Source organism: Streptomyces sp. NPDC127595 (assembly GCF_042671685.1).
Taxonomy (GTDB): Bacteria; Actinomycetota; Actinomycetes; order Streptomycetales; family Streptomycetaceae; genus Streptomyces.
This window is the reverse complement of the sequence record NZ_JBHXWK010000003.1, coordinates 172,321-227,345: the sequence shown is the minus strand read 5'-3', so window position 1 is coordinate 227,345 and position 55,025 is coordinate 172,321. Positions and strand designations below refer to the sequence as shown.

52 protein-coding genes (1 of these 52 running past the window's edge) are annotated in these 55,025 nt (G+C 71.7%); 22 read left to right on the top strand and 30 right to left on the bottom strand.

What is annotated here, in order from left to right; all coding sequences use genetic code 11:
• Positions 1 to 63 precede the first annotated feature (63 nt).
• Positions 64 to 996, bottom strand: a complete 933-nt coding sequence (locus ACFVKT_RS12025) for an alpha/beta fold hydrolase (protein ID WP_385730318.1) — start codon at positions 994 to 996, stop codon at positions 64 to 66.
• Between the two features lie 126 nt (positions 997 to 1,122).
• Between ACFVKT_RS12025 and ACFVKT_RS12020 the strand changes: the two genes are divergently transcribed.
• Complete coding sequence (locus tag ACFVKT_RS12020) at positions 1,123 to 3,417, top strand: BTAD domain-containing putative transcriptional regulator (RefSeq protein WP_385730316.1); 2,295 nt, start codon at positions 1,123 to 1,125, stop codon at positions 3,415 to 3,417.
• A gap of 65 nt (positions 3,418 to 3,482) precedes the next feature.
• Here the strand turns inward: ACFVKT_RS12020 and ACFVKT_RS12015 are convergent, their stop codons facing one another.
• The 3 genes from ACFVKT_RS12015 to ACFVKT_RS12005 all read right to left on the bottom strand — a co-directional run bounded on the left by ACFVKT_RS12015 (position 3,483) and on the right by ACFVKT_RS12005 (position 4,866).
• Positions 3,483 to 3,875: a hypothetical protein gene (locus ACFVKT_RS12015; RefSeq protein WP_385730314.1), complete on the bottom strand. Its 393-nt coding sequence runs from the start codon at positions 3,873 to 3,875 to the stop codon at positions 3,483 to 3,485.
• 24 nt (positions 3,876 to 3,899) lie between these two features.
• Positions 3,900 to 4,397 (bottom strand): cupin domain-containing protein, encoded by a 498-nt coding sequence (locus tag ACFVKT_RS12010; protein ID WP_385730312.1) that lies wholly within the window; start codon positions 4,395 to 4,397, stop codon positions 3,900 to 3,902.
• Between the two features lie 82 nt (positions 4,398 to 4,479).
• Positions 4,480 to 4,866 carry a MerR family transcriptional regulator gene (locus ACFVKT_RS12005; RefSeq protein ID WP_385730311.1) on the bottom strand — a complete coding sequence of 129 codons (387 nt, stop codon included), beginning with the start codon at positions 4,864 to 4,866 and terminating at the stop codon, positions 4,480 to 4,482.
• Between the two features lie 62 nt (positions 4,867 to 4,928).
• Between ACFVKT_RS12005 and ACFVKT_RS12000 the strand changes: the two genes are divergently transcribed.
• Positions 4,929 to 5,645 carry an SDR family oxidoreductase gene (locus ACFVKT_RS12000; protein WP_385730309.1) on the top strand — a complete coding sequence of 239 codons (717 nt, stop codon included), beginning with the start codon at positions 4,929 to 4,931 and terminating at the stop codon, positions 5,643 to 5,645.
• 235 nt (positions 5,646 to 5,880) lie between these two features.
• On the opposite strand, the gene ACFVKT_RS11995 is transcribed toward ACFVKT_RS12000, so the two are convergent.
• From ACFVKT_RS11995 to modA, 3 genes are all read right to left on the bottom strand, one after another.
• Positions 5,881 to 6,963 (bottom strand): ABC transporter ATP-binding protein, encoded by a 1,083-nt coding sequence (locus tag ACFVKT_RS11995; protein ID WP_385730307.1) that lies wholly within the window; start codon positions 6,961 to 6,963, stop codon positions 5,881 to 5,883.
• A 103-nt stretch (positions 6,964 to 7,066) separates the two neighbouring features.
• Positions 7,067 to 8,038 (bottom strand): molybdate ABC transporter permease subunit, encoded by a 972-nt coding sequence (modB, locus tag ACFVKT_RS11990; RefSeq protein ID WP_385730305.1) that lies wholly within the window; start codon positions 8,036 to 8,038, stop codon positions 7,067 to 7,069.
• Positions 8,035 to 8,859, bottom strand: coding sequence for a molybdate ABC transporter substrate-binding protein (modA, locus tag ACFVKT_RS11985; RefSeq protein WP_385730303.1), 825 nt, complete (start codon positions 8,857 to 8,859; stop codon positions 8,035 to 8,037). Before modA ends, modB begins: the two co-directional genes overlap by 4 nt.
• 163 nt (positions 8,860 to 9,022) lie before the next feature.
• On the opposite strand from modA, the gene ACFVKT_RS11980 reads away from it, so the two are divergent.
• Both ACFVKT_RS11980 and ACFVKT_RS11975 read left to right on the top strand, forming a co-directional pair.
• Positions 9,023 to 9,958, top strand: a complete 936-nt coding sequence (locus tag ACFVKT_RS11980) for a LysR substrate-binding domain-containing protein (RefSeq protein WP_385730301.1) — start codon at positions 9,023 to 9,025, stop codon at positions 9,956 to 9,958.
• Positions 9,959 to 10,081: 123 nt separating this feature from the next.
• Positions 10,082 to 11,248, top strand: coding sequence for an NAD-dependent formate dehydrogenase (locus ACFVKT_RS11975; protein WP_385730299.1), 1,167 nt, complete (start codon positions 10,082 to 10,084; stop codon positions 11,246 to 11,248).
• 36 nt (positions 11,249 to 11,284) lie between these two features.
• Here the strand turns inward: ACFVKT_RS11975 and ACFVKT_RS11970 are convergent, their stop codons facing one another.
• Positions 11,285 to 11,680 carry a molybdopterin-binding protein gene (locus ACFVKT_RS11970; protein WP_385730297.1) on the bottom strand — a complete coding sequence of 132 codons (396 nt, stop codon included), beginning with the start codon at positions 11,678 to 11,680 and terminating at the stop codon, positions 11,285 to 11,287.
• 184 nt (positions 11,681 to 11,864) lie between these two features.
• Here ACFVKT_RS11970 and ACFVKT_RS11965 point away from each other — a divergent pair, with 184 nt between their 5' ends.
• Positions 11,865 to 13,403, top strand: a complete 1,539-nt coding sequence (locus tag ACFVKT_RS11965; RefSeq protein ID WP_385730294.1) for a protein kinase — start codon at positions 11,865 to 11,867, stop codon at positions 13,401 to 13,403.
• Between the two features lie 11 nt (positions 13,404 to 13,414).
• On the opposite strand, the gene ACFVKT_RS11960 is transcribed toward ACFVKT_RS11965, so the two are convergent.
• The 4 genes from ACFVKT_RS11960 to ACFVKT_RS11945 form a co-directional block, all read right to left on the bottom strand.
• The gene (locus ACFVKT_RS11960; RefSeq protein WP_385730292.1) at positions 13,415 to 13,696 is read right to left on the bottom strand and encodes a hypothetical protein; all 282 of its coding nucleotides are present in this window, start codon (positions 13,694 to 13,696) and stop codon (positions 13,415 to 13,417) included.
• Positions 13,697 to 13,729: 33 nt separating this feature from the next.
• Entirely contained in the window at positions 13,730 to 16,243 is a 2,514-nt protein-coding gene (locus tag ACFVKT_RS11955; RefSeq protein ID WP_385731051.1) for an FtsX-like permease family protein, read from the bottom strand.
• A 238-nt stretch (positions 16,244 to 16,481) separates the two neighbouring features.
• Positions 16,482 to 17,243, bottom strand: coding sequence for an ABC transporter ATP-binding protein (locus ACFVKT_RS11950; protein WP_385730290.1), 762 nt, complete (start codon positions 17,241 to 17,243; stop codon positions 16,482 to 16,484).
• Positions 17,240 to 17,416 (bottom strand): hypothetical protein, encoded by a 177-nt coding sequence (locus ACFVKT_RS11945; RefSeq protein ID WP_385730288.1) that lies wholly within the window; start codon positions 17,414 to 17,416, stop codon positions 17,240 to 17,242. Before ACFVKT_RS11945 ends, ACFVKT_RS11950 begins: the two co-directional genes overlap by 4 nt.
• 237 nt (positions 17,417 to 17,653) lie before the next feature.
• On the opposite strand from ACFVKT_RS11945, the gene ACFVKT_RS11940 reads away from it, so the two are divergent.
• The 4 genes from ACFVKT_RS11940 to ACFVKT_RS11925 all read left to right on the top strand — a co-directional run bounded on the left by ACFVKT_RS11940 (position 17,654) and on the right by ACFVKT_RS11925 (position 22,290).
• On the top strand, positions 17,654 to 18,997 hold the full coding sequence (locus ACFVKT_RS11940) for a sensor histidine kinase (protein WP_385730286.1): 1,344 nt from the start codon (positions 17,654 to 17,656) through the stop codon (positions 18,995 to 18,997).
• A gap of 99 nt (positions 18,998 to 19,096) precedes the next feature.
• On the top strand, positions 19,097 to 19,756 hold the full coding sequence (locus tag ACFVKT_RS11935) for a response regulator transcription factor (protein ID WP_365430196.1): 660 nt from the start codon (positions 19,097 to 19,099) through the stop codon (positions 19,754 to 19,756).
• A gap of 141 nt (positions 19,757 to 19,897) precedes the next feature.
• The gene (locus ACFVKT_RS11930; protein WP_385730284.1) at positions 19,898 to 21,139 is read left to right on the top strand and encodes a serine hydrolase domain-containing protein; all 1,242 of its coding nucleotides are present in this window, start codon (positions 19,898 to 19,900) and stop codon (positions 21,137 to 21,139) included.
• Between the two features lie 164 nt (positions 21,140 to 21,303).
• Positions 21,304 to 22,290: an alpha/beta fold hydrolase gene (locus ACFVKT_RS11925; RefSeq protein ID WP_385731050.1), complete on the top strand. Its 987-nt coding sequence runs from the start codon at positions 21,304 to 21,306 to the stop codon at positions 22,288 to 22,290.
• A gap of 2 nt (positions 22,291 to 22,292) precedes the next feature.
• Here the strand turns inward: ACFVKT_RS11925 and ACFVKT_RS11920 are convergent, their stop codons facing one another.
• Positions 22,293 to 23,240 (bottom strand): TauD/TfdA dioxygenase family protein, encoded by a 948-nt coding sequence (locus ACFVKT_RS11920; protein WP_385730282.1) that lies wholly within the window; start codon positions 23,238 to 23,240, stop codon positions 22,293 to 22,295.
• 234 nt (positions 23,241 to 23,474) lie between these two features.
• Here ACFVKT_RS11920 and ACFVKT_RS11915 point away from each other — a divergent pair, with 234 nt between their 5' ends.
• A complete protein-coding gene (locus ACFVKT_RS11915) occupies positions 23,475 to 24,140 on the top strand; it encodes an SDR family NAD(P)-dependent oxidoreductase (protein WP_385730279.1) in 666 nt (221 codons plus the stop codon).
• 42 nt (positions 24,141 to 24,182) lie between these two features.
• Here ACFVKT_RS11915 and ACFVKT_RS11910 read toward each other — a convergent pair whose 3' ends face one another.
• From ACFVKT_RS11910 to ACFVKT_RS11895, 4 genes are all read right to left on the bottom strand, one after another.
• Positions 24,183 to 24,521 (bottom strand): MerR family transcriptional regulator, encoded by a 339-nt coding sequence (locus ACFVKT_RS11910; protein ID WP_385730277.1) that lies wholly within the window; start codon positions 24,519 to 24,521, stop codon positions 24,183 to 24,185.
• A gap of 552 nt (positions 24,522 to 25,073) precedes the next feature.
• Positions 25,074 to 25,403, bottom strand: a complete 330-nt coding sequence (locus ACFVKT_RS11905) for an SCO5918 family protein (RefSeq protein WP_385730275.1) — start codon at positions 25,401 to 25,403, stop codon at positions 25,074 to 25,076.
• Positions 25,404 to 25,487: 84 nt separating this feature from the next.
• Positions 25,488 to 27,008, bottom strand: a complete 1,521-nt coding sequence (locus tag ACFVKT_RS11900; RefSeq protein WP_385730273.1) for a DEAD/DEAH box helicase — start codon at positions 27,006 to 27,008, stop codon at positions 25,488 to 25,490.
• Between the two features lie 306 nt (positions 27,009 to 27,314).
• Positions 27,315 to 27,518 (bottom strand): cold-shock protein, encoded by a 204-nt coding sequence (locus ACFVKT_RS11895; RefSeq protein WP_055611897.1) that lies wholly within the window; start codon positions 27,516 to 27,518, stop codon positions 27,315 to 27,317.
• 453 nt (positions 27,519 to 27,971) lie between these two features.
• Here ACFVKT_RS11895 and ACFVKT_RS11890 point away from each other — a divergent pair, with 453 nt between their 5' ends.
• Both ACFVKT_RS11890 and ACFVKT_RS11885 read left to right on the top strand, forming a co-directional pair.
• Positions 27,972 to 29,306: a hemolysin family protein gene (locus ACFVKT_RS11890; protein ID WP_385730271.1), complete on the top strand. Its 1,335-nt coding sequence runs from the start codon at positions 27,972 to 27,974 to the stop codon at positions 29,304 to 29,306.
• On the top strand, positions 29,303 to 30,328 hold the full coding sequence (locus ACFVKT_RS11885; protein WP_385730269.1) for a hemolysin family protein: 1,026 nt from the start codon (positions 29,303 to 29,305) through the stop codon (positions 30,326 to 30,328). Before ACFVKT_RS11890 ends, ACFVKT_RS11885 begins: the two co-directional genes overlap by 4 nt.
• A 36-nt stretch (positions 30,329 to 30,364) precedes the next feature.
• Here ACFVKT_RS11885 and ACFVKT_RS11880 read toward each other — a convergent pair whose 3' ends face one another.
• Entirely contained in the window at positions 30,365 to 32,293 is a 1,929-nt protein-coding gene (locus tag ACFVKT_RS11880; protein WP_385730267.1) for a YncE family protein, read from the bottom strand.
• A gap of 319 nt (positions 32,294 to 32,612) precedes the next feature.
• Between ACFVKT_RS11880 and ACFVKT_RS11875 the strand changes: the two genes are divergently transcribed.
• From ACFVKT_RS11875 to ACFVKT_RS11860, 4 genes are all read left to right on the top strand, one after another.
• On the top strand, positions 32,613 to 33,113 hold the full coding sequence (locus ACFVKT_RS11875; RefSeq protein ID WP_385730265.1) for a hypothetical protein: 501 nt from the start codon (positions 32,613 to 32,615) through the stop codon (positions 33,111 to 33,113).
• Positions 33,114 to 33,302: 189 nt separating this feature from the next.
• The gene (locus ACFVKT_RS11870; protein WP_385730263.1) at positions 33,303 to 34,628 is read left to right on the top strand and encodes an acyltransferase; all 1,326 of its coding nucleotides are present in this window, start codon (positions 33,303 to 33,305) and stop codon (positions 34,626 to 34,628) included.
• Positions 34,629 to 34,999: 371 nt separating this feature from the next.
• A complete protein-coding gene (locus ACFVKT_RS11865) occupies positions 35,000 to 36,019 on the top strand; it encodes an acyl-CoA desaturase (RefSeq protein WP_385730261.1) in 1,020 nt (339 codons plus the stop codon).
• A gap of 154 nt (positions 36,020 to 36,173) precedes the next feature.
• Entirely contained in the window at positions 36,174 to 36,593 is a 420-nt protein-coding gene (locus ACFVKT_RS11860; protein ID WP_385730259.1) for a DUF5994 family protein, read from the top strand.
• A 3-nt stretch (positions 36,594 to 36,596) separates the two neighbouring features.
• Here the strand turns inward: ACFVKT_RS11860 and ACFVKT_RS11855 are convergent, their stop codons facing one another.
• From ACFVKT_RS11855 to ACFVKT_RS11815, 9 genes are all read right to left on the bottom strand, one after another.
• On the bottom strand, positions 36,597 to 37,190 hold the full coding sequence (locus tag ACFVKT_RS11855; RefSeq protein WP_385730256.1) for a DUF5994 family protein: 594 nt from the start codon (positions 37,188 to 37,190) through the stop codon (positions 36,597 to 36,599).
• A gap of 220 nt (positions 37,191 to 37,410) precedes the next feature.
• A complete protein-coding gene (locus tag ACFVKT_RS11850) occupies positions 37,411 to 37,581 on the bottom strand; it encodes a hypothetical protein (RefSeq protein ID WP_385730254.1) in 171 nt (56 codons plus the stop codon).
• A gap of 123 nt (positions 37,582 to 37,704) precedes the next feature.
• A complete protein-coding gene (locus ACFVKT_RS11845) occupies positions 37,705 to 38,061 on the bottom strand; it encodes a PRC-barrel domain-containing protein (RefSeq protein WP_385730252.1) in 357 nt (118 codons plus the stop codon).
• A gap of 130 nt (positions 38,062 to 38,191) precedes the next feature.
• Positions 38,192 to 38,608 (bottom strand): hypothetical protein, encoded by a 417-nt coding sequence (locus tag ACFVKT_RS11840; RefSeq protein WP_385730250.1) that lies wholly within the window; start codon positions 38,606 to 38,608, stop codon positions 38,192 to 38,194.
• A gap of 171 nt (positions 38,609 to 38,779) precedes the next feature.
• A complete protein-coding gene (locus tag ACFVKT_RS11835) occupies positions 38,780 to 39,385 on the bottom strand; it encodes a hypothetical protein (protein WP_385730248.1) in 606 nt (201 codons plus the stop codon).
• Between the two features lie 200 nt (positions 39,386 to 39,585).
• On the bottom strand, positions 39,586 to 40,302 hold the full coding sequence (locus ACFVKT_RS11830) for a GAF and ANTAR domain-containing protein (protein WP_385730246.1): 717 nt from the start codon (positions 40,300 to 40,302) through the stop codon (positions 39,586 to 39,588).
• 79 nt (positions 40,303 to 40,381) lie between these two features.
• Positions 40,382 to 41,215 carry an ANTAR domain-containing protein gene (locus ACFVKT_RS11825; protein ID WP_385730243.1) on the bottom strand — a complete coding sequence of 278 codons (834 nt, stop codon included), beginning with the start codon at positions 41,213 to 41,215 and terminating at the stop codon, positions 40,382 to 40,384.
• A 127-nt stretch (positions 41,216 to 41,342) separates the two neighbouring features.
• Positions 41,343 to 41,780, bottom strand: coding sequence for an STAS domain-containing protein (locus ACFVKT_RS11820; protein WP_385730241.1), 438 nt, complete (start codon positions 41,778 to 41,780; stop codon positions 41,343 to 41,345).
• A 359-nt stretch (positions 41,781 to 42,139) separates the two neighbouring features.
• Positions 42,140 to 43,123: a helix-turn-helix domain-containing protein gene (locus ACFVKT_RS11815; protein ID WP_385730239.1), complete on the bottom strand. Its 984-nt coding sequence runs from the start codon at positions 43,121 to 43,123 to the stop codon at positions 42,140 to 42,142.
• Between the two features lie 175 nt (positions 43,124 to 43,298).
• On the opposite strand from ACFVKT_RS11815, the gene ACFVKT_RS11810 reads away from it, so the two are divergent.
• The gene (locus ACFVKT_RS11810; RefSeq protein WP_385730238.1) at positions 43,299 to 44,345 is read left to right on the top strand and encodes a saccharopine dehydrogenase family protein; all 1,047 of its coding nucleotides are present in this window, start codon (positions 43,299 to 43,301) and stop codon (positions 44,343 to 44,345) included.
• A gap of 102 nt (positions 44,346 to 44,447) precedes the next feature.
• Here the strand turns inward: ACFVKT_RS11810 and ACFVKT_RS11805 are convergent, their stop codons facing one another.
• Together ACFVKT_RS11805 and ACFVKT_RS11800 are read right to left on the bottom strand one after the other, a co-directional pair.
• Positions 44,448 to 45,383 carry a YihY/virulence factor BrkB family protein gene (locus ACFVKT_RS11805; RefSeq protein ID WP_385730237.1) on the bottom strand — a complete coding sequence of 312 codons (936 nt, stop codon included), beginning with the start codon at positions 45,381 to 45,383 and terminating at the stop codon, positions 44,448 to 44,450.
• A complete protein-coding gene (locus ACFVKT_RS11800; RefSeq protein WP_385731121.1) occupies positions 45,373 to 45,978 on the bottom strand; it encodes a hypothetical protein in 606 nt (201 codons plus the stop codon). Before ACFVKT_RS11800 ends, ACFVKT_RS11805 begins: the two co-directional genes overlap by 11 nt.
• Before the next feature lie 661 nt (positions 45,979 to 46,639).
• Between ACFVKT_RS11800 and ACFVKT_RS11795 the strand changes: the two genes are divergently transcribed.
• A complete protein-coding gene (locus tag ACFVKT_RS11795; RefSeq protein WP_385730236.1) occupies positions 46,640 to 48,700 on the top strand; it encodes a protein kinase in 2,061 nt (686 codons plus the stop codon).
• A gap of 207 nt (positions 48,701 to 48,907) precedes the next feature.
• Positions 48,908 to 49,819 (top strand): helix-turn-helix transcriptional regulator, encoded by a 912-nt coding sequence (locus tag ACFVKT_RS11790; protein ID WP_385730235.1) that lies wholly within the window; start codon positions 48,908 to 48,910, stop codon positions 49,817 to 49,819.
• A gap of 154 nt (positions 49,820 to 49,973) precedes the next feature.
• Here ACFVKT_RS11790 and ACFVKT_RS11785 read toward each other — a convergent pair whose 3' ends face one another.
• On the bottom strand, positions 49,974 to 50,804 hold the full coding sequence (locus ACFVKT_RS11785) for a hypothetical protein (protein ID WP_385730233.1): 831 nt from the start codon (positions 50,802 to 50,804) through the stop codon (positions 49,974 to 49,976).
• A gap of 320 nt (positions 50,805 to 51,124) precedes the next feature.
• Between ACFVKT_RS11785 and ACFVKT_RS11780 the strand changes: the two genes are divergently transcribed.
• From ACFVKT_RS11780 to ACFVKT_RS11770, 3 genes are all read left to right on the top strand, one after another.
• The gene (locus ACFVKT_RS11780; protein ID WP_385730231.1) at positions 51,125 to 53,071 is read left to right on the top strand and encodes a serine/threonine-protein kinase; all 1,947 of its coding nucleotides are present in this window, start codon (positions 51,125 to 51,127) and stop codon (positions 53,069 to 53,071) included.
• 303 nt (positions 53,072 to 53,374) lie between these two features.
• Positions 53,375 to 54,886, top strand: a complete 1,512-nt coding sequence (locus ACFVKT_RS11775; protein ID WP_385730228.1) for an SDR family oxidoreductase — start codon at positions 53,375 to 53,377, stop codon at positions 54,884 to 54,886.
• 24 nt (positions 54,887 to 54,910) lie between these two features.
• Positions 54,911 to 55,025: the 5' end (the start) of a cryptochrome/photolyase family protein gene (locus tag ACFVKT_RS11770; RefSeq protein WP_385730226.1), read on the top strand. The gene runs 1,253 nt beyond the window's last position; 115 of the gene's 1,368 nt are visible here — the first part of the coding sequence; it begins with the start codon at positions 54,911 to 54,913; its stop codon lies off the right edge, out of view.

Genomic DNA, 55,025 nt, shown 5'->3' with positions numbered 1-55,025 from the left:
TCCGCAACCGGCGTCCGGCGTCACAAAGGCGCCAAGGGAGTTACGGGGGGTACGGGGCGCCGGTCAGGGGGTCCGGGTGAGCAGATCCCGTATCGCCTTGGTGACCTCGTCGGGCGCCTCCTCCGCCATGAAGTGCCCGCAGGACACGGTGGAATGGCGCAGATCGGTCGCCCACGTGGCCCACCGGGCGGCGGCGTCGAAACCGAGCGCCGCGCCCCAGTCCTGCTGGAGGACGGTGACCGGCATCCGCAGCCGGTTGCCGGACTCGCGGTCGGCCAGGTCGTGTACGACGTCGATACCGGCGGAGGCACGGTAGTCGGCGACGATCGACGGCACCGCCTCCCGGGACGCCTTCAGATAGGCGGCGCGGATGTCCTCCGGGATGGCCGCCGACTCCGGGTCCGGCGACTCCGATTCCCGGGTCCACTGGTCGAGGAAGTGGCCGAAGAACGCGTCCGGGGCCGCGCCGATCAGTTGCTCCGGCAGGCCCGGCGGCTGCGCCATCAGGTACAGGTGGAAGGCGACCGCCGCGGTCGTTCCGTGCAGCACGTCCCACATGTCGAGGGTGGGCAGCACGTCGAGCGAGGCGAGATGAGTGACCGTGCCGGGGTGGTCGAGCCCGGCACGGACGGCGACGAGCGCGCCCCGGTCGTGGCCCACCAGGGCGAAGCGGTCGTGGCCCAGAGCGCGGGCGAGCGTGACGATGTCGGCGGCCATCGTGCGCTTGGAGTACGTCGTCGGGTCCGCGCCCTCCGTGGGTTCGGCCGGCTTGTCGCTGGCGCCGTAGCCGCGCAGGTCGGGGCAGATGACCGTGTGGTCGGCGGCCAGGTCGGCGGCGACGTGCCGCCACATCAGGTGGGTCTGCGGGAAGCCGTGCAGGAGGACGACGGGGGTGCCGCCGGAGCCGCCGACGGCGACGTTCAGGGACACGTCGGGGGCGACCGGGATGCGGTGGTAGGCGAAGCCCGGGATGGTCGGGGGTGGGATCGGGGGCATTGGTTTCTGCCTCTCGGAGGGGTTCGGAAGGGTGCGGGAGTGGGACGTCTTGAGCTTGCCGCGCGTGAATCAGCGGTGAATCAGCGCGCGTACGGTGGCGGGTGGGCGGCCGGAGAGGGTGGTGGCGTGGAGCAGCGGGTCGTTTTCGGGGTGCTCGGGGCCGTCGTGGCCGAGCGTGACGGGGACTCGCTCGCGTTGAAGGGGCCGCGGCACCGGGCCGTGCTCGCCCGGCTGATCGTGGCCCGTCGGCGGGTCGTGCCGGTCGCCCGGCTGGTCGACGACCTGTGGGAGGACCCGCCGCCGGGAGCCGTGGGTGCGGTGCAGACCTTCGTCGGTGCGCTCCGCCGGGCGCTGGAGCCTGAGCGGTTGCCGCGGACGCCGGCTCGGCTGCTGGTCACCGAGGGGCCCGGGTACGCCTTGCGTGTCCCGCCGGACGCGGTGGACGCGTGGCGGTTCGAGGCGGCTGTCGCTGATGCCGTGAAGCTGCCCGCCGAGGACGCGCTCGGGAGGCTGGAGGTGGCGCTCGGGTGGTGGCGGGGGCCCGCGTATGCCGAGTTCGCGGGGGAAGGGTGGGCTCGGGCGGAGCGCGCCCGGCTTGCCGAGCTGCGGCTTCAGGCGGTCGAGGGGCGTGCTGCGGCTCAGCTGGCGCTGGGCCGTGCGGGAGAGGCGGTTCCCGATCTCGACGCGCACGTTGCCGAGCATCCCTGGCGGGAGGATGCCTGGGGGCTGCTCTCCCTTGCGCTCTATCGGGCCGGGCGGCAGGGGGATGCGCTGGCTGTGCTGCGGCGGGCGCGGGTTGCGTTGGCCGACGAGTTGGGGCTGGATCCCGGGCCGGGGCTGCGGCGGCTTGAGGCGGACATCTTGGCGCAGGCGGAGGGGTTGGGCGGGGGTGGGTTTTCGCCCCCTCCGCCCCTGCCCATTCCTCAAACGCCGGAGGGGCTGATCCCAGCCCGTCCGGCGTTTGAGGACGAGCGCGTTCAGCGCGACGCGGGGGTCTGGGGGCGGAGCCCCCAGGAACGAGGGACGGGTAGGGGCGGAGGGGGCGAAAAACCCCACGGCCCGCACCCCGACGACGCCGTCGCGCAGGTCTGGACACAGACCTCCGCCGCCTACGACCGCACCGTCGGTACGGGCCCACGCGCCCGGCTCGAGTCGGCCGTCGGGCTGCTGCGGAACCTCGCGGTGACCGGCGGCGGCGGGCTGGAGGCGGCGCGGGAACACCGTATGGCGGTGGTCGCGGCGGCGGAGGAGTCCGGGGACGTGGAGCTGACCGCCCGGGTGATCGGCGCGTACGACGTCCCGGCGATCTGGACGCGCGTGGATGATCCCGACCTGGCCGAGCGCCTGGTCGCGGCCGCCGAGCGGACTCTCGCCGCCCTGCCGAAGGGCCCGGCGTATGACGGAGCGCGCTGCCGCCTGCTGGCCACGATCGCGCTGGAGTCACGCGGTACGCACGCGCCCCGCGGACCGGAAGCCGCCCGCGAGGCGGAGGCGATCGCCCGCCGTCTCGACGACCCGGCGCTGCTGGTGTTCGCCCTGAACGGGACGTTCATGCAGTCCTTCAGCCGGGCCGGTCTCGCCGCGCGGCGGGACGGGATCGGCGCGGAACTGATCGCCGTGTCCGCCCGGCACGGCCTGACGACCTACGAGGTCCTCGGCCATCTCATCCGGGTCCAGTCCCGCAGCGCCCTCGCCGACTTCCGTACGGCGGACGAACACGCCGCCGCGGCCGATCGCCTGGCGGAGCGTCATGAACTGCCGCTGGTGGGCGTGTTCACCGAGTGGTACGCGGCGTTGCGGCTGGCCGCCGCCTCGGACCACCGGGAGGAGGCGGAGGCCAACTACCGGGCCGCCGCCGCGCGCCTGGACGGCGCCGGGATGCCCGGCCTGGAACGCGGGCTCCTCGCCCTGGCCCTGCTGAGCCTGCGGGTGCGGGTGCGGGTGCCGCCGAGCGGCGGGGATCCGTGCGTGGACGGGGGCCCGTGCGTGGACGGGGGCCCGTGCGTGGACGGGGGCCCGTGCGTGGACGGGGGCCCGTGCGTGGACGGGGGCCCGTGCGTGGACGGGGGCCCGTACGCGGACTGGGGCCCGTGCGCGGACTGGGGCCCGTACGCGGACTGGGGCCCGTACCGCCCCTGGGCCGAACCGCTGCTCCTCCTGGCGGCGGGCCGCCGGGCGGAGGCGGCCGTCGCGCTGCGTGCCGTGCCCGAGCCGCCCCGGGACCTGTTGTACGAGGCCCTGTGCTGTCTGGAGGCCCGCGCCGCCCTCGCCCTGGACGACCGGGCGGCGCTGGAGTGCTGCTACGCCCGGCTCCTCCCGGCGGCCGGGGAACTCGCGGGCGCGGGAAGCGGGTTGCTCACCTTCGGGCCCGTCGAGCACTGGCTCACGCAGATCGAGACGGCACTGCGCGCTCCGGCGTGACCACCGGACACCAGCTACGAAGGGTGACGCCGGAGCCCGCGGCCCGCGCCCTCCATTCCGGAGCGTCAGGGCTCGGCAGATTCCCCGGTGAGCAGGTCATCCGCGCGGGTGGCTGTGAGGGCACGGTCGAACCAGAGGGTGAGGACCTCGAGGTCGGTGCAGGAGGTGATGCGGTCGTGGGTGCCCTCGGGGACCGGGACACCGTTCTTCTCGAGCACGCGCAGGATCAGCGACGCCTCACCTTCGGCCTCACCTTCAGCTTTGCCTTCGGCCTTGCCTTCGAGGTACGCCGTCTCGCGGACACTTCCCCGGCCGGGGAAGTAACTGACGAAGCTCAGGATCTTCCTCCACTTGTCTCCGGCTGGGGTGTTCCCCAGGCTGGCGACGGCCCCACCCGAATACTCCCTGTCACCCCGGACGGGCTCGCCGCGCTGCTGGCCCGAATCCACGCGTCGCACGCCTGACCGGCATCGCCCTGGGCCTCAGTCCCCGGAGTCGATGAGCCGGAAGTCCGCGTAGTCGAAGCCGGGGGCCACGACGCAGCTGACCAGGACCTCCTGGTCGGTGGCCGGGTGGGCGGACTGCCAGATGCCGCCGGGTACGAGGGCTTGAGGGCGTTCGCCGTTCTCCACGCCGGGGCCGAGGCGGATGACTTCCGGGGCCCCGCCCGGCTGGTCGGCGTCGCCGCCGAGGAGGAGTTCCAGTGGGCCGCCGCGGTGCCAGAGCCAGAGTTCGTCGGAACGGACCGTGTGCCAGGCGGAGGTGTCGCCCGGGCCGAGCAGGAAGTAGATACCGGTAGCGACGGCACGGGGGCCGGGGTAGCCGTCGGGACGGAAGGTTTGCGGCGACCGCCAGGTTTCGACGAACCAGCCGCCTTCCGGGTGCCGTCGCATGCCCAGCGCGGCGGCCAGCGCCGGGGTCTCGGAAGCGGGACGCTTGGTGGAGGCAGGGGACTCGGGATCGCGAGGGGTCGGTGTCACAAGGTCCCTTTTAGTGCCCGCTTTCGATCCTGGCGAGACTTTGGCCGGCCCAAATTCGAACGGGGCGAGGAGGTCCGGTCGATCATGTGGCGGCATCCGCGTTCGCCGAGCAGGTAGCTGGAGAGACCGCGGACTTGGTGGCGAGGCCGATCAGCTCATCGAGTCGGTCGTGCGCTCTGGTCAGGTCGTCGATCTGGGTCCGGATGCGGTCGCGTTCGTCCTTGAGTCGCTGTGTCATCCGTGGAGTCGCGACGAGGGTGTCCAGGAAGGGCAGGACCTGCAAGATCGCTTTGCTGCTCAGCCCGGCCGAGTAGAGAAGCTGTATGAACTTCACCCGCTCAACGGCGGACTCGGGATACTGCCGGTGGCCGCTGGGGCTGCGGTCGGCGATGACGAGCCCCTGCTCCTCGTAGTACCGCAGCGCGCGGACGCTGACCCCAGCGCCTTCGGCCACCTTTCCGATACGCATGGCACCTCCTGGGCGGAACGGACTTGATCCTCACGTCGACGTGAGGTTTTAGCCTACGTCCTATGAACATCCACGGAGCCACCGCGCTCGTCACGGGAGCCAACCGCGGCATCGGCCGCCATCTTGCCGCCCAGCTAGTCGAGCGGGGCGCGAAGGTCTACGCGACCGCCCGTCGACCCGGGTCGATCGATCTCGACGGTGTCGAGGTCCTCGCCCTGGACATCTCCGACCCTCTCGCCGTTGAGGCGGCGGCTCGCGCGGCGGGCGACGTCGACCTGCTCGTCAACAACGCCGGAATCGGCGGAGGCGCCCTGCTCGGTGACCTGGACGCTGTCCGTGCCGCGCTGGACGTGAACTTCTGGGGCACGCTGTCCATGGCCCGCGCCTTCGCGCCGGTCCTCGCGGCGAACGGCGGGGGCGCGATGGTGAACATCGCCTCGTCGGCGTCCTGGTTCGTCTTCCCCGGCAGCAGCGCCTACGCGGTCTCGAAGGCCGCCGTCTGGAGCATGGGCAACGCCCTGCGCCAGGAACTGGCCGGGCAGGGCACGAGCGTCACCTCGGTGCACCTCGGAGCGGCGGACACCGACATGATGAAGGGCTACGACGTACCCAAGATGGACCCGGCCGATGTCGCACGTATCGCTCTCGACGGTGTCGAGGCCGATGCGTTCGAGGTGGTCGTCGACGAGTTCACCGCGATGGTCAAGGCGTCGCTGAGCGAGGATCCTCGCGACTTCGACAAGCAGTTCCAGCAGTTCCAGCAGTTCCTGAACTCCTGAGGCTCCTCGACGACGCTGGAGTTCTGGTCCGGCAGGCCGCTGCGTCGCTCTTGGGCCTGCCCGCAGCCGGTCGCGTCGCTGAGCTGGAGGTGGTTGCCCAAGCGCCGGCGGAGGAGAGCGCGGAGGTGAAGCCACTGAACATCAACGAGAGGCCGGTGGACCGCGCGCATACCGGGCATTCCGCCCGCTCCTCGTGCTGGCGGATCGGGGGCCTTGAGGGGACGTTCCCGGCCGCTCACGCCGGATACGCGTGCGTCTGCGCCGCCTTGACCGTCGCCCAGACGGGCGCGCCCGGACGCAGGTCGAGTTCGGCGGCGGCGACGGTGGTGAGGTCGGCGGCCAGCGGGAGTTCGCCGGTGAGGTCCGCGCGGATCTGGTCGCCGTGTGTTTCCAGGCCGCTGACCTCGCAACTCCACAGGTTGCGGGCGCTGGAGCCGGTGGGGCGGTCGCGGTGGAGGGTGACGGCGCTCGGCGGGAAGGCCACGAAGACGGGACCGGTGAGGTCCTCGGTCGTCGTGATCGCCGGACCCGCGTCGAGCCGTACCGTGTGGCCGTCCGCCCGCCCCCGGTAGAGGTTCAGGCCGACGAGCTGGGCGATGTAGTCCGTACGCGGATGGCGCGCGATGTCCGACGGGGTGCCGTCCTGGACCGCGCGGCCGTCCTCGATGACCACCAGCCGGTCCGCCAGCACCATCGCGTCCAGCGGGTCGTGCGTCACCAGTATTGCGACGGCCTCGAAGTCGGCCAGATGGCGCCGGAGTTGGGCACGTACGTCGAGGCGGGTGCGGGCGTCGAGTGCGGCGAGCGGCTCGTCGAGCAGGAGCAGCCGGGGGTGGGTGGCCAGCGCGCGGGCGAGGGCGACGCGCTGGGCCTGACCGCCGGACAGCCGGCGGGGCTTGGCGCCCGCGTGCTCGGCCAGACCCATCCGGTCCAGCCAGCCGGCGGCCTGGGCGCGGGCCTCCGCCTTCGGCACGCCCTGGCAGCGCGGCCCGAAGGCGACGTTGTCGAGAGCGGTGAGGTGCGGGAAGAGCAGATAGTCCTGGAAGACGACGCCCACGGGACGGGACTCGGGCGGCGTACGGTCCAAGTCGCTGCCGTCCAGGCGCAGATGACCGCCGGCGGAGAGCGGGGTGAGTCCGGCCAGGGCGCGCAGCGCGGTGGTCTTGCCCGCGCCGTTCGGGCCGAGGAGCGCGACGACGTCGCCGGGGGCGGCGGTGAGGGTGACGTCGAGGTGGAAGGAGCCCCGGTCGACGACGAGACGGGTGTCGAGGCCCCTGCCGAGGCCCTTGTCGGACGCGGGGGATACATCGGTCGTCATGACACCTCCGTCGTGCGGGATACGTCTGTCGTCATGACCACCTCCGTCGTGCGGGATGGGCCGGTCCTCATGACCGCCTCCGTCGTGCGGGATGGGCCGGTACTCATGACACTCCCGTCATCCAGCGGTCGCGCAGGCAGGCCAGTACCGCGATCGATACGGCGAGCAGGACCAGGCTGAGGGCTATTGCGGCGGCCGGGTCGTTCTGGAGGGCCAGGTATACCGCCAGCGGCATGGTCTGCGTACGGCCGGGGAAGTTCCCCGCGAAGGTGATCGTCGCGCCGAACTCGCCGAGCGCGCGGGCCCAGGCCAGTACGGCGCCCGCCGCCACGCCGGGCGCGATCAGCGGCAGGGTGACCCGGCGGAACGCGGTGAAACGGGAGGCGCCCAGCGTCGTCGCGGCCTCCTCGTAGCGCGGATCGGCGGCCCGGAGCGTGCCCTCCACGCTGATGACCAGGAACGGCATCGCGACGAACGCCTCGGCGACCACCACCCCCGCCGTGGTGAACGGCAGTGTGATCCCGAAGGCCGAGTCCAGCCACTGCCCGACGACGCCGTTGCGGCCGAGGGCAAGGAGCAGCGCGACACCGCCGACGACCGGGGGCAGCACCAGGGGCAGGGTGACCAGCGCGCGTACGAAGCCGCGTCCCGGGAAGTCCGTGCGGGCAAGCAGCCAGGCGAGCGGCACCCCGAGGACCAGGCTCACGGCGGTGGCCGCCGTCGCGGTGAACAGGGAGAGCTGGAGGGCCTGCCAGACCTCCGCACTGGTGAGCTGGTCCGGGAGGCTGCGCCAGGGGGCCCGTAGGAGCAGTGCGACGAGGGGGAGGAGCAGGAAGGCCAGCCCTACGAGGGCAGGCAGGAGGAGAGGAAGCGGCACCCCGCCCCGGAGGCCGGGGACTCTGCTCCTGCCGGGGACTCTGCTCCGCTTGCCGAGCCCCCCGCCCCGCTTGCCGGGGCCCCCGCTCCGCCTGCCCGGCACCCCGCCGCCACCCCGGACACGCCGACGCCGTGGCCCACCGGTGACGGTGTCGGTGTCGGTCGCGGCGTCGGAGCTGTCGGGGGCGGGCTCGGTCACGGCTTCAGGAACCCGGCGGTCGTCAGCACCTGCTGGCCCTCGGCGGACTGGACCAGCGCGATGAACGCCTTCGCCGCGGCCGCGTTGGGCGCGTCCTTGAGCAGGGTGATCGGGTAGTCGTTGATGGCCTCGGCCGACTCGGGGAAGTCCACGCCCTCCACCTTGTCACCCGCAGCGTTCACATCGGTCTTGTAGACGACGGCGGCGTCGGCCTCCTTCAGCTCCACCTTCGTCAGGGCGCTCTTGACGTCCTGCTCGTAGGAGACCGGGGTGAGCTTGAGGCCGCTCGCGTCCAGCGCCTTCTGCGCGGCGGCGCCGCACGGGACGGTCTCGTCGCAGAGCACGACCTTGAGGCCGGACTTGGTGAGGTCCTTCAGGGAGGCGATCCTGTCGGGGTTGCCGGGCAGGGTCGCGATCTCCAGCTGGTTGCGCGCGAAGGTGGCGGGGGTGCCGGACGCGTCCTTCGCGTCCGTCACGATCGCCATCGTCTTGGGGCTCGCGGAGGCGAACACATCGGCCGGCGCGCCCCCGGTGATGCTCGCGGCGAGCGTGTCACTGCCGCCGAAGCTGAATGTCACCTTCGTGCCGGGGTGGGCCTTCTCGAAGTCCTTGCCCAGCGTCGTGAAGCTCTCCTGGAGCGAGGCCGCGGCGAAGACGGTCACCGTGCCGGAGAGCTCCGGGGAGGCGGAGGCCGAGCTGTCCGACGACGACGACGATGACGATGATGACGAAGACGTGTTGGAGTCGGAGGAGGAGCAGGCGCTGAGCGCCAGGAGCGCGGCGGCGGTGCCTCCGGCGAGGCGAACGGAACGGGTGAGCACAGGACTACTCCCTCGGGAAGGTATGTGCGGATCATACTTCCGCATATGCAAGCCATAAGTCTCCTGTCACTTTGCATGAGCCGTGTGATCGGTCGGTAGTGCTGGTATGTGCGTTCGTACCGAGCTTGTCGTTGCCCGGGTACCGTCATAGCGGAGGTGACTGATGCTGCTGCGTCAGCTTGAGTACCTGGTCGCGCTCGCCCGGGAGCGGCATTTCGCGCGGGCGGCGGCCGCCTGTTTTGTGTCGCAGCCGTCCCTGTCCGCCGCGATCCGGCGCCTGGAGCACGAGCTGGACGTGCCGATCGTGCGGCGGGCCAGACGGTACGAGGGGCTGACCCCGGAGGGCGAGGTCGTCCTCGCCTGGGCGCACCGCATCCTCGCGGAGCGGGACGCCCTGCGCCAGGAGCTGTCGGCGCTGCGCGGCGGCCTGACCGGCACCCTGCGCCTCGGCATCGTCCCCACCGCGCTGCCCGCCGCCTCCCTCCTCACCAACCCGTTCTGCGAGCGCCACCCGCAGGCCAGGGTCAGCCTGGAGTCACTGTCGTCCGCCGAGATCACCCACGGGTTCGCCGAGTTCGAGCTGGACGCGGCGATGACGTATCTGGACGACGACGAGCTGCGGCACGTACGCCGGTTTCCGCTGTACGAGGAGCGGTACGTGCTGCTCACTCCCGTCGACGGCCCGCTGGCCGCCGCGTCGTCGGCCCGCTGGGCGGAGGCGGCGGTGCTGCCCCTGTGCCTGCTGAGCCCCCGGATGCGCAACCGCCGGATCATCGACGAGTGCTTCACCGCCGACGGCGCCAAGGCCGAGCCCGCGATCGAGTCGGACAGCGTGGCCGGGCTGTACGCGCATCTGCCCGGCGGCCGCTGGTCCAGCGTGATCTCGCACGCCTGGCTGCACATGTTCGGCGTACCGGAGGGGATGCGGGTGGTACCGCTGAAGGGTCCCGCGCACGGGCCGCGGGTGGGGCTCGTGGTGGCCGAGGGGGATCCGCAGTCCGTGCTCGCGGAGGCGCTGCTGAAGGTGGCACGGGAGGCGGGGGTGCGCGACGCGCTGGACGCGCTGCTGCACACGTACCTGGAGGAGATACGGGAGTAGCGCGGCCGCCGGGCAGATAGCCGCCGGCTATCTCGGCATAACAACGTTCGCTTTGACCTGCGGATTCGACCCCGAGGATGGTGAAGAGCACCTTCACACAACGGAGTTGAGGAGAGCCGCGACATGGCCAAGGTGCTCTGCGTTCTGTACGACGACCCGACCGACGGATACCCGAAGACGTACGCCCGGGACGATCTGCCCGTCATCGACCACTACCCCGGCGGCCAGACCACGCCCACCCCGAAGGCGACCGACTTCACCCCCGGCCACCTGCTCGGCAGCGTGACCGGCGAGCTGGGCCTGCGCCGCTTCCTGGAGGAGCGCGGCCACACCCTGGTCGTCACCTCCGACAAGGACGGCGAGGGCTCGGTCTTCGACCGTGAGCTGCCCGACGCGGACATCGTGATCTCGCAGCCGTTCTGGCCGGCCTACCTGACCCCCGAGCGCATCGCCGCCGCCAAGAACCTGAAGCTGGCGGTCACGGCGGGTATCGGCTCCGACCACGTCGACCTCGACTCGGCCATCGCGCGCGGTGTGACGGTCGCCGAGGTGACGTACTGCAACAGCATCAGCGTCGCCGAGCACGTGGTGATGATGACGCTCTCGCTCGTACGGAACTACCTCCCCTCGCACCAGGTGGTCCTGGACGGCGGCTGGAACATCGCCGACTGCGTGGCGCGGTCGTACGACCTCGAAGGCATGCACGTCGGCACGGTCGCCGCCGGGCGGATCGGGCTCGCGGTGCTGCGCCGCCTGGCGCCCTTCGACGTGAAGCTGCACTACACGGACCGCCACCGGCTGCCGCGCGAGACCGAGGAGGAGCTGGGCCTGACCTGGCACGAGAGCTCGCAGGACATGGCCCCGCACTGCGACGTCGTCACCATCAACGCGCCGCTGCACCCGGAGACGGAGGGGCTGTTCGGGGACGAGCTGCTCGGTGCGATGAAGCGCGGCGCGTATCTGATCAACACGGCCAGGGCGAAGATCGTGGACCGCGACGCGGTCGACCGTGCCCTGCGGAGCGGGCAGTTGGCGGGGTACGCGGGCGACGTCTGGTATCCGCAGCCCGCCCCTGCGGATCACCCCTGGCGCACCATGCCGCACCACGGGATGACCCCGCACATCTCCGGTTCCTCGCTCTCCGCGCAGGCCCGTTACGCGGCGGGCACCCGGGAGATCCTGGAGTCGTTCTTCGACGGCACCCCGATCCGGGACGAGTACCTGATCGTCGACGGGGGCGCGCTGGCGGGCACGGGGGCGCACTCGTACTCGACGTCGACGACAACCTGACGGCCATGACGTCCAGCTGACGGAGGTGAGCGGGCCCTAGCTCCGGTCGATGTGCACGTTCGTCGACTTCACCCTCGCGGTGGCCTCCATGCCGACCTCCAGGCCCAGTTCCTCGACAGCCTCCCGGGTGAGGAGGGAGACCAGCCGGTGCGGCCCGGCCTGGATCTCCACCTGGGCGGCGACGTCACCGAGCTTGACGGCGGTGACGATGCCCGCGAACGCGTTCCGTACGGAGGTGTAGGAGGCGACGTCCTCCTCACCGCCGGTCTTCGCCAGTTCCACGGAGAACGCGGCCAGATCCCGGCCGTCGATGAGCCGCCGCCCGCCGTCGTCCCGGTGGGTGGCAACCCGCCCGGCGTCCGCCCACCGCCGGGCGGTGTCCGGGCTCACGCCGAGCAGTCGGGCGGCCTGGCCGATTGTGTAGGACTGCATACGCGTCACGATACGGGGAGCCGGCCGCCCGTCTTGCGGAGCGGTCGGGCGACCTGCCGAGGCGGTCCCGCAACCTGCGCCGGTTATGGTGTCGACGCGAATCGAACACCACAAGCAGCTAGAACGCGGAACGCAGCACGTGGCGGGTGACACGTGGCACGGAGAGAGTCGGCGAGGGCGCGTTGTGTCGGACGAGGGGCGGCTGATCGCCGGGCGGTACCGGTTGGCCGAGCAGATCGGGCGCGGTGGCATGGGCACCGTGTGGCGGGCCCAGGACGAGGTTCTCAGCCGGGACGTCGCGCTGAAGCGGCTGCATGTCCAGCGCCACCTCACCGACGACGAGCTCGCCACGCTCTACGAACGCACCCGGCGTGAGGCGCGCAGCGCCGCCCGTATCGCCCATCCCAACGTGGTCGTCGTCCATGACGTCGTCGATGACGAGGGGCTGCCCTGCATCGTCATGGAGTACGTGCCCTCGACGACCCTCGGTGAGCTGCTCAAGGGCGGCGGGACAGTCCCGCCCGGCGAGGCCGCCCGGATCGGGCTCGGCATGGTCGCCGCGCTGCGGGCCGCGCACGCGGCCGGGGTCCTGCACCGTGACGTGAAGCCCGGCAACGTACTCCTGGGTGCCGGCGGCCGTGTCGTCCTCACCGACTTCGGTATCGCGATGGCGAGCGGCACCTCGACGCTGACGAAGACCGGCGAGCTCGTCGGGTCGGTCGACTACATCGCGCCCGAGCGGATGCGGGGCCACCGACCGGGGCCCGCCGCCGACCTCTGGGCGCTGGGAGCGACCCTGTTCCAGGCCGTCGAGGGGCGGCCCCCGTTCCGTAAGGACACGGCGGTGGAGACGGCGTACTCCGTCGTCGCCGACCCCCTAGAGCCCATGAAGCACGCCGGGCCGCTCGAACCCCTCGTCGAAGCGCTGCTGGCCAAGGACCCGGACGCGCGGCCGTCCGCGGAGGAGACGGAACGAGCGCTGCGCGCGGTGCCTGTGGGGGATGGAGAGGCGCCGACGGTGTTCACGCCGGGTGCGCAGGCGCCGCCCGCACCCACCCGACGGGAGCCTTCACCGATGCCGGCCCCGGTCCCGGCTCGGTCCGGAAGGAAGCGGCGCGCGTTCGGCTGGAGCGCGGCGGCCGTGATGGTGGCAGCCGCCGTCACCGCGGGCGGCATCTACGTCGTGTCGCGCCACGGCGACGGAGGCGCGGGCGGCACCGCCCAGACCGCCGGCACCACACCCGCGACCACGCCCGCGACCGCGTCCGCCCCTCCCCCCGTCCCCGCGGGCTATCACCTGGTCACGGAGAAGACGCTGGGCATCGCCTTCCCTGTCCCGGACGGCTGGACCCGCGGCAAGGCGACGAGCGAAGAGGCCAACTTCGCCGACACCACGGGCCTCGCCGGGCTCACGATCGACATCGTGGACCCCGCGGGCCCCAACCCCGTCTCGCACTTCACGAACATCGAGGCGAACACCAAGGTCAACTACTCCACGTACCGGAAACTGCGCATGCAGCGCACCACCTTCCAAGGGCAGCCCGCGGCCGTATGGGAGTTCACCTTCGAGGGACGGGTCCGGGCCTTCCGTGCCATCGACTTCGGCTTCGGGCGGGAGGGTGACAGGGAGTACGACATCTATCTCTCGGCACCCGACAAGCAGTGGGACACCTTCCGCCCCGTCTTCGACCAGGTCAAGGCGGGCTTCCGCACGCTCCGTTGAGGCGCCGTACCTCACGCGGACAGGTCGCCCGCCCGGGTGTGCCACTCGCGGGGACCGGCGGTCCCTCCGCGCCGGGCGTCCCGGGCGGTCGCGTAGCGGGGGAAGCGCTCCTGGACGGCGCCGGCCCGGAACAGCAGGCTTATGCCCGGCCGGGTGTGGACGACGCGCGTCCACCCGAACCGCTCGTGGCAGTCCTCCCACGCCGTGCACAGCGGGGCCAGTGCGCTGCCTTCCATGAACGTGACGTCGCTCAGGCCGACGACGGACCGATGGTTCGGGGGCGGAAGCCGCACGTGAGGCGGCACCGCGGAGCTGTCCCCGCCCGCTCAGCCACGGGCGAGCGCGTGCACCGGTGGGGTGCGCAGGGCCTGGCGGGTGGGCAGTTCGACGGTGAGGAAGGCGATCGCGGCGACCACCGCCGCGATGGCCGGCAGCAGCCAGCCGGGTCCCGCGGGCCAGGGGCGGCCGAGGAAGCTCAGGGAGAGCAGCGCGAGCGGGACGGCGGACAGCAGCGGTCCCGTGAGGAGCGCGAGAGCGGTGATCAGGGCCGCCTCGCGGCGCATCATCGCGCGGACCTGGGCGGGCGTGGCACCGATCATCTGGAGCGTGGCGAGCTCGGTGCGGCGGGCCGCGGTACCGGCGACGAGCTTGTTGGCGATGCCGAGCAGGAGATAGCCGAGGAGTACGGCGAGTACGGCGATGTTGATCCACAGTTCGGGCGCGATGCCGCCCACTCCGCCCGGCTCGGCGTTGTCCGCCAGGGCCAGCCCCGGTCGGGACGCGGCGAGTCGGGCGATGTTCCGCTGGGCGGTGCCGGTGCCGTCCGTGCGGATCAGGACGGACTGGTCGAGGCCCGCCGTGGTGTGACCGACGGCCAGGTCGCGGGAGAGCACGACGGATCCGAAACCGAGCCCGCGGGCGTACGTCGCCACGACACGGGCGGTCACCGGGGTGCCGTCGCCGAGGATCAGCTTGACCCGTGCGCCCACCTGCGCGTCGCGCGACTTGGCGAGGTCCGTCCCGACGGCGATGGTGGCGCCGCTGAGCCCCGCCAGGCTGCCGGTCCGCACGTCGAGGTCGAGGACGCCCGAGGCGGCCGGCGTCAGCACCAGCGCGGCACCGCTCTCTATCGCGTCGTCGCCCGCCATCTTGTACGGCCACAGCGCGGTGGTCGTGGTGACGGGAGCGGCGGCGCGGACGCCCGGCGTGCGCCGTACGGCGGTGAGCGTGTCGTCGGGGACGCCGCCGAGTCCGGGGGCGGTCAGGCTGAGCTGGGCCCGCGTCCCGTCGTGGACGTCCTTGTGCGTGGCGGCGATCACGGTGGTCTGGGTGAGCGTGTAGGTGAGGGTGAAGACCACGGCCATCGCGAGGGTGCTGATGGCTCCGGCGGCGCGCAGCGCGTACCCGTGGCTGTTCGACACGGCCAGCCAGGTCGGCGCCGCCGTCTTCGCCGACAGCCTGCCCGCCAGTCTCCGGGTGACCCCGCCGACCAGCGAAGGGCCGGCCAGCGCCAGACCGATCGCCGCGAGGATTCCGGCCAGCGCGGTGGCCGCCGCTCCGGCCTGCGAACGGATCACCAGCGGCGCGACCGACCCCGCGGTCGCGAGGAGGATCAGCGCGAATCCGCAGCGGGCACGCGCCTTCGAGGGCGTACGGGGTTCGCTGCGCGACTCCGCGACCGCCTCGGTGGCCGGCATGCGCGACGTACGCCACGCCGCGCAGCGGGCGGCGATGCTCACGACGCCGGTCAGGAGGACCACGGCCGTGACCGCGGGGACCGGGCCGAGCGTCAGCGGCAGGGTGCCCGGGAGCATGCCGGTGGAGACCAGGAGCTCGCGGAAGCGCTCGGCGAGGAGGTAACCGAGGCCCACACCCGGGAGGGCCGCGACGACCGCGATGATCGCTGCCTGGGAGGCGGCGAGCCGGCGGATCTGCCGGGGCGTCGCGCCCACCGCCCGCATCAGGGCGAGTTCGCGGCGCTGGGCCGCGATCGACACGGACAGCGCGCCGCCCACGATGAAGCCGACGACCAGCAGGGTGATGCCGGCCAGCGAGGCCGCGAGGGCGGGGAGGAGGGAGCGGGCGGCGGTGGCGTCGGGGGACTCGACATCGCCCCGGGCGGTTCCGGTGGAGACGGTGAGACCGCTCTGCCCGACGGCCTGGCGGACCTCGGCCGCGACCTTGTCGGCGGCGCCCTCCTCGGCTCGTACGGCGATCAGGTCGACGCCCTTGGAGCCGGTCAGCTTCGCCGCCGTGGCGTCGGCGAAGTAGATACCGGTCACCGGGGTGTCGACCACCGCGGAGACCCGGTAGGTGGCGGAGTGCCCGGCGGCGATCACGGTGACCCGGCCGCCTGGCCGTGCGCCCGCCGCCGTGGCCGTGCCCTTGTCCAGGGCCACACTGAGCGGACCGGCCGGTGCCGTGCCGTCGACCCGCACGTCGGGCAGCAGGGCGGTCGAGGACCAGCCGTGGCCTCCGGCACGGGGATCGTCCGCCGGTACGGCCTTGCCCCGGCCGTCGACGACGGCTGCGGGGAAACTCAGATCCCCCACCGCGCCTGCCACACCGGGCAGTTCGGCCAGCCGGCCCGCGAGGCCGACGGGCACCCTGGCCCGCTCCGGCAGGCTGATCGGCAGGTCCCCGGCCGGGTGGAAGGTCTGGCTCGCGGAGACGACGACATCGGCGCCGCCGAGCCGCTCCACCGGCGCGTGCGAACGCAGCCCCGACTCGGCGAGTACACCGATGCCGGTGACCATCGCCGCGCCGCCGAGGGTCGCGCAGGTGACCGCAAGGAGCGCGGCGATCCTGCGGCGGCCCATGTGCCAGGCGAGGTACAGCATGGGCGCTGACAGGGACTTCGAGGCGGGCGCGGCCGCGGGTGCCGGCATGGATTTCGACGTGGACGCGACCGCGGGCGCTGACGGGGACTCCGGCTCGGGCTCGGGCGCTGACGGGGACTCCGGCTCGGGCGCGATTGTGGGCGCTGACAGGGACTCCGGCTCGGGCGCGACTGTGGGTGCTGAAACCGACTTCGACTCGGGCTCCGGCGTGCGTGCTGACGTGTGCTTGGGCATGTGACTACTCCGTCTCCAGGTTGGTGACGCAGGTGGCCAGTTCGGCGGCGGTGGGCGCCTTGAACGTGTCGACGACCCGCCCGTCGGCCATGACCATCGCCAGGTCCGCGTGCGCGGCGGCGGCCGGGTCGTGGGTGACCATCACGACGGTCTGGCCGAGGCCGTCCACCAGGTCGCGCAGCAGGCCGAGCACCTCGCGGGCGGTCCGCAGATCCAGCGCGCCGGTCGGCTCGTCGGCGAACACGACAGCGGGCCTGGCCGCCAACGCCCTTGCGATAGCGGCCCGTTGCTGCTGACCGCCGGACAGCTCGGCGGGGCGGTGCGCGAGCCGTCCGGTCATTCCGACGCGCTCGACCAGGCCGGCCACCCACTCCCGGTCCGGCCGCCGGCCGGCCAGCCGCAGCGGCAGCATGATGTTGTCCTCGATGCTCAGCGAGGGCACCAGGTTGTAGGCCTGGAAGATGAACCCGACGCTCCTCCTGCGGAGTTCGGTGCGGCGCGTCTCGTTCAGCCCGCCGATCTCCGTGCCGTCGATGAAGGCCTGTCCGCCGGTCGGCGAGTCCAGCCCGGCGGCGCAGTGCATCAGCGTGCTCTTGCCGGAGCCGGAGGGTCCCATCACGGCCAGGAAGGTGCCGCGTTCCACGGTGAGGGAGACGTCGTCGAGCGCGCGCACCCCGCCGGCGTAGGTCTTGGTGACGCCGGCCAGTTCGACGGCGGGCGCGTGTCCTGTCCCGTGTGCTGTACCGAGTCCTGTCCTGTTCCTCATGACCGGCCTCCGGCGGACACGCGGTGGTGGACGACGAGCGCGACGGCGCACGCCAGGGTGACGACGCCGAGGCCGATCCCGACGTACACGCTGAATCCGCCGACGGACGAGGTCACCATGTTGGCGACGGCACCGAGCAGCAGCAGCGTCCACAGCAGGGGACGTACGGGCACGGGGTGCTCCTTGTAGGAAGGGTTCGCGGGGTTCGCGGGAATCGCAGGGGCCGCGGGGTTCGCGGGATTCGTATGGTTCGTAAGGGTGTTGGGCACACCACGAAGCTACGAACGATCACCGTCGCGATCGATCCGGCCAGCGAGACAACTGAGGTACAGCAGGCTGTACTTGGCGTCGTGAGGGTGATGGGGGCGGGCATCGCGCAGTGCCCTATGGTCACCGCCAAGGAGGTGCGGATGCCTAGGCGAGATGCCACCGACGTCATACCGGCCCACGACCCGACACGGGCCGACGACCACGCACGTGCCGACGACCCGGCACCGGCCACCGGTCCGGGGCCGACCCGCCCGTGGGACGCGTTCGCCCGCGCGCGGACCGCGCTGGACGCCTTCGAGCACCTCGTCGGCGGGTTGGGCACCGCCGTCCTGGCGCTGATCATGCTGGTGTGGGTGGCGGCGACCGCGGCCGCGTGCCTGGTCGGGGTGGGTTTCCTCCTGGTGCCCACCACGTTGCGCGGGGTGCGGGCCGTCGCCGACCGGGAACGTACCCGGCTGTCGCAGTGGGGCCCCGAGGTCATCGGCCGGGAACCCGGCACGGGACCGACCCGGCTGCGGGACGCCTTCGCGGACCGCTCCACCCGGCGGGAGCTGCGCTGGCTGGTGAGCCACGCCTTCCTCGGTCTGCTGCTCGGCATGATCGGGCTTACGCTGCCGCTGACCGCGGCGACCAACGCCACGTTCCCGCTGTGGTGGCGGTTCGTGCCGGCGGGCGAGGCGACCGACTCCCTCGGCCTGATCACCGTGAACGACTGGCCGAGCGCCTTCGCGGTCAGCCTGCTGGGCCTGGGCTGGGTCGCCGTCGCCGTGGGCCTCGAACCGGGCCTGGCCTGGCTCCAGGCATGGCCGGGACGGCGGCTGCTCACACCCGACCCCGGTACCGATCTCGCCCTGCGCGTCGCCCAGTTGACCGCGACCCGGGCCGCCGCCCTGGACGCTCACGCCACCGAACTGCGCCGCATCGAGCGGTCGTTGCACGACGGCACCCAGAACCGCATGGTCGCCGTCACCGTCCTGCTCGGCGCGGCCCGCCGTGCCGTGGAGCGCGATCCGTCCGCCGCCGACGCCATGCTGGAACAGGCGCAGGGCGCGGCCGAGCAGGCCCTCGCCGAACTGCGCGCGGTGGTACGGAGCATCCTGCCGCCGGTCCTGACCGACCGGAGCCTGACCGACGCGCTCAGCGGCCTCGCCGCCGGCTGCCCGGTGCCCTGCCGGGTCGACGCCGACGTGCCCGAACGGTTCGCCGCCTCGGTCGAGGCGACCGCCTACTTCGTCGTCGCCGAGGCGCTCACCAACATCGCCAAACACAGCGGGGCGCGGCAGGCCACCGTCGTGGTCCGCCGCCGCGAGGACCGGCTGTGGCTGCGGATCAGCGACGACGGGCGGGGAGGGGCGGACGAGGTGAGCGGTTCCGGTCTGGTCGGCATCCGCCGTCGTACGGAAGCACTCGACGGAACCTTCGCCCTGGCCAGCCCGGTCGGCGGCCCCACCACGCTGGAAGTGAGCCTGCCGTGCGGACTGTGACCGCCGAGCCGGAAGTGAACCGGATGTGCGGACATTGAGCCGAACCGGAAGTGAGCCCGTTGTGCCGCCTGTGACCGTCGACCTGGAAGAGAGCCCACCGTGCGGATTGTGATCGCCGAGGACGACCCGTTGCTGCGTGAGGGGCTCGCGCTGCTGCTGCGCGCGGAGTCGCTGGACGTGGTGGCCACCGCCGGTACGCCGGACGACTTCCTGGCGGCCGTCGAGAAACACGAACCCGACGTCGCCATCGTCGACGTACGGATGCCGCCGACGCACACCGACGAGGGGATCGTCGCGGCGGTGAAGGCCAGGCGCGGTCAGCCGGGTCTGGCCGTGCTCGTGCTCTCCGCCTATGTCGAGCAGGCCTTCGCCACCGACCTGCTCGCCGAGGGCAGCGCCCGGCTCGGCTACCTGCTCAAGGAACGGGTCGGCCGGGTCCAGGAGTTCCTGGAGGCGCTGCACCGCGTCGCGGACGGCGGCACCGCCATCGACCCCGAGGTCGTCGCCCAGCTCTTCGCCCGCACCCGCCCCGACACCCGGCTGAACCGTCTCAGCCCCCGCGAACACGACGTCCTGGCGCTGATGGCCGAAGGCCTGGGCAACACCGCCATCGCCGAACGCCTCGTCGTCACCGAGGGCGCCGTCCACAAGCACATCCGCAGCATCTTCGCCAAGCTCAACCTGGCCCCCACCGACCGCACGGACCGCCGCGTGGCCGCCGTACTGCACTACCTGGACGACGCGCACCGCCGGTCCTGACCGCCGCCACTGAGGGCAGCCGGTCCGCGGACGGTAGGGCCTTCCCGACTGTCGCTGTGCAGTACGCGGGATCGCTGTGCGGTCCTGTCCGGGCCAGCCTGGAGGACGTCAACAAGAGCCGTCCATCAGGGAGTTGCTCCAATGTTCCAGTCCCGCACCCAGCTGTCCCGCACCCAGCGGTCGCGCACCCAGTGGTCGCGCACCCAGCGGTCCCGTGCCCGCCGTCGGCACGCCCTCGTCGTGTCGGCCCTCGCCGCGCTGACCGGTCTCGTAGTGACCACCGCGCCCTCCGCGAGCGCCGAACACGGCACCGGCACCGGCACCGGCACCGGCACCGCGAAGAGCAGCGCCGTCGTCCGGAAGGGCCTCGACGGCCTCGTCCGCGACGACGGTTTCCCCGCCGCGCTGGCCTCCGTACGCGACAGTGACGGCCGCACCACCAACTACACGGCCGGGGTGGGCGACCTGCGGACCGGATCCAAGGTCCCCGTCGACGGTCAGGTCCGGATCGCCAGCGCGACCAAGATGTTCACCTCGACGGTCGTCCTGCAACTGGCCGGCGAGGGCAAGGTCGGCCTGGACGCGCCGATCGAGACGTATCTGCCGGGCCTGGTCCGGGGCGACGGCATCGACGGCCGGGTCATCACCGTCCGCCAGCTGCTCCAGCACACCAGCGGGCTCCCCAACTACACCGCGGGCATGGGGGAGTTCTCGCAGTGGCGGCACACCTACGTCGAGGCGCGGGACCTGCTCGACATGGCGCTGAAGGAGAAGGCGTCCTTCGCTCCCGGTGACGGCTGGGAGTACAGCAACACCAACTACGTCGTCGCCGGACTGATCGTGCAGAAGGTCACCGGGCGCCCGGTCGGCGAGGAGATCACCCACCGGGTCATCGAGCGCGCGGGGCTGCGGCACACGTACTGGCCGGCCACCGGCGACCAGACCATCCGTGAGCCGCACCCCCACGGTTACGCCTCCGACACCCCCGGCGGGCCGGTCGTCGACGCCACCGAGATCGACCCGTCCTGGGCCGGGGCGGCCGGGCAGCTCATCGCCCGCCCGAGCGACATCAACCGCTTCCTCACCGCGCTGATGGACGGCCGGCTGCTGAAGCCGGAGCAGCTCAAGCAGATGCGGACAACGGTCGTGGCCAACGGACTTCCGGCCGGCTGGCGGTACGGGCTCGGGCTCATGGAGATGCCGTTGAGCTGCGGCGGTGTCGTCTGGGGCCACGGCGGCGACTCGGAGGGCTACGAGAACCGCAACGCCGTCACCGAGGACGGCCGTGCGGCCACGGTCGCCGTGACCGCCCTGCCCGCCGACATGGCGTCGGCGGAACACGTCAACGCCGTTCTCGACACGGCTCTCTGCGCCGGCGACTGACCGAGCCGTGTTGCCGAAACGGCAACAACACTCGCCGCGGGCCTGCCATGCTCCGCATGATCGAATCGCAGCTGCAGCCGCAGCCGCAGCCGCAGCCGCAGACCGCGCACGGTGCGCGGCGCACCGCACACCGCACACCGCACACCGAGACCCCTGGAGGACTGATGTCGCATCCGGTCATGGACGTAACGCACCGCCTGGTTCCCGCCCCCGCGGGCCGGATCCACCTGGTGGAGCAGGGCACGGGCCCGCTGGTGCTGCTCGTGCACGGCTTCCCGGAGTCCTGGTACTCCTGGCGCCACCAGCTCCCGGCGCTGGCGGCGGCCGGATACCGGGCGGTCGCCATCGACGTCCGGGGCTACGGCCGCTCCTCCAGGCCCGCCGCCACCGAGGCGTACCGCATGCGCGAACTGGTGGAGGACAACGCGGCGGTGGTGCACGCCCTCGGCGAGCGGTCCGCGGTGATCGTCGGCCACGACTGGGGATCGCCCATCGCCGCCAACTCCGCCCTGGTCAGGCCGGATGTCTTCCGCGCGGTGGGGCTGCTGAGCGTCCCGTACGCGCCGCGCGGCGGCCCCCGGCCCACCGAGATCTTCGCGGGCATGGGCGGCGACGAGGAGTTCTACGTCTCCTACTTCCAGCAGGTCGGTCGCGCCGAAGCCGAGATCGAGCCCGACGTACGCGGCTGGCTCGCGCAGTTCTATGCCGGCCTGTCCGCCGACACCATGCCCGAACCCGGCGCACCCGACCTGCACTTCGTCGGCCCGGGCGGGGAACTGCGCGACCGGTTCCCCGCCGGCGGACGGCTGCCCGGCTGGCTCACCGAGGACGACCTCGACGTCTACGCAGGGGAGTTCGAGCGGACCGGCTTCAGCGGAGCGCTGCACCGCTACCGGAACATGGACCGTGACTGGGAGGAGCTCGCCGACTTCGACGGCGCCCCGGTCACCCAGCCCTCCCTGTTCATCGGCGGCGGCCTGGACGCCTCCACCACCTGGCGGGCAGACGCGATCAAGGCCTACCCCACCACCCTGCCCGGCCTGTTCTCCTCCGACATCCTCGACGGCTGCGGCCACTGGCTCCAGCAGGAACGCCCCGAGGAGACCAACCGGCTCCTCCTCGACTGGCTCGCCGCACTGCCCGCCGCCTGAGGTCACCAGCGGCCCGGCTCCGTCCCCACGATCGGCTCGGAGGGCCTTCCGTCCACGCCGACCGGGATGTCGCCGGTGAGCATGACCCGGTGCATGACGCGCGGGAAGTCGACATGGGCCAGGTCGTTCGGGGCCAGGTGGATGGTGGCGCGGTTGTCCCAGAAGGCCACGCTGCCCGGCTCCCACCGGAAACGGACGGTGTACTCGGGCCGGACCGCCTGCTCAAGCAGCATCTCCAACAGCAGCCGGCTCTCCGCGCGGGACACGTCCTGGATCTGCTCCACGTAGTAGCCGTTGACGAACAGCACCCGCTCCCCCGTCTCCGGGTGCACCCGGACCAGGGGATGAGCCGAGGCGACCTGCCGGTCCAGCAGATGACGTACATACGCGTCGTCGCCCGGCCGCGGCTGGTACCCGACCCCGAGCCGGTGCTCGGCGCGCAGCCCGGCCACGAAGTTCCGCACCGGCTCCGACAGTCCCGCGTACGCCGCCGCCAGATTGGACCACGTGGTGTCACCGCCGTACGGGGGTACGGTCTCGGCGCGCAGGATCGTCGCGGCCGGCGGGTCGATCCGGGCACCGTGGTCGCAGTGCCAGCCCCTCAGCAGGGTGTGCCGGCGCCGCTCCAGCCACTCGGCGTGGTCCATGCCGTACCGCCCGCCCAGCTCCAGCCGGTCGGCCGTCGTCTCCACCTGAGGGAACTCCGCCGGCGACGCGCTGCCGCGCTTCCCCAGGGTCACCGGCTCACCGAACCGGCGCGCGAAACCGAGGTGCGCCGCGTGGTCCAGCCGCTGGTCCCGGAAGAACACCACCTTCCAGCGCAGCACCGCCGCCCGGATCACCTCGACCACCGCGTCGTCCAGCGCCCCGTCCGCCAGATCGACGCCCGTGATCTCCGCGCCGATCAGCCCCGCGACCGGCTTCACCTGGACACTGTCAGCTGTTGTCATCTGCGCTCCGTTGACCGTGATTTCGATCCTGCTTCCGACCCTGATTCTGTCTCCGTCCAAAGAATCATGGACGCGCAGCAGTACGCGCTGAGCCGGGCGGGGCCCGGCCCCGGACGATTAGGGGGGAACGCTCCTGCCGGGATGCGCACCCGGCCCGCAGTCGGGATGCTCATTGAAGGCTCCCTCCCGTACAGGAGCCCCGCGTCCGCCCCGTCTCCCAAGGAAGCCTCACTCATGACCACCATCGCCATCATCGGAGCGGGACCCGGACTCGGTGCCGCCGTCGCGCGGCGGTTCGGCCGGGAGGGCCACGACGTCGCCCTCGTCTCGCGCAACCGTGAGCGCGCCGAGGCTCTCGCCGCCGGCCTGGCCGACGCGGGCGTCACAGCGCGCGGCTTCGCCGCCGACGTACGCGATCCGAAAGCCCTCGAAGCGGCGCTGGCCGCGGCGGCCGAGACGCTGGGCCCGATCGAGATCCTGCAGTACAGCCCGATCCCGCACCGGGACTTCATGCGGCCGGTACTGGAGACCGCCCCCGCCGATCTCGTGGGCCCGATCGAGTTCTCCCTGTACGGGGCCGCCACCGCCGTCCGTGAGGTGCTGCCCTCGATGCGGTCGTCGGGGCGCGGCACCATCCTCTTCGTGAACGGGGGTACCGCCGTCGTTCCCCACCCGGACCGGGCCGGCACCTCCATCGCCTTCGCCGCCGAGAGCGCGTACGGCCACCTGCTGCACGACACGCTCGCCGCCGACGGAATTCACGTCGCGCAGCTCGTCATCCCCGGCGCCATCATCCAGGGCCACGACAGAAAGGACCCCGCGGCGCTCGCCGAGACCCTGTGGGGCATCCACCGGGACCGGCACGGGTTCCGGCACTATGCGGACGACCTCGACAGCTGAGGCGTATCGGGCACGGTCCGCGTTCAGGCGCTCGGCGCCCGGTCAGCTGGAACTGTCAGTCGTTTCCTTCGCGGCGCGGCGGTACTCGGCGTTGATGCGCTGAGCCTCCTCGAGCTGGTCCTCGAGGATGACGATGCGGCAGGCGGACTCGACCGGGGTTCCCTTGTCGACCAGCTCGCGGGCGCGGGCGGCGATCCGCAGCTGGTAGCGGGAGTACCGCCGGTGTCCGCCCTCCGAACGGAGCGGAGTGATCAGACGGGCTTCGCCGATGGCCCGGAGGAAACCGGGAGTGGTGCCGAGCATCTCGGCGGCCCGGCCCATCGTGTACGCGGGGTAGTCGTCGTCGTCCAGACGGCCACTGAGCGGAGTATCTGCTGTCATTTCACCTCGATGTGCAACGCGTCGAGGGGCCCTGGTGCCGTACGGCACCAGGGCCCCGAAGGAAATTCAACACCATCGGCCGGGCTTACCGCTGCGCCGACCTTCTGTTTCCGCTGCCCGGCCTGAGAGAAGGACGGGACTGCGAGGATCGCGGATGCGTGACCGGGGACCACCTTCCAATCCAGGGGTCTTGCGGTACCCGGACCGGATACATCTCGGTCCGGGCGATCCAGATGGCGTCTGCTCCTCCGTCCTTCCTCTGGGTCGGTCTGTCTGTTCGTGCCTGCCGGGTCTCGCTCGACCGCGGCTACGAGAGAAACCTTAGCCACGGCGCGGACCAATGTCTACTCTGACAAGAGTAGATTTCGGCGCGCCCGGAAGGTCAATATTCTGATCCTCCGACCGGCGGGAGGCCGATGGGAAGCCGGCCGGAACCCGGCGGGAACGCGATGAGGGCCCTGCCGACGCGCGTCGGCAGGGCCCTCATCGCTGTATCGCTCTACAGCTCGTTGAACTGTTGTGGCGTGTGGCGGGTTTCGCTCCCGCCCGTCCTCAGACTTCCAGCGGAGCCGGGCTGCCGAGCAGCGCCGACGCGTTCTGGAGCGGAGTCAGGGGACGCGGGGCGGGTGCGGCGGGCGCGGCCGCCTCCTGGCCGCCGCGGCAGGTGAAGCCGAGGCGGGCCATGGCCCGGGTGACCTCGCCGCTGGTGAAGTCGCGGCGGTCCTGCCGGGTGATGACCTCGCCGACCTGCTTGGCGGGGTAGTGGCAGCGGCCGATGATCACGGACTCACCCGTGATCGGCTCGGGCTTGACACCCTTCATCGTTTCCAGAACCCCGCTCTTGGTGAGGTCGAACGGGAAGCGGGCGATGACACAGCGCATGATGCCTCACATGGGAGGGGGAGAAAGGGGACGAGCTGCTGACCGGGGCCAGGGCCGGGGTGGTGGAACGGTCCACCCGCGCGGCTAGGCCGCCGGGTTGGCGGCGGGCCGCCGCTGTCCGGTGCGGCCGCGACGGCCGCGGGACGACGAGGACGACGAGGAGGAGCCACCGCGCCGGGCGCGCTCCACGACCGGCGCCTTGATGACGACCGGGATGCCCGAGGGGGCCTGGGCGCCCGTGATGCGGTTCAACTCCGCCTCGCCCGAGCGCACTTGCGTGTTCTGCGGGGTGATGCCGGCGGCGGCCATCAGCCGGGTCATCTCACGGCGCTGGTTGGGCGTGACCAGCGTGACGACGCTGCCGGACTCGCCGGCACGCGCCGTACGGCCGCCGCGGTGCAGGTAGTCCTTGGGGTCGGTGGGCGGATCCACGTTGACGACGAGGTCGAGGTTGTCGACATGGATCCCGCGTGCGGCGACGTTGGTCGCCACCAGAACCGTCACATGCCCGGTCTTGAACTGGTCCAGGGTCCGGGTGCGCTGCGGCTGGGACTTGCCGCCGTGCAGGGCGGCGGCACGGACACCGCTGCTCAGCAGGTGCTCGGTCAGCCGGTCCACCGCGTGCTTGGTGTCCAGGAACATCAGCACCCGGCCCTCGCGGGCCGCGATCTCGGTGGTCGTGCGGTTCTTGTCCGCGCCGTGCACGTGGAGGACGTGGTGCTCCATGGTGGTGACCGCGCCCGCCGACGGGTCGACGGAGTGCACCACCGGGTCGGTCAGGTAGCGCCGGACCAGCAGGTCGACGTTGCGGTCCAGGGTGGCCGAGAAGAGCATCCGCTGGCCCTCGGGACGCACCTGGTCCAGCAGCGCGGTGACCTGCGGCATGAAGCCCATGTCGGCCATCTGGTCGGCCTCGTCGAGGACGGTGATGGCGACCTGGTTCAGCCGGCAGTCGCCACGGTCGATGAGGTCCTTGAGCCGGCCCGGGGTCGCGACGACGACCTCGGCCCCGGTGCGCAGCGCACCGGCCTGCCTGCCGAGCGACATCCCGCCGACCACGGTGGTCAGCCGCAGCCTTACGGCACGGGCGTACGGGGTGAGCGCGTCGGTGACCTGCTGGGCGAGCTCGCGGGTGGGGACGAGGACAAGAGCCAGCGGCTGGCGCGGCTCGGCACGCTGACCGGCCGTACGGGCGAGCAGCGCGAGCCCGAAGGCGAGGGTCTTGCCCGAACCGGTGCGGCCACGGCCCAGGACGTCACGGCCCGCGAGGGAGTTCGGCAGGGTCGCCGCCTGGATCGGGAAGGGCACGCTCATGCCTTCGTGACCGAGCGTGGCCAGCAGCGCCGCCGGCATGTCGAGATCGGCGAACGCCTCGGCGGCGGGGAGAGCGGGTGTGATCGTCTTCGGCAGCGCGAACTCGCCCTGCAGTGCGGCCGGGCGGCGTCCGTAGCTGCCCCCGCGGCTCGGCGCACCGGAGCGGCCGCCGCCCCTGCCGGAGCCGGAACCACCGGAGCTGCCGGAGCCGTATCCACCGGAGCCGGAACCTCCGGAGCGTGTGCGGGCGAAGCGGTCATTCGTGCGGGTACGTGTGCGGTCGCGATTCAATGCGGAACCTTCCTTGATATGGCACGTATCAAGGAATTCCCGCAGCGAATGTGCAGCGCAGAGAATCGCAAGAACGAGCCGAAGACAATGCGAGACCGAAATCGGTCTGCAGTAATTACTCACCGGATGCGGCATCGAATGCGACATCGAATTGGATGGCGCGATCCTGGTGGGGGGACCGGGTATGGCGTGCGAATGCGGACGGTCCCGGCGGATATCAATCCGCTTCAGGAGCTGATCCGAAACGCAGCGAGCTGGGGCCCGCACCCCAAGGTGCGGGCCCCAGCTGCGAAGTATGCGTCAGCGTCAGGCGGGAACGATGTTCTCGGCCGTCGGGCCCTTCTGGCCCTGCGCGATGTCGAAGGTCACCTTCTGGCCCTCCTGCAGCTCGCGGAAGCCCTGGGCGGCAATGTTCGAGTAGTGCGCGAAGACGTCGGCGCCGCCGCCGTCCTGCTCGATGAAGCCGAAGCCCTTTTCCGCGTTGAACCACTTCACGGTACCAGCAGCCATGTCAAAATCTCCTTCGGGGCGGTGCTCGGACTGCACACTGTGCGCAGTCCGTGTCGCCGTGATGATTACCCTCAGGATTTTCTGGGGACCACAACTGCAACTGAGATCGACAGTAGCACGCTGCGACCGGGGATGTGTGATAGGTAAATCTGTTCCGCCGGTCGGCGGAAAAACCCTCATCGTGCGTCGCGTCAAATTCTCACTTCGCTGTCACAGATATTGCCTCCCTCGGGCTCCAGTGTTTCTGTCCGGGTGTCAGCCAGGGGGTCAGCCGGGGTGACGGTTGCCGGCGGAGGCGGGTTGCCGGGCAACTTTGCGATCCCTTTACACTGGACGGGACCTACGACCACGAATACGACCAAGGAGCGACGGTTCCGCGATGGGTGAACCTCCCAGTACCAGCCGTGCCACATCCCGCCCGCCAGGCTCGCGTGAGGGATCGGGGGTGGCACGGTGACCGAGGTCCTGTTGTTGCTGCTCGCCCTGCTGCTCACGCTCGCCTGCGCGCTGTTCGTGGCGGCCGAGTTCTCCCTCACCACCGTCGAGCGCGGTGATCTGGAGCGCGCCGCCGAGGCCGGCGAGCGCGGCGCGGACAGCGCGCTGAAGGCGGTGCGCCGGCTGACCCTCCAGCTTTCCGGGGCGCAGCTCGGCATCACCGTCACCTCGCTGGTCATCGGCATGCTCGCCGAGCCGTCGTTCGCCTCGCTGCTGCGCGGTCCGCTGGAGGCGGTCGGCCTCGGTGGCGCGGCCTCGACCGTCGCGACCCTGCTCGGCGTGGTCATCTCCACCGTCGTGCTGATGGTGGTGGGCGAGCTGGTGCCGAAGAACTGGGCGATCGCGCGTCCGCTGGCCGTCGCGAAGGTGGTGGCCGGCCCGCAGCGCGGGTTCACGGCCGCGTTCGGGCCGTTCATCCACCACCTGAACAACACGGCGAACCGCTTCGTACGCCGAGTCGGTCTCGAACCCGCCGAGGAACTGGCCTCCGCCCGGAGCCCCGAGGAACTGGTCGCGCTCGCCCAGCACTCGGCCGCCGAGGGCGCGCTGGAGGCGGACTCCGCCGAACTCTTCGTCCGCACGCTGCACCTGAGCGAGCTGACCGCGGAGAACGTGATGACCCCGCGGGTGGACGTGCGGGCCCTGGAGGCGCACGCCACGGCCGCCGACGCCGCCGGCCTCACCCACGCCACCGGTCTTTCCCGCTTCCCGGTCTACGCCGGCAGTCTCGACGAGGTCGTCGGCACCGTCCACATCCGTGACGTGCTGGCCCTGGAGCCCGCCGAGCGGGCCGTCACACCGGTCACCGAACTGGCCACCCCCGCGCTCCTGGTGCCCGACAGCCTGCCCGCCGACCGGCTCCTGGAGCGGCTGCGCGCGAGCCGCACCATGGCCGTCGTCATCGACGAGTACGGCGGTACGGCGGGCGTGGCGACGGTGGAGGACATCGTCGAGGAGGTCGTCGGCGAGGTCCGTGACGAGCACGACCCGATCGAGGCCCCCGACCTGCTGCCCGCCACCGCGACCGAGGACGGCCGCGCGGTGTGGGAGGCGGACGGCGGCGTGCGCATCGACGAGCTGACCGGCATGGGACTGACGGCGCCCGAGGGGCCGTACGAGACCGTCGCCGGACTCATCGCCACCCGCCTGGCCCGTATCCCCGCCGAGGGAGACACCGTCGACCTCGACGGCTGGCGGCTGACGGTGCTGGACGTCGAGCACCATCGCGCCGACCGGGTCCGCATCACCGAACCGGCGGCCGCGCCGCAGCAGATCACGGAGGAAGCCCGATGACCGTCGTCCAGCTCGCCATCGGCGCTCTGACCCTGCTGACCAACGCGTTCTTCGTCGGGGCGGAGTTCGCGCTGATCTCGGTGCGCCGCAGCCAGATCGAACCCCGCGCCAAGGAAGGCGACAAGCGGGCCCGGATGACCCTGTGGGGGCTGCGGCACATCTCCGCGATGATGGCCACCGCCCAGCTCGGCATCACCGTCTCCTCGCTGGTGCTCGGCGCGGTCGCCGAGCCCGCGATCGCGCATCTGCTGGAGCCGGCCTTCGAGACGGCGCACATCCCGCACGCCCTGGTGCACCCGATCGCCTTCGTCATCGCGCTGACCGTGGCGACGTATCTGCACATGCTGGTCGGCGAGATGGTCCCGAAGAACATCGCGCTCGCCGCCCCCGTGACTACGGCGCTTTACCTCGGTCCACCCCTTGTGGCCCTCACCCGGGCCCTGAAGCCGGTGATTTTCGGCATCAACGCCTTCGCCAACATGCTGCTGAAGCTGTTGCGGGTGGAGCCGAAGGACGAAGTGGAGTCGGTGTTCACCGACGACCAGCTCGCCCGTATGGTCGTCGACTCCAGCGCGGCCGGACTGCTCACGCCCGGCGACGGCGAGCGGCTGCGTGACGCGCTGGAGCTGGGCACCCGCCCGGTCGGCGAGATCCTGGTGCCGGTGCCGAAGATGCGCACGGTCGACCACACGGTGACCCCGGCGCGGCTGGAACGGGCGGCCGCCGAGGCGGGCTTCTCCCGCTTCCCGGTCACCGGCGAGGACGGCACCCTGCTCGGCTACCTGCACATCAAGGACACCCTGGGCGCCGTCGACCGCGACCGCCCCTTCCCGCCCGCCGCCCTGCACCCCGTCACCCGGGTCCGTATCGACACCCCGCTCGACGACACCCTCACCGCCCTGCGCGCCATGGGCAGCCACCTGGCCGCGGTCACCGGCGAGAAGGGTGCGGTGCTCGGCTTCGTCACGATGGAGGACGTGCTCTCGGAACTGGTCGGCCCGGCCCCGGCCACGCGCGCGTGACCGGAACCGGGCCGGTGGAAAGCCTTGCCCAGAGGGCTAGTTGGAGAAGTACAGGTACTTCCAGGAGCCGTACGTCGTCGAGTTCACGGTGTCGCCGGACGAGCCGTTGATGTACGCCGACCGCATCCGCGCCCGGATGCCGGACTCGCCGGGCGCCTCGAGGCTGACCGCCGACTTGCCGTTCGTGGCGAGGGCGAAGTACTCCGAGCCGGACTTGTACCAGGAGCCCTGGTAGTAGACCTCGAGTTCGAGGCGCTGCATACGGCCCGGGTAGTACGTCATGGTCGTGGTCAGCACCGGGTCGGTGTTCTTGTGGAACCAGTAGTACGCCGTCGAGCCGATCTTGGCCGTCTTGTAGTGCTTGGTGACGGCGGTGGAGAGCTTGACCCGGGCGTACGCCGTGACCTTCACGGTCCTGGGCGCGTAGCGGGCGTCGCCCTTGAAGACCGCGGTGATCTGGGTGTCGCGGGTCATGTCGACCCAGGCGCCGATGTCGCCCTTGGAGTTGACCTTCCCGGTCTTCAGCAGCTTCTTGGGCTTGTCGCTGCCGAAGGGGTCCGCCCAGATCTCGACGGTGCGGTTCTTGTACGTCGAGCCGAGGTGCGCGGTGAAGGCGACGTCGGTGCCGTAGTTGTAGACCTTGCCGTTCTTGTTCAGGCTCAGCGCCGGCTTCGCACGGGAGACGGTGACCTTGTCGGACGCCGTGGCCGAGGTGTGCTCGGCGTCGCCCGCGTAGGTGACCTTGTATGTGACCGTGCCGCCGGCCGGCGGGGTGTCGGTGAAGCTGTACGTGCCGTTCGACTTCACCGTGACGGCGGCCAGCGCCTTGCCGCCCGGGCTGTCCAGGTCGGTACGCGTGACGGCCAGCTTGGCGCCGGCCGGCAGCGGCACGGTCGCCGAGAGCTTGCCGGTGACGGTGAGCTTCTTGGCGCGGGTGGCTGTGGACGGGGCGCTCACCGTGACGGTGGGGACGTTCTTCGTCGGGTCGGTCAGGACCTTGAGCTGGTAGCCGCTGTCCTGGGCCGCGAGCACGAAGATCCGGGAGGAGTCGGGGGCCCAGGCCAGCGCGTTGACGCCGTTCGGGGTGGTGTACGTGCGCAGCGGCTTCGTGGCGTTCGCGCGGTAGACCGCCACGTCGGTGCCGGCGCGCTGGGCGACCAGGCCGTCCGCGGCGACGTCCGCCAGCTGGCCGGTCGTCGGGTAGGAGCCGGCCGCGGTGAACGCGCCGTCCGCGTAGCCGAGCCGGTTGGTGGCGTTGAGCAGCACCTCGGCGGTGCCCGGGACGAGGTCGACGTCGCCGACGTTGTAGGCGTCACTGTGGGCGACCAGCTGCGGCGCGGTCCCGGTGACGTCGAGGACGGCCGTCGAGCGGGTGAACGTGCCGGACCCTGCGACCGCGAGCAGACCGGGCGTGCCGGGGTCGGCGTCGAGGAGACTCCAGCCCGGCAGGGCGGTCGGCGCCTCGGCCGGGAACAGGTCTTTCTGTACCGCGACGGCCGGGTCGGCCAGCGGGTCGACCGAGCCCAGGTTTCCGGACGTCGAGTCGCCGTAGGTGAACCACACCCTGCCGCCGGCGTACGCGAGGTGCTGCGGGCCCGTCTCGGTCCCGATGGGATAGACGGCCTGGATGTCGAGGGTCGCGGTGTCGAGGGCGACGATCTCGTTCCGGCCGTACACGGCCGCGTACAGGGTCTTGCCGTCGTCCGACAGCGCCAGGTCGTGGACGTCGCCGAGGCCGACCGCGAGGTCGACGAGGTTGCCGTTGTAGTCGGTGGCCTGGATCCGTCCGTCGCCCTCGTCACCGACGAAGACCCGCTTGAGGATGGGGTCCACGACGAGTCCGCCGGGGCCGGAGACGATGGCGACGGAGGCCGCCGAGGCCGTGCCGGTCGTGACGACGCTCAGCGCCACCGAACTGAAGAGAACCGCGAGCGCTGTCGCGGTCGAAATGCTGCGCCTGCGCACAGTGATGTACCCCCACAAGAAAACCCGGTGGATGGCCGGGAGACGAGAGCGCCGCGCAACACCCGTACATGACCGCAGAGATGCGGTGACGCGCGGGGCGCGGCTGCTGTCAGCAGCGTATGGCATGCCTGTGACAGATGAGGAGGGAGTTTCCGGTGAACAGATTCAGGCCGGGGCCGGGAGCGTGCCCTCTCCGCATTCCCGGCGACTTCTCGCCGCGGCTAAACCGCGCGGCCGCCTTGCTCGTCTCACAGGCCAACACGTGGGCGGCGTACAGCTGTTCACTCGCAAGGCATCGCGCAACCGCTGGAGGAACCCCATGGCCATGGTCGGCCTGTTCTGGATCACCGAGGACGCCGTGTACGTGGGGGCCGAGCCCGTCGGGACCGCGTCAGGGGTGCGGCTGACGGAAGGCGGGGTCGAGACCCTCGGGGAGGGCAACGGCGCGTTCTGGAGCTGGGAGGAGGTGCAGGGGATCGCGGTCAGCGACCTGGTCGTACGGTCCGCGGGCCGGCGGCTCGTCTCCATGGCCATCGACTCGCTGGTCGTGCTGGTGACCGGCGACGGCGAGTTCCCGCCCGCCTTCACCGTGCACGTGGAAGCGCCCGACGGCACCGTCGCGGTGAGCGCTCTCCCGGCGGTCGCCGGCGGGATCCACCACCAGGTCGAGCGGGAACTGTCGGCCATCGTGCTGGAGCGCCTCGCCGACGGCGGCGCGTCCGTCGGTGGCCTCCTCGCGTGGCGGCGCGAGCAGGCCGACGACAGCACTCCGCGCCGCGAGGAACGCGAGGCGCTGCTGCGCAAGTGGTCGGGGGAGTAGCTCCGGTCTCCCTTCGGGGGCGCGCGCGGTGTGTCCGTGTCCATCCATGCGCCCAAGTTCCCGGAGCAAGCTGAGGGCCCCGCTGAAGTCGTCGTCGCGGTACGCGGATCATGTCGTACCGGGCACGAAACGGTTGCGGCCCGGACTTTCCGCCGCGCTCGCCGCGGCCCTGCGGCAGCATCACGACGCATGAGCAGAGACCGCTACGTCGACTTCCTGCGCGCGTGGGCGATCGTCCTGGTGGTGCTCGGCCACTGGCTGATCACCGCCCTGGTCCGGGGGGCCGGCGGGGAGATCGCCGCCCCGGAGCTCCTGGCGACGATTCCCTGGACCCAGTGGCTGACCCTCGGGTTCCAGGTCATGCCGCTGTTCTTCCTGGCCGGGGGCCACGCGGCGGGCGGCTCCTGGGCGCGGACCCGGGCGGCGGGCGGGACGGCCTCCGGCTGGGTGGGCGGACGGGCGCTGCGGCTGCTGCTGCCGACGGCCGCCTACAGCGCGCTGGTGCTGTCCGCCGTAGGGATCTGCACGGCCGTGGGCGTGGACCGGGACACCCTCGCGCTGGTGGGCTGGGCGATGGCGATGCAGTTCTGGTTCCTTCCGGTGTATCTGCTGCTCAGCGCACTGACGCCGGTGCTGCACGCGGCACACCGCCGCTGGGGGCTCGCGGTCCCCGTCGCCATGGGCGCGGTCGCGCTCGCGGCCGACGTACTGGTGGTGAGCGCCCACACGCCGTACGTCGGACTCCTCAACTACGTGCTCGTGTGGGGCGTCGCCTACCAGCTCGGCTTCTGCTGGCGGGACGGACTGCTGACGACGGGCCGTGGGCTGGCCACGATGGCGGCCGGCGGCGGCCTCGCCTTCGCCGTGTTGATCACGCTCGGGCCGTTCCCCGTCAGCCTCATCCTGGTGACGGGGCAGACCCCCAGCAACACCAATCCGCCGTCGGCCGCGATGCTGGCGTGGGTGGTGGCCCAGACCGGGCTGTGCCTGCTCCTCGCACCGGCCCTGCGCCGGCTCCTTGCCCGCGAGCGGGTCTGGCGGTCGGTGCGCCCCGTGGGCGGCGCCAGTATGACGCTCTACCTGTGGCACATGCTGCCGGTGCTGGTCGCGGCCGCCGCCTTCTACCTGACCGGGCTCGCACCCCAGCCCGAGTACGGCTCTTCGGCCTGGTGGGGGCTGCGGGCGCCGTGGCTGCTGGTGCTCGGCGTGCTCCTGGCCGGTGTGGTGACGGCACTGCGGCCGCTGGAGCGCGGGCTGACCCTGCTGTACGAGCGGACGCGGCCGGACGCCGGCCCGCACCGCCCCTGGCCGCTGTGGCTCGGCCTGGCGGCGAGCACCGCCGCGCTGACCCGCTTCGCCGTGCGGGGGTTCGCGTACGACGGCCGGTTCCCCGTCCTGCCGGCCCTCGGCCTGGCACTGGGCACGGCGCTGGTGATGGCGTCCGGACGGACGGCGGCGCGCCCCGGCACGGGCAGGTCCAAGGCCTCCGGGGACGTGCTGGAAGAAGCCGCCTGACGTCGGCCGCCGGTTGCCGACGGCCGGGGCCCGGCTCCTTTTGGGCACCCAGGAGTACGGTGGAGTGGCGAGGACCGTTTGTGCGCCGGTGCTCAGGCCGGTGTCGGCCTCGCGGTTCTCCCGCGTCGACCACACCGGGTGCTTCGCGCTCGGGGCGGCTTCCGCCGCCCTATGACCGCCGAAGCCCTGCCCTCCCCTCCCTTCCCTCCCCGACCGGCGTGGCTCTGCCGGCTCTTCGCCTGTGACGAAGGACCGGCCCCCAGCCCCCCGGCCGTCGCACATCGCCTGTCCGTTCATGTCCGTTCATGTCCGTTCACCGGAGCAGCCCGTGACCCCGGCCGCGCCACTCGCACCGAGGTCAAGGAGTTCCGATGTCGCTCAGTTCCACCACGTCGAACGCTGCCCTGCCGGTCCAGAAACAGGACCCGGGTCAGGAACACGAACAGGAATTCGTGTACGACGGTCAGGCACCCTTCCCCGACGAACCTCCGGCACCGCCCCGCGGCGGGGGCGAGCGGATGTACGTCAGCGTGACCGCGGCGATCGTCGTCCTGCCGTTGGTGGCCATCGGCCTCGCCGGCTGGCTGCTGTGGGGCAGACTCATCCACCCCGTCGACATCGTCCTCGCGGTGGTCTTCTACACGGTCACCTGTCTTGGCGTCACCGTCGGCTTCCACCGCGGCCTCACCCACAGCGGCTACCGGGCCGTCCGCCCGCTGCGCATCGCGCTCGCGATAGCCGGTTCGATGAGCTTCCAGGGTGACGTCATCGGCTGGGTCGCCACCCACCGTCGCCACCACGCCTTCACCGACCGGCCCGGCGACCCGCACTCCCCGTACCGTTACGGCACCCACCTGTCCGGCCAGTTGCGCGGACTGCTGCACGCGCATGTCGGCTGGCTGTTCCGCAACGACCAGACACCGCCTGAGCGGTACGCCCCCGACCTGCTGGCCGACCGCGACATCCAGGCCGTCTCCCGCGCCTTCCCGCTGCTGTGCCTCCTCACCCTCGCCCTGCCGTTCGGCCTTGGCTGGGCCATCGGCGGCAGCTGGCTGTACGGCGTAACGGCCTTGCTGTGGGCGGGACTTGTCCGCATCGCGCTGCTCCACCACGTCACCTGGAGCGTCAACTCGCTGTGCCACATGATCGGTGAACGCCCGTTCCGCACCAGGCGCCACGACCGCGCCACCAACCTGTGGCCGCTGGCTCTGCTCTCGTTCGGTGAGAGCTGGCACAACCTCCACCACGCCGACCCCACCAGCGCCCGGCACGGCGTCGACCGTGGTCAGATCGACCTCTCGGCAGAGGTCATCCGCCTCTTCGAACGCCTCGGCTGGGTGCACGACGTGCGCTGGCCGGCGCCGGACCGCGTCGCCGCCCGCCGGGTGTGACCACCCGGTCCCACCCATCGTCGTACGGGAGTCCGTCGTCGTACGGGAGCCAACTTCCGTACGGGAGTCCGTCGTCGTACGGGAGCCAACTTCCGTACGGAAGTCCCTAGCCGTACGGAAGTTCACCGCCGTACGGCATTCACCAGGAGCCCTCATGGCCATGGCCATCGCACCGCAGGACCCGCTCCCTCCACACTCCGTCCCCCTCCCCCTCCTCCGCCTGCGACTCGCGCCCCGCGGTGGCCTGCCGCATCCCATCGACGGTGCCTGGTGGCCCCGCTCGTACGACCTGCTCGCGGAACTCCCGTCGCTGCTCGCCGGGTTGCCGCGCGCCTGGGGTCACATCGGCAGCGTGACGGTCAACGGGGCGACCTGGGGCGCGACTCCCGGCCGGATGCCGGTCCTGGACCGGGTGGTGCGGCTGCACAGGTCCAGCGCCGCGTCCGCCCCGCACACGGTCTGTCTGCTCGCCCCCGGCCGGGGGCGATGGGACCTGCGGGTCGTACCGCCCGGCACGCCGCCGGACCTTGCCGAGCGGCTCATGGCCGCCGCGGCGGGGTCGGCGGGGCGCTGAGGTTCACAAGCCGATGAGCGGGCGTCTCCGCCCGGCCGCGGCCTCGGCGGCGGCCGGGTAGGGCGAGTGCCCTTCCTCGTCGGCCATGGTCTCGGCGGGCCCCTCGGAATCCTGGTCCCGGTCGGCCTCGGGGCTGTCGTGGACGGCCGGTTCAGCCGCCATGAGCGCGCTTGCGGTCGTCGCGGGGCCGGTGTCCGTGCTCGCGGCGGCCATCAGACGTGCGGCCGCCGGGGCGCTCGTCTCCGGCGGGACCACCAGCAGGTCCCAGCGGCCGGCGGAGCCGGACAGCAGCATGATCTTGTGTGGGTCCAGCTCCCGGGTGAACCAGCCGATCTTCACCGCATGGCCGTTGACGGGCACCATGCGCGGGATGAACGGCCAGTGGGTCGGGTTGACGGCGATCCGGGTGATCCGCCCCCACAGGGGGTCCAACACCTCGGCCAGAGTGGAGAGTTCGGCCGTCAGGTCCCGCGAGCGGGGCCACCAGGCGCCGTCCAGCGGTCCTTGGGACGCGCCCACGGGCTTCAGCGCGAGGCGGGCGGCCGGAACCCTGTAGGGCACGATCCGCAGCGGGGGATGGTCGGTGGTCGCGGACATCGCGCGAACCTGTCTCCCGGCCGGTCCTCTTGGACAGCGGCCCGGCGTTGTCACTCGCCGAGAACGACTCCGGCGTGGAGGCCGGTGCGCGGCATGCTCTCGATGCGTCCACGCTACTCTCCCGGCCCGCCGAACGGACGCCGACGGGAGACGGGTTCCGTCCCGGTCCCGTCGCCGGTCCGGTCGTCTGTCCCGTCGTCTGTCCGGCTGCCGGGACCGGTCAGCGCAGGGGCCGCCGCCGGGCGCGCCGGGACAGTCGTACGGTCGCGAAGGCCACGTCGGCTACGAGCACCACGATGCCGATGATCAGCAGATAGCCCAGACCGTCGGCTGCCGCGCCGATGATTCCCAGCACGACGGCCACGAGCGCGAGCAGCAGAAAGAGCACCAAGACTCGAACACCTCCGTTGGGCCGGACGGGCGATCAGACGGGCGATCAGACGGGCGATCGGACGGGGAACAGGCGGGGAACAGACCGCGATCGGACTGCGATCAGACTGCGATCAGACTGCGATCAGCGGCGGGCGAGCTGCCGCTCACCGCCCGCGCCGGGCTGATAGGCCAGGCCGTAGTACTCGAAGATCCCGGGCTCCTGCTCGGCGGGCAGGACATCGTCCGTGCCGATCGAGGGAGCCTTGCGCACCTGGTTCCTGTCGTAGGAGACCTTGACGTAGCCCGGCCCGAGGAGCGCCTTGTCGAGGGGGACGAAGACCAGCCGCCGTCGGGTCGGCAGCCCGGTCAGGACGGTGACCACGGACGGTTCGTCGGTGCTGGTGTCCACGTAGACCGCTTCGAGCACGCCGATCTTGTGCCCCTTGGGATCGACGACGTCATGGGTGCGCCATTCGCGGATGTCGGCTGACTGGATCATGCCGTCTCCCTCCTGCCGCGCCAACGGCTGCGGCAACGACTCCGGCGCGGACACGCCGGAGTCGGGCTCCCGGGCGGTCGCACATGAGAGTGCGCCGACCTGATGTCCATTTTACTGCGGATAGTACTTTTTAAATGCGCAGCAGCCGCTGGGTGACCTCCCGGTACTGCCGCAGCGCGAGCCTGAGCTCGGTCGCCCGCGCCTCCGGATCCTGGCTCTGACCTTGCCCCTGACCTTGCCCTTGACCTTGCCCTTGACCCTCGCCCTGTTCGTGTTCCCGCTCCTGCTCATGCCATGCGGCGTGCAGGACGTGCCGCCGTTCCGCGAGGGTGGTCACGAGCTGGGCGGTGGCTTCGTCGAAGGCGGCCTCGGCCTCTTCCAGGGCTTGGACCGGGTTGTCGGCGAAGGTGTTCAGGGCCTTCTGGAGGCGCTGGTTGAGCTGGTTGCGTGCGTCCGAGGGGAGGAGCGGCTCCGGGCCCGGGGTGCGACGCTCGGCGCGGCCGGGGAGGTTGCTCGCGGGCTGCTGGGCGCGTGTCTGGTCGTACATCGTCGTGTGCCACTTCCCTCTGCTTCGTGCCGGCGGGTGTCCACGAGGTGTGGTCGCGGCCGGGGTGCGGGCGGCTGGTGTGCGGCGGGCACGCCGACACTACGCCTGAAGGCCGTGCGGGCGAGCCGGGCGAAGCGGCCGGTGCGGTCCCGCGGGTCCGCCTCCCGTCGGCTATCCGGGCCGTTGCGTGCGGGCGTTGTGGGCCAGGCCGTCGGGGTGGGCGGGGGAGCGCTCCCCGAGTGGGAGGACCAGGACGCGCAGGACCGCGGGACCCGGCCCGGCCGGCCGGTGGACCCGGCCCACCTCCCGCCAGCCCCAGGTCTCGAAGGCGGCACGCGCCGGCTGGTCGGACGGGTCCGCGAGGGTGGCGCCGAGGGACGCCTGGTGGTCGTCGAGCAGTCGCTCCTGGAGCCGGCGGGCGAGCCCGCGGGCGTGTTCGTGCGGATGGACGAGGGTTTCGAGGATCGCGAAGACGTGCCCGGAGGCGGTCAGCTGTTCCAGGTTCCGCGGCAGCGGTCCGTCGAACCCCTCCCACCAGGAGCCGTCGCGCGGCACCGGGTATCCGAAGACACAGCCGGTCAGGGCCCGCGCCTCGGCCACCAGCATGTCGAATCCCGGCAGTTGTACGCCGTCCGCCAGGCGGTGCAGGAAGTCCTCACGGCCGCGGAACCCGTCGCCCGGCCGGGCCTCGGAGGACTCCACGTACAGGTCCGCCAGGTCCTCCCGCATGCCCTCGGCCTGCCAGCGGTTGAGCCGGCGCAGGCGCACGACGTCCATGGGGGAGAGCTCTGAGCTTTCGGGGGTGTTGTCCGGTTGCCGGGGAGTGCGCATGGGCGCCTCGGTTCGGGAGACGTACGGGACAGCCATCGAGGCCGACTGACGTGGTGGCGCCGGGGTCCGGGACGTCCACTCACCAGCGTACTCCCGGACGGGCGCCGCGCTGGGGCCAGTTGGTCCTGTGGTCTTCCGGATGCCGGTCAGGAACCCAGGCCGGGGAGGGGTTCGGAGTTGTCGATGAAGGCGCGGGCCACGTCGGACAGCCGGCGGTTGTGGGAGCGGGCGTAACCGCGCAGCGCGGTGAAGGCGCGTTCCATGTCGATGCCCTGGCGTTCGGCGAGCTTTCCCTTGGCCTGCTCGATCAGTACGCGGCTGTTCAGCGCCGACTGCAACTGCTCGTTGAGGACGGTGTTGCGGTGCGTGGAGCGCTGTTGCAGCAGGCTGATGGTGGCGACGTCGGCCAGGGCCTGCGCGAGGGACGCGGCGGCCGGGTCGAAGGGGCCGGGGGAGGCGCGGAAGAGGTTCAGCGCGCCCACGACCTCGTCCCGCAGGCGCATCGGCAGGGCCTGCACCGCCCCGAACCCGCTGCGCCGGGCCTGTACGGAGAAGCGCGGCCAACGGGCGGTCTCCGCCGCGAGGTCGGTGACGATCACCGGTGCGCCGGTGCGGAAGCAGTCGAGGCAGGCGCCTTCGTCGTTCTGGAGCTGGAAGAGCTCCAGCAGGCGTACTTCCTCGTCCGAGGCGGCCAGCACCCGCAGTTCGCCGTCCCGGTCGGCGAGCAGTACCCCGGCGGCGCTCGCGCCGAGCAGACCCACGCAGCGGTCGGTCAACAGGCGCAGGAAGTCGATCAGGTCGAAGTCGGCGACCAGGTTGTCCGCCAGTTCGACGAAAGTCCTGGCAAGGAGCTGCTGATTCATCGTGGGCACCCTCGGTTGGGACTGTTCCCGCCGGGACGGGGCGGGAGGTACAGCGTGTTCGCCGGGCGGCACCGGTGCGTCAGAGTTCCTCGTCGGTCCGGTCCGTCACCGTCTCGGTCGCCGTCTCGGCCTTGCTCCCAGTCTCGGCCGTGGGCTCGGCCATGTCTCCTGCTCCGGCCCCCGTCCTTCTTGCAGTCCCCGACCCCGGGGAGAAGAGGAGCCGACGGGCCACCAGATCGGCGGCGACGTCCGCGAGGCGGCGTTCGTGGGCGTAGGCATGGGCGCGGAGCCGGACGAAGGCTTCTTCGACGCCGACGCCGAGCTGGACGGTGAGCATGCCGGTGGCCTGGTCTATCTCCGCCCGGTACGCGCCCAGGTCCTCCATGGGGCCGCCGAGCGGCCCGCCCGTCTCGTCGATCCGCGCGTCGAGCAGCACGAGCGTCGCGAGGTCGGCGAACGCGAGCGCGTCGGCGAGTTCCTCCGCGTCCAGCTGTATCGGGTCGTGGGCGTACAGGTCCAGAACTCCGGGGCTGATCGCCCCGACGAGCAGGGGGAGGGCGAAGACGGCGGCCGCGCCGGCTTCCAGGGCCGCTTCGACGAACACGGGCCAGCGGTCCTGCAGTTCGGCGGTGCGCAGATCGGACGTCAGAACGGCCGAGCCGCGGTGGAAGGCGTCCACACAGGGACCTTCACCCAGCGTGAGCTGCAGCTCTTCCAACTGCTCGCTGATGGCGTCGGTGCTGCACAGGGGATGGCTCGCCGCGGTCCTGGACATCGCCGACAGCCCGGCGCCGCCGACGGGGAGCGCGATCACGGCCGCGTTGCACACGTCCACCACGCCGACCCGGGCACCACGCAGGGCCGCCTGCTCGGCGACCAGCGACTTGATACGGGCCGACCGGCTGTCCGGCATCACCCGGGCCACCGCGTCCAGGCATGGCGGGCCGGTTCGCCCAGCCGTCCGTCCAGCCGTCGGTCCGGTAGCCCGTCTGTCCGCCCGTCCGTCCGTTCCCCGACGGGACCGGACAGGGGGCCGGCCGTCACAGCAGGCCCAAGGCGGCAGCGGAAATGACCGCGACGAGCCGGCGCAGTCCCTGGAAGGAGGGCAGGCTGCGTGGGGCGGCGGGGGCGGCCGGGAGCGGAGACGGTCCCGGGGCGGACGGAGAGCCCACGAGCAGGAAACCTGTGTCCGTGACGTCCACGATCACCAGCAGCGTGTACGGCGGGTGGTGCAGCCGGAGCGAGCCGCCGGCCTCGATGGTGTGCTGCCACGCCTCGAGGAAGACGTTCAGCCCGCTGCAGTCGCAGAAGGTGAGGGAGGTGAGGTCGACGTCGATGGTGCGGGAGCCGTCACGGAGGCAATCCTCCAGCGTCTCGCGTACCCGGGAAGCCGTTTCCAGGTCGATCTCACCGGCCAGGGTGACCAGTGACCGCTTCTTCTTGTCGTGCCGGTGGACGTTCAACTGGGACAGGGGCATGACGCCTCGGTTCGGATGACCGCCCGGACGGCGAACGCGGTGGCGGCGCCGGGCTTCCGGCACCTCTTGGCGTGCTCCGGAACGGTCGGATGTACGTTCGGCGGAGAAGGTTCGGCGGCCGGTCCGGCAGTCTCTGCACCGGACGTGCGAACGGCCCGCCTGCCTCCAGGGCGATACGCCGGGCGGCCGGGCCAAGGGCTCGTCCCCCACAGCGATCTGTGCTCAGCAACAACACGCCGCCGGGGTCTGGGACGTCTGCGCTCAGCATAGCCCTCCCTCATGTCGGGAGGGCGGTCCGTGGACGACGGATGCATACCGGCTGCCATGCGCCTGGCACCGTTTCGGCCCGGCGGCCCGGTTCAGCGCCCAGAAGGCTCCGGAGTAAGGGAGGGCGAGTCGGTGCGGGGCCGGGAGCGGAAGGTTCGGCGGTAGGTGTCGGGAGGCACGCCGACCGTGCGGTTGAAGTGCCGGCGCAGTGTCGTCGCGGTGCCCATGCCGGTGGCTGTCGCGATGGCGTCGACCGTGTCGTCGGTGGTCTCCAGCAACTCCTGGGCGCGGCGGATGCGTTGGGTCAGCAGCCACTGGAGTGGAGTGGTGCCGGTCGCCGCCCTGAAGTGGCGGCCGAGATTGCGTGAGCTCATCCGTGCCTGGTGTGCCAGATCCTCCACGGTGAGTGAGCGGTCGAGGCGTTCGATCGCCCAGGGGAGCAGCGCGGCGAGCGGGTGGTCGTCGCGGGCGGGCACCGGAGCGGTCACGAACTGCGCCTGGCCGCCCGCCCGATGAGGCGGAACGACCAGCCGGCGGGCGACGGAGTTGGCGACGGACGACCCGTGGTCGAGACGGACGAGGTGCAGACACAGGTCCATGGCGGCGGCCTTGCCGGCGGAGGTGAGCACGCTGCCGTTGTCCACGTAGAGCACGTCCGGATCGACCTCCACGCGCGGGTGGCGGGCGGCCAGGACTTCGGTGTGCGCCCAGTGTGTGGTCGCGCGCCTGCCGTCCAGCAGACCGGCGGCGGCCAGCACGAACGCGCCCGTGCACAGGGAGACCACCCGCGCGCCTGCCTCGTGGGCCGCGCGCACCGCGTCGACGAGATCGGCGGGCGGGTGCACGTCGACGTCCGCCCAGCCGGGGACGATCACAGTGCCGGCATGCCGGAGCCGGTCGAGCCCCTGGTCGGGCTCCAGCCGGAACCGGCCGACCCGTACGGCGTCCGACCCGCAGATCTGGACGTCGTACCAGGGGACGTCCACGTCGACCGGAGCGGCGCCGAACACCTCGTACGCCATGGACAGTTCGAAGTGCAGCATTCCCTCGGTGACGGCCAGCGCGATGGTACTCATGTCCGAAACTGTACGGGGTACGTCGTTCCGGACACTCACGGTGGGGCGCCGGTTATCGCGAGGATGTTCTCGGCGGAGCAAGCAGATCAAGCGAAGCAAGCGGCTTGAGCAGATCAAGCGAAGCAAGCGGCTTAAGCAGATCAAGCAGATCATTTGAGACGGCGGGGGAGCACCCATGGGATCGGGATCGGGATCGGTATCGGGACAGACGGTGACGGTGTTCGGTGCGTACGGGCACACCGGACGCTTCGTGGTGGCAGAGCTGAGGGCGCGCGGGTTCGTCCCGGTTCTCTCCGGCCGCGACGCCGGCAGACTGCGGGCACTGGCGGCATCCGCGCCCGGACTCGAGGTCCGCCCTGCCTCCGTCGACGACCCCGCGTCGCTCGACCGCGCCCTGGACGGTGTGGACGCCGTGATCAACTGCGCCGGGCCTTTCGCCACGACGGCCGCTCCGGTGATCGAGGCGGCACTGCGCGCCGGGATCCCGTACGTCGATGTGGCGGCCGAGATCGAGGCCAACCTCGACACGTTCACGCACTTCGGGGACCGCGCCCGCACGGCGGGAGCGGTGATCGTCCCGGCGATGGCCTTCTACGGCGGCCTCGGCGACCTGCTGGCCACGGCCGCGATGGGCGACTGGACGGCGGCCGACGAAGCGGACATCGCCTACGGACTGAGCAGTTGGCACCCCACTCCCGGGACGCGCACGGCGGGCACGGTCTCGCGGGACCGGCGAGGCGGCCGGCGCGTCCGCTTCACGGACGGGCGCTTGGAGTACCACGATGACGCGCCGACGCTCCTGAAGTGGCCCTTCCCCGGCCCGCTGGGTGCCAGGGAGGTCGTCGGGGAGTTCACGATGGCCGATGTGGTCACCATCCCCAGTCACCTCTCCATCCCCGAGGTACGCACCCACATGACGACCGAAGCGGCCGGAGACCTCTCGGCCCTCGACACCCCGGCGCCGACTGCGGCCGACGCCGACGGGCGCTCCGACCAGACCTTCCTCGTCGACGCCGTCGTACGCTCCGGAGATTCTGAACGACGCGCTGTGGCAAGGGGCCGGGACATCTACGCCGTCACCGCACCGCTCGCGGTGGAGGCGGTCCACCGCATCCTCACCGGCCGGACCCGCACGGTCGGCGTCGCCTCAGCCGGCGAGATCTTCGACGCCCCCGACTTCCTCCGCGCGCTGTCCCCGCACCTCACCGTCGAACTCCCGTAGGAGCACCACGGGATGCTTGTCGGTGGCGCCCGGGCGAGCCGGTGAAGCAGACGGCCGGCCGTGCACGCACGTCGTTGCCTGCACGGCGGCGCCCGATGAGTGCTACGGGTCGGACGGCTTCCCCGTGCTCCGAGTACCGGGGCGGCCCGCGGCCTTGGAGAGTTCCGCGGCGAACTGCGCTCCGGAGAGCAGCGCCAGGTTCGACAGCCACAGCCAGATGAGGAAGACGACGATGCCGGAGAGCGAGCCGTACAGCCTGCTGTAGGCGCCGAGTGTGGAGGCGTACGACGAGAAGCCCGCGGAGACGGCCAGCCACAGCGCGGCGGCCAGCGCGCCGCCGGACAGGCTGTGGCCGCGGCGGCGCGCGATGGGCGGGCCCGTGTGGAAGACGACCACGACCAGCAGGGCGACCAGGCACAGCAGCACCGGCCAGCGCAGCAGGCTCCACGCCCAGGCCGCGGTGGCGCCCAGGCCGAGGGTCCGGCCGACGGCCTCCGCGAGCGGGCCGGTCAGCAGCAGGGTGAGCGAGCCGACGAGGAGCAGCCCGAGGAGTACGAGCGCGGTGAGCACGATGCGGTGCGCCTTGCGCCAGGTCGAACGCCGGTCCTCGACGCGGTGCATGCGGTGCAGGGCGCGGCGGAAGACGGCGAGATAGCTGGTGGCCGACCACAGCGCGCTGGCCGCACTGGTCACGAGCAGCGGCCAGACCGTCCCGTCCGCGTCCAGCGCGTGGGACAGCACGGTGTGGAGTTCGGCGCCGGACTCGGCCGGGGCGTAGGCGGTGACGTGGCTGATGAACTCCTCGGCCGTGTCCGGGCTGATCAGACCGAAGCCGAGGACCGTCGCCAGCATGGCGGGGAGCACCGCCAGGATCGCGTAGTACGTCAGCGCCGCCGCGTAGTCCGTGATGTCGTCGTTCCACAGCGACACCGGCGTGCGCCGCAGCGCGCACCGCCAGCTCGCGGCCTGGCGTTGCCATCGGGGCCGAGGTGCCCGGCGAACATCGCGGGGCACCTCGACGTACGGCTCAGCGGACACGGGACAACCGGTGCGGGGCCGCGCTCAGACGGAGTCGGGTGTGCAGCGTGTACGGCGCTGCCGCTGCCCCGGCCTCCTCCGTCACGGCGCGGAGGGCGGGCAGTACGGCGTCCGGTTCCAGCGCCAGGGAGGTGACACCGACGCGCGCGGCCGGTACCTCGGGGCGCGTCGACTCCCGGGTGCGCTCCACCACATGACGCTGAATGTCCGGGACGGTGTCGACCGGCGGAGCCGGATGGGGCAGCGTCAACCCGAGGGGCACGTCCACCCTCCTGCCGCGTACGGACACCGTGGCCCGGGCCGTCCCGGCGCCACCCAGGGCGGGCAGCGCCTCGGTGGTCGCCCGCGCGGCGGTCCCGCGCACCGCCCGCTCCGGGACGGTGGTGGTGCCGCGCTGCGCGGGGGCGGTCATCGACGGCTCCCCCTCGAACGTGTCCCGTACGTCCCGGAAGCTGCCGCCGCGCTCGACCCACCGGCCCAGTACCCAGCCCAGGGTGCCGAGAGCGCCGACGAGCACGAAGGCGCCGAATCCGCCGAACCAGCCGGCGAACGCCAGGGCCATACCCGCGATCATCCCTACGAACGGTGTGCTCATGTCCATCCGCCTCTCACCCCGATCCCCTTCTGCCCCTGCCCGGACGTGCTACTCCACGCGGACGGCCCCGGACGCGCTCTCGGACTCCTCGTCGTCGGGCAGATGGGCGTCGTTGACCGTGCTGTTCACCTCGACGACCACCTCAGGGCGCCACCGAAGTGGCGCCCTGAGGTGGCGCCCTGGCGTGTGCGGAGCATCGCCCGGCCGCGTCCTGGCCACGGTCGCACGGGGCGGGCCCGTGACGTGGGGGTTGCTTTCGCAGGGCACGCCACAACCGGCCCGAGCCTGAAACCACCCGTTCGACGACAGGACCTCGGCGGGCCCCGGAGTGCGTCAACCGCCGCGGCTGATAGGGGTGGTACTCCTGTTCCTACCCGCGAGGCTGGCGGCTGCCGTGTTCGTCGGAGCATGATCAGGCACGCGAAGGATCCGGCGAGTTCGTTGACCGCGGTCGCCGGACCTTCATGACGTCCGATGGCGGCGCCGCCCTGCTTTCGGCCGGGCCCTGTGGCGCCCCGGACCCTGAACCGGAGACAGCCAGAAGCCGTTGTCCAACCGAACCCGGGGCCTGACCGAGGGCCGTTGGGGGTGTGGCCGGCCAGAGGAACTCCGTTGCGCCGTCGGCCCGATCGGTCCCTGAAGCAGAGAAAAGGAACCCACGGTGTCCGACGAAGGACGGCTGATCGCCGGCCGCTACCGCATCCTCGACCGGGTCGGCCGAGGTGGCATGGCCACCGTATGGCGCGCCCACGACGACATCCTCGGGCGCGAGATCGCCGTCAAGAAGCTCCATCCCCAGCCGCATCTCGACGCCGACGAACTCGACACCCTCTTCGAGCGCGCCCGACGCGAGGCCCGCAGCGCCGCCCGGATCAGCCACCCCAATGTCGTTGTCGTCCACGACGTCGTCGACGACGAGGGGCTGCCCGTCATCGTCATGGAGTACGTGCCTTCCACCACCCTCGCCGACCGGATCAAGGCGCACGGCCCGCTACCGCCGGAAGAGGCTGCCAGGATCGGCCGTGGGGTGCTCGCCGCGTTGCGGGCGGCGCATCGGGCCGGGGTCCTGCACCGCGATGTGAAGCCGGCGAATGTGCTGCTCGCGGAGGACGGCCGGGTGGTCCTCACCGACTTCGGTATCGCCCAGGCCGCCGAGGCCTCGACGCTCACCCGCACCGGTCAGCTGGTGGGGTCGGTCGACTTCATGTCCCCGGAGCGTCTCGTCGGCGCCAAGCCGGGCCCGGAGGCCGACCTGTGGGCGCTGGGCGCCACGCTGTTCCAGGCGGTGGACGGGCGCTCGCCGTTCCTCCGGAACACCGTGACGGAGACGATGTACGCCATCGCCATGGAGCCGGCCCCCGAGGTACTCGGCGCCGGGCCGCTCACCCCGCTGATCCAGGCGCTGCTCACCGCCAGACCGGCCGACCGAATATCGGCCGAGGACGCCGAGCACCTCCTGCGGACGGTGGGCGCGGACCCGAATCCGGACCCGAATCCGGACCCGAATCCGGACCCGAAGCCGGACCCGGACCCGAATCCGGACCCGGACCCGAAGCCGGACCCGGACCCGAAGCCGGACCCGGACCCGAAGCCGGACCCGGACCCGGACCCGAAGCCGGACCCGGACCGGGACCGGGACCCGCGACGAAGACACCGAGTGGGTTCCTCCATCACGCCGTCTACCAGTCCGTCCAACAGGCCGTCCGCCACTCCGTCCTCCACTCCGTCCTCCACCCCGCCCACCACTCCGTCCTCCACTCCGCCGGCTGCTCGTACGGAGGCCGCCGACGCTCCGGCCGCGGCGGCGAAGCCGGAGCCGAGTTCGAAGCCGGAGCCGAATTCGAAGCCGGCCCTGAGTCCGAAGCCGGCCCCAGGCTCGGACCCTGAACCGAACCCGGCGCGCAGCTCACGCAAGGCATCCGCCGCCGCTGGCCTGGCACCGGCCGCGGGACGCCCGAAGCCGGCTACGGCCGACCCGCAGGCGCGGCGGCCCTCCGGCGGCCGAACGGGCCATACGAAGAAGGTCGTCGTGCTTGCCGCAGTGGTCGTCACGGCGGCACTGATCACGATCGCGTCGCTGCTCAACACGACGACGGAGAACACCAGCGGCGCCGCGGAGTCGACCACCCCTCTCCCCGCCGGCACCACCGCGGCGTCGCGGTCCGCGGACACGCCGAGGGCCTCTTCCGTCCCCTCCTCACCGTCGAGTTCTGCGAGTTCGGGCGGCACGTCCCCGACGGCGAACGCCCCCTCGCCGGAGCCGCCGCCCAACGCCGGACAAGAGGATCCCGACACGGAACCCGGAGACGAGAACCCGTCCACCGGCGACGAATCCGACCTGTCGGTCGCACCGGCCGGCCATGCCCTGGTGGTCCCCGCCACGGGGAAGTGCCTGAGCAGCGGCGCCGGGATCGAGGGGATCCAGCTGGTTCAGGCCACGTGCGACGACTCCGCGGGGCAGCGATGGCAGATCGGATCGGACGGGACGTTCCGGTCGTCGGGGAAGTGCATGACCGTGGCCGGCGGGTCGAGCGAGGACCGGACAGAGATCCAGCTGACCGGGTGCAACGGCGACGCCGCCCAGCAGTTCCACTTCTCCGGGGCGGAAGTGGTGGGTGATCAGTCGCAGAAGTGCGTCACCGTTTTCGGAGGCACGAGCGGAACGGTGGTGGTCCTCTGGGAATGCAGTGGCTGGGACAACCAGACCTGGACGATTCGATGACCCAGGTGGGCGAGCGGCGCCGCCGAGCACGACGTACGCGTCGAACGCTGGCCCCGCCCTCAAGTCCCGTACGTTTTCCGGGTGTTCGCCGCGATGCGCGACGGGACCTCGCCCCGTAACCCGACCCCGGCGTGCCTGTGTAACGAATCCGTCGTGTGGCAGAACAAGCTTCGTGTCGCCCGCGGCACCTGGACGACGATGACCCGCATGGCATCGATGAACCACTTCGGCATGGCTCTGCGCGGCTGGCGTGAGCGCGTGTCACCGCGGGACAGCGGGCTGGAGGCCGACGCGGAGCGGCGCATCCCTGGACTGCGCCGCGAAGAACTGGCCCGTATGGCAGGCGTGTCGGTCGACTACGTGATGCGGCTGGAACAGGGCCGCGCGCGCAATCCCTCGGCCCAAGTGGTCACCGCCCTGGCCAGAGCGCTGCGTCTCGGCCCGTCCGAGCGTGACCATCTGTTCCGCTGCGCCCAGCTCGCGCCGCCTTCCACCGGGAACGTCTCCAGGCACATACCCATGAGGGTGCAGCGACTTGTACAGCAGTTGGGAGGGATTCCCGCCGGGGTCTTCGCCGCTGACTGGACCATCATCGGCTGGAACAAGATGTGGACGGCCGCGGTCGGCGACCCCCGCACGTACGGTTGGGCCGAGAGCAGTCTCGTCGCCGGGATGTTCCAGCCGAGCGCCGGCCGTGGCCGGGACCCGGTTGCGGCTTGGCCCGTTCGGTCGTCGAAAGGCAGCGAAGCACAGGAGGAGGACCTCGTCGCCGACCTGCGTGTGACAGCGGCCGCCCATCCACATGACGAACGTCTTGTCCCACTCATCGACGGCCTGCTCCGAAGCAACCCGCGCTTCGCCCGTCTGTGGTTCAACGGCACTGCCGGTCCTTATGTCGGCGACCGCAAGACCATCGAGCATCCACTGGTGGGTGACATCGTCCTCGACGTCGATGTCCTGATGCCTGCCGGCACCGGCCTCAGGATCGTCACGTATGCGACTGCGGCTGAGATCACCGACGTAGAGAAGATGGATGCTCTGCGTGCGACCTGTCATCCGCCGCGAAGTGGTCCGGCCCGCCCCGGTTCAGAGATCGCCGGCCTCGACGGAGGACAGTGACCCGGGCTGCCGACCGGCCCACCCGCACCGGTCGGTGCACCGTCGCTGCACCGCACCGCACCGCACCGCACCGCACCGCACCGCACCGGTCGGTCCTTCGTCGCGGCACCGCGTCGCCGCATTCCGGCCGGCCCGCGGCTCAGTGGCCCGCGGCTCAGTGGTCGTCGGTGATCGTGGTCGCGATGCCGTTGCTGATCTCGACCTCGGCGGAGAAGCCCTTCTTGGCGGCCGTCTCCAGCTGGGCCTCGGTGCACTCGACGCCGCCCTCGCCGCCCGGCCCGGTGTTCACGGCGTCGCAGATGTCGTCGTAGCCCATGATCTTGGTGTCATCGGCGACGAGGAACTGCTGCTCGGTGCCCTTCATGTCGGAGACGGTGTACTTGCCCGGCGCCAGGTAGGACACGTTGCCGAACCAGGTTCCGTTGACACCCTTGCCCTCGTCGATGCCCTCGACGACGGTCTCGCGGGAGTCGGAACCACTGTCGGAGTCGGAGTCGGAGTCGGAGCCGGAGCCGGGCACGGTCTCCTGCTGGGCGGTGCGGCGCTCGGTCACCAGGGTCGCGGCGCCGTTCGTCATCTCCACGTCGGCGTTCACGGCACCCTTCTTGAGGGCCGCCTCCAGCTGGTCCAGCGTGCAGGGTGCGTCCACCTTGGAGCCGGCCTGGCCGCATATGGTGCCGACGCCGTAGACCTCGGTGTCGTCGGCGACCCAGAACTGCTGGTCCTCCTTGCCCGGTACGGACACGATGTACTTGCCCGGGGCGAGATAGCTGACCTTGCCGTTCGTGAACGAGCCGCTGACGCCCTTGGAGTCCTTGGCGTCCGACGCGTTCTCCGCGTTCTCCGCGACCGCCACCGGACTTGCCGAGTCCGCCGGGCTCTTGCCGGACGAACTGTTGTCGGTGCCGCTCTGGCACGCCGTCATCAGCAGTCCGGCGGTGAGCGTGGCGGTGGCGACGATGGCCTGGCGCAGGTGGCGGTTCATCACGGGAAGGTCCTTCCGGGGGCGGGAGTAGCAGGGAGGCGGCGGCGTTCGTGCCCCTTCCCGCTCTGTGATCACTATGAGGAGGCCCAGGTCCCACAGGTCACGCCTGTCCTCGCTTCAGAACAGCGCGGTCACACAGCCGTGACACAGCAACAGAGGGGCTGTGGAGGCCGGTTGTCACCGTTGGTGGCCGCCCGGCGCGCTGTGGGGGTTCTGGGCGGGTCCGCGCGAAGTCCGGTGAAGCGGATCACTGCCAAGTCCGCGCTGAGTACACTCCGTCACCTGGCAGAACGGTCGGCGGTGGGGCGAGGGGTGGGGCGGTGCTGGTGACGCCGGAGGCCGGGGACAGGATCGCTGACCGGTATCTCTTGCAGGAGCCCATCGGCAGAGGCGGGATGGGTGTCGTCTGGCTGGCCTGGGACGAGCGGCTCGAACGGCCGGTCGCGGTCAAGTGCGGGCGTCTGGACGACGATCGGGCCACCCGGCGGCTCATGGTCGAGGCGCGCAACGCCGGGCGGCTGCACCACCCGAACATCGTGGGCGTCTTCGACTTCGTCGACGAGGGTGCCACCTGCTGGATCATCATGGAGTACGTCCCCTCGCGCAGCCTCGCGCAGATCGTGACGGAGAGCGGCCCGCTCACGCACGAGGAGGCCGGGTCGATCGGCTGCCAGATCGCGGCCGCGCTGGTGAAGTCCCACCACGCGGGCGTGGTGCACGGCGATGTGACGCCGGAGAACATCCTCGTCACCGACGAAGGCATCGCGAGACTGACCGACTTCGGGATCTCGCGGGCCCTGTGGAGCGACGTCACCCACAGCGCGCCGGGCAGTGTGCGCGGCAAACCCCGGTATCTGGCACCGGAGTTGGCCAAGGGCCAGCCCGCGGGCGAGAAGTCCGACGTGTTCTCCCTGGGCGCCTCCCTGTTCGCGGCGGTCGAGGGCCGGTCGCCGTACGGGGAGGCCGAACACCTCATGGCCTATCTGGCCCGGGCCGTCGAGGGACACATCGAGCCCATGCACCGGCCCGGCCCGCTGGACGGGCCGCTCACCGAGCTGCTTGAGGTGGAGCCCGGGCGCCGGCCCGACGCCGCCACAGCGCAGCAGCTGCTGACACGCGCGGCGCCCCCGTCCCCGTACATCCAGGAGCAGTTGCACAACGGCCGTACGGGGGACCGCACGCTACGGCTGCCGCGACTCCTGCGCGGCGCCGGGGACTTCACGCCCTTCATGCTTCAGCCGCCACAGCCCGTACGCCGACGCCGCCGCCACCGGTTGGCGATCACGGCGGTGGCGCTGGCCGCCGCGGGGGCGATCACGGCCGGGCTCGTCCTCTTCGGCCCGTGGGCCTCGAAGGACGATGCCGAGGAGGGTGGCCCCACCGACGCGAAACCGTCGGCCACGGCGCAGGCCGGAGCTCTCGGCGACGAGCGCACGGCGGACCCCTGCGGGCTGCTCGACGCGGCCTCGCTGAGCCGCTTCGGCGACACCGCACTGGACCCCGACTACGGCGAGATCGACCGGTGCGACGTCCTGGTGCGCAACAACAGCGGTGACGACAACGCGGATGTTCAGGTCAACCTCGATTCGGACCGGGACGATTTCGACGATGTCCTGTCCACCCGTCTGGTCGGCAGCCTCACCGTCGTGACGCTCAAGCGTGACGGGGAGGCATGCGCACGGGCCGTCCTGACCGCCGACGGCAAGCAGATCCGCGTCATCGGGAAGCAGTTCGCCACTCCGTCGCCCGACCCGTGCGAGATGGCCGACGCCGCCACCGATCACGTGGTCGGCGTGCTGGCCGAGGGCCCGGTGCCCCGGCGTTCGTCTTCCCCGGCCGCGAACTCCCTTGCCCGGCTCGACACTTGCACGCTGCTCGATGCCACCGAGCTCAAGCGGCTGCCCGGCGTCGAGGCGGACAACCGGGACCGCGGCTTCGGCTCCTGGGACTGCGACTGGTCCAGCGACGACGGCGAGCGCGCTGTGGAGATCCAGTTCAGCCGGGACAACTCGCTGGACGCCGACGACGGAACGCCGGTGAACGTCGCCGGCACGAAGAGCTACTCCATCGCGGACGAGGCCGAGGACGACAGCTGCACCGTACGGACCCCGCACCGCACCTACACCGACGCGGTCGGCGACCGCACCACCGAACTCTTCCAGCTGACTGTGTACGCGCCACAGCCGTCCAAGCAACTGTGCGACAGCGCAACGGAGTTCGCGGCCGTCGTCGTACGGAACATCGCGAAGCAACTGCCCCCGACGTGACCGGGCCGAGCCGGGCCGACGCGAGGTCCTGTTCGGCCGCAACCGTCCCGAGGTACCCGTCTGCCTCGGCGGGTGTCCGTCGCGACTGCGCGGTTGCGGTGCTCGCCCCCGGCCCCAAGCATGGGCTGAGGGGAACAGCCACAGAGCCCCACGGACGGGCACACCCCGGGAAGGCAGGAGAGCCATGACGCTTCTTGCGGCCCGGTCCGCCGGCAGTCGCCGGACAAGGCGCACTCGACCGGCGTACGGGCGACCGGTGTACGTGCGGCCGGTGTACCCGCGCCCGGCGTACGTGCGGCCGGCATGACCGACGACGACCGGCCGCCGCGCTGTCTGGTCACCGGCGCCACCGGTTACCTCGGCGGCAGACTGGTGCCGGAGCTGCTCGCGGCCGGGTACTCGGTGCGCTGCCTGGCCCGCTCGCCCGGCAGGCTGCGGGACCATCCGTGGGCAGGACGGGCGGAGGCCGTGCGCGGGGACGTGACGGACGAGGCGTCCGTGCGCGCGGCCATGGAGGGAATCGATGTCGCGTACTACCTGGTGCACGCGCTGGGCACCGGGCGGGGTTTCGAGGAGACCGACCGGCGCGCGGCCAGGATCTTCGGTGAGCAGGCGCGTGCCGCCGGAGTCCGGCGGATCGTCTACCTCGGCGGGCTGACCCCGGCCGGCGTACCCGAACACGCGCTCTCACCCCACCTGCGGTCCCGCGCCGAAGTGGGCCGCATCCTGCTGGCCTCGGGCGTACCGACCGCCGTACTGCGGGCAGCGGTCATCATCGGGTCGGGCTCGGCCTCGTTCGAGATGCTGCGCCATCTGACCGAGCGGCTCCCCGCCATGGTGACCCCGAGCTGGGTGCGCACCCGCATCCAGCCGATCGCCGTCCGCGACGTGCTCCGCCTCCTCGTGGGCTGCGCGCGGCTGCCGTACGACGTGAGCCGGGCCTTCGACATCGGCGGGCCGGACGTCGTCACGTACCAGGAGATGATGCGGCGGTACGCCGCTGTCGCCGGCCTGCCGAAACGCGTCATCGTCCCCGTTCCGCTGCTCACCCCCCGGTTGTCCAGCCTCTGGGTCGGCCTGGTCACCCCGGTGCCGGGCGCTCTCGCGCGCCCGCTGGTCGAGTCACTGAAGCACGAGGTGGTCTGCGCCGAGCGGGACATCGTCCGCTATGTGCCGGACCCGCCGGAGGGGCCGGTCAGCCTCGACCGGGCGATCCGGCTGGCTCTGCGGCGCGTGCAGGACGCGGACGTGGCCACCCGGTGGTCCTCGGCCTCGACTCCCCGCGCCCCCAGCGACCCGCTGCCGACCGACCCCGACTGGGCGGGCGGGAGCCTCTACACGGATCACCGCGAGCGTACGGTCGCGGCGTCGCCGCAGGCGCTGTGGCGGGTGGTGGAGGCGATCGGCGGCGAGAACGGCTGGTACTCCTCGCCGCTCGCCTGGTCCCTGAGGGGATGGCTGGACACCCTGGTGGGCGGTGTCGGCCTGCGCAGGGGCCGCCGGGACGCGAACCGGCTACGGGTCGGCGACAGCCTGGACTTCTGGCGCGTGGAGGAGATCGAGCCGGGACGGCTGCTCCGGCTGCGCGCGGAGATGCGGCTGCCGGGCCTGGCCTGGCTGGAGATGGCCGTCGAACGGGATCCACAGGGGCGCACGGTGTACCGGCAGCGGGCCCTGTTCCATCCGCACGGCCTGGCCGGGCACGCCTACTGGTGGAGTGTCGCCCCCTTCCATGCCGCGGTTTTCGGAGGCATGGCCCGTAACATCGCTGCCGCGGCCGAATCGGCCGCCCCTGAACCGACCCGAACCCATTGACCCGCTGAGGGGGACCGAGGAACCGTGCGCGTCTCGGTCGCCCTGTTCACCGCCGACCTGCGGGTCCACGACAACCCGGTCCTGCACGCTGCTCTGCGGGACGCGGAACGCGTGGTCCCGCTCTTCGTCGTCGACACCG

What these genes read in the sequence shown, in the direction of transcription:
- ACFVKT_RS12025 (WP_385730318.1), bottom strand. Translation starts at nt 996, where the DNA reads ATGCCCCCGATCCCACCCCCGACCATCCCGGGCTTCGCCTACCACCGC.
- ACFVKT_RS12005 (WP_385730311.1), bottom strand. Translation starts at nt 4,866, where the DNA reads ATGCGTATCGGAAAGGTGGCCGAAGGCGCTGGGGTCAGCGTCCGCGCG.
- ACFVKT_RS12000 (WP_385730309.1), top strand. Translation starts at nt 4,929, where the DNA reads ATGAACATCCACGGAGCCACCGCGCTCGTCACGGGAGCCAACCGCGGC.
- ACFVKT_RS11995 (WP_385730307.1), bottom strand. Translation starts at nt 6,963, where the DNA reads ATGACGACCGATGTATCCCCCGCGTCCGACAAGGGCCTCGGCAGGGGC.
- ACFVKT_RS11980 (WP_385730301.1), top strand. Translation starts at nt 9,023, where the DNA reads ATGCTGCTGCGTCAGCTTGAGTACCTGGTCGCGCTCGCCCGGGAGCGG.
- ACFVKT_RS11975 (WP_385730299.1), top strand. Translation starts at nt 10,082, where the DNA reads ATGGCCAAGGTGCTCTGCGTTCTGTACGACGACCCGACCGACGGATAC.
- ACFVKT_RS11970 (WP_385730297.1), bottom strand. Translation starts at nt 11,680, where the DNA reads ATGCAGTCCTACACAATCGGCCAGGCCGCCCGACTGCTCGGCGTGAGC.
- ACFVKT_RS11955 (WP_385731051.1), bottom strand. Translation starts at nt 16,243, where the DNA reads ATGCTGTACCTCGCCTGGCACATGGGCCGCCGCAGGATCGCCGCGCTC.
- ACFVKT_RS11950 (WP_385730290.1), bottom strand. Translation starts at nt 17,243, where the DNA reads ATGAGGAACAGGACAGGACTCGGTACAGCACACGGGACAGGACACGCG.
- ACFVKT_RS11940 (WP_385730286.1), top strand. Translation starts at nt 17,654, where the DNA reads ATGCCTAGGCGAGATGCCACCGACGTCATACCGGCCCACGACCCGACA.
- ACFVKT_RS11930 (WP_385730284.1), top strand. Translation starts at nt 19,898, where the DNA reads ATGTTCCAGTCCCGCACCCAGCTGTCCCGCACCCAGCGGTCGCGCACC.
- ACFVKT_RS11925 (WP_385731050.1), top strand. Translation starts at nt 21,304, where the DNA reads ATGTCGCATCCGGTCATGGACGTAACGCACCGCCTGGTTCCCGCCCCC.
- ACFVKT_RS11920 (WP_385730282.1), bottom strand. Translation starts at nt 23,240, where the DNA reads ATGACAACAGCTGACAGTGTCCAGGTGAAGCCGGTCGCGGGGCTGATC.
- ACFVKT_RS11915 (WP_385730279.1), top strand. Translation starts at nt 23,475, where the DNA reads ATGACCACCATCGCCATCATCGGAGCGGGACCCGGACTCGGTGCCGCC.
- ACFVKT_RS11910 (WP_385730277.1), bottom strand. Translation starts at nt 24,521, where the DNA reads ATGACAGCAGATACTCCGCTCAGTGGCCGTCTGGACGACGACGACTAC.
- ACFVKT_RS11905 (WP_385730275.1), bottom strand. Translation starts at nt 25,403, where the DNA reads ATGCGCTGTGTCATCGCCCGCTTCCCGTTCGACCTCACCAAGAGCGGG.
- ACFVKT_RS11895 (WP_055611897.1), bottom strand. Translation starts at nt 27,518, where the DNA reads ATGGCTGCTGGTACCGTGAAGTGGTTCAACGCGGAAAAGGGCTTCGGC.
- ACFVKT_RS11885 (WP_385730269.1), top strand. Translation starts at nt 29,303, where the DNA reads ATGACCGTCGTCCAGCTCGCCATCGGCGCTCTGACCCTGCTGACCAAC.
- ACFVKT_RS11875 (WP_385730265.1), top strand. Translation starts at nt 32,613, where the DNA reads ATGGCCATGGTCGGCCTGTTCTGGATCACCGAGGACGCCGTGTACGTG.
- ACFVKT_RS11870 (WP_385730263.1), top strand. Translation starts at nt 33,303, where the DNA reads ATGAGCAGAGACCGCTACGTCGACTTCCTGCGCGCGTGGGCGATCGTC.
- ACFVKT_RS11865 (WP_385730261.1), top strand. Translation starts at nt 35,000, where the DNA reads ATGTCGCTCAGTTCCACCACGTCGAACGCTGCCCTGCCGGTCCAGAAA.
- ACFVKT_RS11860 (WP_385730259.1), top strand. Translation starts at nt 36,174, where the DNA reads ATGGCCATGGCCATCGCACCGCAGGACCCGCTCCCTCCACACTCCGTC.
- ACFVKT_RS11855 (WP_385730256.1), bottom strand. Translation starts at nt 37,190, where the DNA reads ATGTCCGCGACCACCGACCATCCCCCGCTGCGGATCGTGCCCTACAGG.
- ACFVKT_RS11845 (WP_385730252.1), bottom strand. Translation starts at nt 38,061, where the DNA reads ATGATCCAGTCAGCCGACATCCGCGAATGGCGCACCCATGACGTCGTC.
- ACFVKT_RS11840 (WP_385730250.1), bottom strand. Translation starts at nt 38,608, where the DNA reads ATGTACGACCAGACACGCGCCCAGCAGCCCGCGAGCAACCTCCCCGGC.
- ACFVKT_RS11835 (WP_385730248.1), bottom strand. Translation starts at nt 39,385, where the DNA reads ATGGACGTCGTGCGCCTGCGCCGGCTCAACCGCTGGCAGGCCGAGGGC.
- ACFVKT_RS11830 (WP_385730246.1), bottom strand. Translation starts at nt 40,302, where the DNA reads ATGAATCAGCAGCTCCTTGCCAGGACTTTCGTCGAACTGGCGGACAAC.
- ACFVKT_RS11825 (WP_385730243.1), bottom strand. Translation starts at nt 41,215, where the DNA reads ATGCCGGACAGCCGGTCGGCCCGTATCAAGTCGCTGGTCGCCGAGCAG.
- ACFVKT_RS11820 (WP_385730241.1), bottom strand. Translation starts at nt 41,780, where the DNA reads ATGCCCCTGTCCCAGTTGAACGTCCACCGGCACGACAAGAAGAAGCGG.
- ACFVKT_RS11815 (WP_385730239.1), bottom strand. Translation starts at nt 43,123, where the DNA reads ATGAGTACCATCGCGCTGGCCGTCACCGAGGGAATGCTGCACTTCGAA.
- ACFVKT_RS11810 (WP_385730238.1), top strand. Translation starts at nt 43,299, where the DNA reads ATGGGATCGGGATCGGGATCGGTATCGGGACAGACGGTGACGGTGTTC.
- ACFVKT_RS11800 (WP_385731121.1), bottom strand. Translation starts at nt 45,978, where the DNA reads ATGAGCACACCGTTCGTAGGGATGATCGCGGGTATGGCCCTGGCGTTC.
- ACFVKT_RS11790 (WP_385730235.1), top strand. Translation starts at nt 48,908, where the DNA reads ATGGCATCGATGAACCACTTCGGCATGGCTCTGCGCGGCTGGCGTGAG.
- ACFVKT_RS11785 (WP_385730233.1), bottom strand. Translation starts at nt 50,804, where the DNA reads ATGAACCGCCACCTGCGCCAGGCCATCGTCGCCACCGCCACGCTCACC.
- ACFVKT_RS11775 (WP_385730228.1), top strand. Translation starts at nt 53,375, where the DNA reads ATGACCGACGACGACCGGCCGCCGCGCTGTCTGGTCACCGGCGCCACC.